The 57,671-nt window shown below is 48.5% G+C and carries 55 protein-coding genes (1 of these 55 running past the window's edge); 32 read left to right on the top strand and 23 right to left on the bottom strand.

Annotated elements, in window-relative coordinates:
• Nucleotides 1-966, bottom strand: partial view of an L-threonine 3-dehydrogenase gene (gene tdh, locus LVQ79_RS18295; protein ID WP_232866004.1) — the 5' portion only. 60 nt of this gene lie to the left of the window's left edge; 966 of the gene's 1,026 nt are visible here — the first part of the coding sequence; it begins with the start codon at nucleotides 964-966; the stop codon falls past the left edge of the window.
• A 10-nt stretch (nucleotides 967-976) separates the two neighbouring features.
• On the bottom strand, nucleotides 977-2,173 hold the full coding sequence (kbl, locus tag LVQ79_RS18290) for a glycine C-acetyltransferase (protein WP_232866003.1): 1,197 nt from the start codon (nucleotides 2,171-2,173) through the stop codon (nucleotides 977-979).
• 216 nt (nucleotides 2,174-2,389) lie between these two features.
• On the opposite strand from kbl, the gene rfaD reads away from it, so the two are divergent.
• The 6 genes from rfaD to LVQ79_RS18260 are packed head-to-tail and all read left to right on the top strand — an operon-like array spanning nucleotide 2,390 to nucleotide 8,530.
• The gene (gene rfaD, locus LVQ79_RS18285; protein ID WP_232866002.1) at nucleotides 2,390-3,322 is read left to right on the top strand and encodes an ADP-glyceromanno-heptose 6-epimerase; all 933 of its coding nucleotides are present in this window, start codon (nucleotides 2,390-2,392) and stop codon (nucleotides 3,320-3,322) included.
• 16 nt (nucleotides 3,323-3,338) lie between these two features.
• Nucleotides 3,339-4,388, top strand: coding sequence for an ADP-heptose--LPS heptosyltransferase RfaF (rfaF, locus tag LVQ79_RS18280; protein WP_232866001.1), 1,050 nt, complete (start codon nucleotides 3,339-3,341; stop codon nucleotides 4,386-4,388).
• The gene (gene rfaC / locus LVQ79_RS18275; RefSeq protein WP_232866000.1) at nucleotides 4,388-5,365 is read left to right on the top strand and encodes a lipopolysaccharide heptosyltransferase RfaC; all 978 of its coding nucleotides are present in this window, start codon (nucleotides 4,388-4,390) and stop codon (nucleotides 5,363-5,365) included. The genes rfaF and rfaC overlap by 1 nt, the downstream gene beginning before the upstream one ends.
• 6 nt (nucleotides 5,366-5,371) lie before the next feature.
• Nucleotides 5,372-6,448 carry a glycosyltransferase family 9 protein gene (locus LVQ79_RS18270; RefSeq protein ID WP_232865999.1) on the top strand — a complete coding sequence of 359 codons (1,077 nt, stop codon included), beginning with the start codon at nucleotides 5,372-5,374 and terminating at the stop codon, nucleotides 6,446-6,448.
• A 20-nt stretch (nucleotides 6,449-6,468) separates the two neighbouring features.
• Complete coding sequence (locus tag LVQ79_RS18265; RefSeq protein WP_232865998.1) at nucleotides 6,469-7,371, top strand: WaaZ-like lipopolysaccharide core biosynthesis protein; 903 nt, start codon at nucleotides 6,469-6,471, stop codon at nucleotides 7,369-7,371.
• A complete protein-coding gene (locus LVQ79_RS18260; protein ID WP_232865997.1) occupies nucleotides 7,358-8,530 on the top strand; it encodes an O-antigen ligase family protein in 1,173 nt (390 codons plus the stop codon). Before LVQ79_RS18265 ends, LVQ79_RS18260 begins: the two co-directional genes overlap by 14 nt.
• Before the next feature lie 21 nt (nucleotides 8,531-8,551).
• Here LVQ79_RS18260 and LVQ79_RS18255 read toward each other — a convergent pair whose 3' ends face one another.
• Nucleotides 8,552-9,517: a polysaccharide deacetylase family protein gene (locus tag LVQ79_RS18255; RefSeq protein ID WP_232865996.1), complete on the bottom strand. Its 966-nt coding sequence runs from the start codon at nucleotides 9,515-9,517 to the stop codon at nucleotides 8,552-8,554.
• Nucleotides 9,518-9,676: 159 nt separating this feature from the next.
• On the opposite strand from LVQ79_RS18255, the gene rfaQ reads away from it, so the two are divergent.
• From rfaQ to coaD, 7 genes are all read left to right on the top strand, one after another.
• Entirely contained in the window at nucleotides 9,677-10,753 is a 1,077-nt protein-coding gene (gene rfaQ / locus LVQ79_RS18250) for a putative lipopolysaccharide heptosyltransferase III (protein WP_370639866.1), read from the top strand.
• Complete coding sequence (locus LVQ79_RS18245) at nucleotides 10,750-11,877, top strand: glycosyltransferase family 4 protein (protein WP_232865994.1); 1,128 nt, start codon at nucleotides 10,750-10,752, stop codon at nucleotides 11,875-11,877. The genes rfaQ and LVQ79_RS18245 overlap by 4 nt, the downstream gene beginning before the upstream one ends.
• 3 nt (nucleotides 11,878-11,880) lie before the next feature.
• Nucleotides 11,881-12,981 carry a glycosyltransferase gene (locus tag LVQ79_RS18240; protein WP_232865993.1) on the top strand — a complete coding sequence of 367 codons (1,101 nt, stop codon included), beginning with the start codon at nucleotides 11,881-11,883 and terminating at the stop codon, nucleotides 12,979-12,981.
• 20 nt (nucleotides 12,982-13,001) lie between these two features.
• Entirely contained in the window at nucleotides 13,002-14,003 is a 1,002-nt protein-coding gene (locus LVQ79_RS18235) for a glycosyltransferase (protein ID WP_232865992.1), read from the top strand.
• Between the two features lie 166 nt (nucleotides 14,004-14,169).
• Nucleotides 14,170-15,444: a lipid IV(A) 3-deoxy-D-manno-octulosonic acid transferase gene (waaA, locus tag LVQ79_RS18230; protein WP_034461461.1), complete on the top strand. Its 1,275-nt coding sequence runs from the start codon at nucleotides 14,170-14,172 to the stop codon at nucleotides 15,442-15,444.
• On the top strand, nucleotides 15,444-16,220 hold the full coding sequence (locus tag LVQ79_RS18225) for a glycosyltransferase family 2 protein (RefSeq protein WP_232865991.1): 777 nt from the start codon (nucleotides 15,444-15,446) through the stop codon (nucleotides 16,218-16,220). The genes waaA and LVQ79_RS18225 overlap by 1 nt, the downstream gene beginning before the upstream one ends.
• On the top strand, nucleotides 16,217-16,705 hold the full coding sequence (coaD, locus tag LVQ79_RS18220; RefSeq protein WP_232865990.1) for a pantetheine-phosphate adenylyltransferase: 489 nt from the start codon (nucleotides 16,217-16,219) through the stop codon (nucleotides 16,703-16,705). The genes LVQ79_RS18225 and coaD overlap by 4 nt, the downstream gene beginning before the upstream one ends.
• Nucleotides 16,706-16,821: 116 nt before the next feature.
• Here coaD and mutM read toward each other — a convergent pair whose 3' ends face one another.
• The 4 genes from mutM to radC form a co-directional block, all read right to left on the bottom strand.
• Nucleotides 16,822-17,631: a bifunctional DNA-formamidopyrimidine glycosylase/DNA-(apurinic or apyrimidinic site) lyase gene (mutM, locus tag LVQ79_RS18215; protein ID WP_232865989.1), complete on the bottom strand. Its 810-nt coding sequence runs from the start codon at nucleotides 17,629-17,631 to the stop codon at nucleotides 16,822-16,824.
• A 72-nt stretch (nucleotides 17,632-17,703) separates the two neighbouring features.
• Nucleotides 17,704-17,871 (bottom strand): 50S ribosomal protein L33, encoded by a 168-nt coding sequence (gene rpmG / locus LVQ79_RS18210; RefSeq protein ID WP_002208990.1) that lies wholly within the window; start codon nucleotides 17,869-17,871, stop codon nucleotides 17,704-17,706.
• A 13-nt stretch (nucleotides 17,872-17,884) separates the two neighbouring features.
• Complete coding sequence (gene rpmB / locus LVQ79_RS18205) at nucleotides 17,885-18,121, bottom strand: 50S ribosomal protein L28 (RefSeq protein WP_034461465.1); 237 nt, start codon at nucleotides 18,119-18,121, stop codon at nucleotides 17,885-17,887.
• Nucleotides 18,122-18,337: 216 nt separating this feature from the next.
• On the bottom strand, nucleotides 18,338-19,015 hold the full coding sequence (gene radC, locus LVQ79_RS18200) for a RadC family protein (RefSeq protein WP_151995399.1): 678 nt from the start codon (nucleotides 19,013-19,015) through the stop codon (nucleotides 18,338-18,340).
• A gap of 164 nt (nucleotides 19,016-19,179) precedes the next feature.
• Here radC and coaBC point away from each other — a divergent pair, with 164 nt between their 5' ends.
• The 3 genes from coaBC to slmA all read left to right on the top strand — a co-directional run bounded on the left by coaBC (nucleotide 19,180) and on the right by slmA (nucleotide 21,544).
• Nucleotides 19,180-20,391 carry a bifunctional phosphopantothenoylcysteine decarboxylase/phosphopantothenate--cysteine ligase CoaBC gene (gene coaBC, locus LVQ79_RS18195; protein WP_232866042.1) on the top strand — a complete coding sequence of 404 codons (1,212 nt, stop codon included), beginning with the start codon at nucleotides 19,180-19,182 and terminating at the stop codon, nucleotides 20,389-20,391.
• The gene (gene dut / locus LVQ79_RS18190; RefSeq protein WP_064514998.1) at nucleotides 20,369-20,827 is read left to right on the top strand and encodes a dUTP diphosphatase; all 459 of its coding nucleotides are present in this window, start codon (nucleotides 20,369-20,371) and stop codon (nucleotides 20,825-20,827) included. Before coaBC ends, dut begins: the two co-directional genes overlap by 23 nt.
• A gap of 120 nt (nucleotides 20,828-20,947) precedes the next feature.
• Nucleotides 20,948-21,544, top strand: a complete 597-nt coding sequence (gene slmA / locus LVQ79_RS18185) for a nucleoid occlusion factor SlmA (protein ID WP_151995400.1) — start codon at nucleotides 20,948-20,950, stop codon at nucleotides 21,542-21,544.
• Nucleotides 21,545-21,574: 30 nt separating this feature from the next.
• On the opposite strand, the gene pyrE is transcribed toward slmA, so the two are convergent.
• Nucleotides 21,575-22,216, bottom strand: a complete 642-nt coding sequence (pyrE, locus tag LVQ79_RS18180) for an orotate phosphoribosyltransferase (RefSeq protein WP_151995401.1) — start codon at nucleotides 22,214-22,216, stop codon at nucleotides 21,575-21,577.
• A 57-nt stretch (nucleotides 22,217-22,273) separates the two neighbouring features.
• A complete protein-coding gene (gene rph / locus LVQ79_RS18175; protein WP_034461471.1) occupies nucleotides 22,274-22,990 on the bottom strand; it encodes a ribonuclease PH in 717 nt (238 codons plus the stop codon).
• A gap of 124 nt (nucleotides 22,991-23,114) precedes the next feature.
• Between rph and LVQ79_RS18170 the strand changes: the two genes are divergently transcribed.
• Together LVQ79_RS18170 and LVQ79_RS18165 are read left to right on the top strand one after the other, a co-directional pair.
• Nucleotides 23,115-23,978 carry a YicC/YloC family endoribonuclease gene (locus LVQ79_RS18170; RefSeq protein ID WP_151995402.1) on the top strand — a complete coding sequence of 288 codons (864 nt, stop codon included), beginning with the start codon at nucleotides 23,115-23,117 and terminating at the stop codon, nucleotides 23,976-23,978.
• Nucleotides 23,979-24,214: 236 nt separating this feature from the next.
• A complete protein-coding gene (locus tag LVQ79_RS18165; RefSeq protein ID WP_232865988.1) occupies nucleotides 24,215-24,832 on the top strand; it encodes a trimeric intracellular cation channel family protein in 618 nt (205 codons plus the stop codon).
• Here LVQ79_RS18165 and ligB read toward each other — a convergent pair.
• Nucleotides 24,826-26,517 (bottom strand): NAD-dependent DNA ligase LigB, encoded by a 1,692-nt coding sequence (ligB, locus tag LVQ79_RS18160; protein WP_232865987.1) that lies wholly within the window; start codon nucleotides 26,515-26,517, stop codon nucleotides 24,826-24,828. The genes LVQ79_RS18165 and ligB overlap by 7 nt on opposite strands.
• A gap of 256 nt (nucleotides 26,518-26,773) precedes the next feature.
• On the opposite strand from ligB, the gene gmk reads away from it, so the two are divergent.
• Genes gmk through recG form a run of 5 tightly spaced genes read left to right on the top strand, consistent with a single transcriptional unit; the run spans nucleotide 26,774 to nucleotide 32,637 of the window.
• Nucleotides 26,774-27,397 carry a guanylate kinase gene (gmk, locus tag LVQ79_RS18155; RefSeq protein ID WP_034461475.1) on the top strand — a complete coding sequence of 208 codons (624 nt, stop codon included), beginning with the start codon at nucleotides 26,774-26,776 and terminating at the stop codon, nucleotides 27,395-27,397.
• 54 nt (nucleotides 27,398-27,451) lie between these two features.
• Nucleotides 27,452-27,727 (top strand): DNA-directed RNA polymerase subunit omega, encoded by a 276-nt coding sequence (gene rpoZ, locus LVQ79_RS18150; protein ID WP_034461476.1) that lies wholly within the window; start codon nucleotides 27,452-27,454, stop codon nucleotides 27,725-27,727.
• Nucleotides 27,728-27,745: 18 nt separating this feature from the next.
• Nucleotides 27,746-29,857 carry a bifunctional GTP diphosphokinase/guanosine-3',5'-bis pyrophosphate 3'-pyrophosphohydrolase gene (gene spoT / locus LVQ79_RS18145; RefSeq protein WP_134187697.1) on the top strand — a complete coding sequence of 704 codons (2,112 nt, stop codon included), beginning with the start codon at nucleotides 27,746-27,748 and terminating at the stop codon, nucleotides 29,855-29,857.
• A 4-nt stretch (nucleotides 29,858-29,861) separates the two neighbouring features.
• On the top strand, nucleotides 29,862-30,551 hold the full coding sequence (trmH, locus tag LVQ79_RS18140) for a tRNA (guanosine(18)-2'-O)-methyltransferase TrmH (RefSeq protein WP_151995405.1): 690 nt from the start codon (nucleotides 29,862-29,864) through the stop codon (nucleotides 30,549-30,551).
• Nucleotides 30,552-30,555: 4 nt separating this feature from the next.
• On the top strand, nucleotides 30,556-32,637 hold the full coding sequence (gene recG, locus LVQ79_RS18135) for an ATP-dependent DNA helicase RecG (RefSeq protein WP_232865986.1): 2,082 nt from the start codon (nucleotides 30,556-30,558) through the stop codon (nucleotides 32,635-32,637).
• Between the two features lie 4 nt (nucleotides 32,638-32,641).
• Here recG and gltS read toward each other — a convergent pair whose 3' ends face one another.
• A complete protein-coding gene (gene gltS / locus LVQ79_RS18130) occupies nucleotides 32,642-33,844 on the bottom strand; it encodes a sodium/glutamate symporter (RefSeq protein ID WP_232865985.1) in 1,203 nt (400 codons plus the stop codon).
• Nucleotides 33,845-34,073: 229 nt separating this feature from the next.
• On the opposite strand from gltS, the gene LVQ79_RS18125 reads away from it, so the two are divergent.
• The gene (locus LVQ79_RS18125; protein WP_232865984.1) at nucleotides 34,074-35,465 is read left to right on the top strand and encodes a nucleobase:cation symporter-2 family protein; all 1,392 of its coding nucleotides are present in this window, start codon (nucleotides 34,074-34,076) and stop codon (nucleotides 35,463-35,465) included.
• 125 nt (nucleotides 35,466-35,590) lie between these two features.
• Nucleotides 35,591-37,273, top strand: coding sequence for an AsmA family protein (locus LVQ79_RS18120; RefSeq protein ID WP_232865983.1), 1,683 nt, complete (start codon nucleotides 35,591-35,593; stop codon nucleotides 37,271-37,273).
• A 22-nt stretch (nucleotides 37,274-37,295) separates the two neighbouring features.
• Here LVQ79_RS18120 and fabY read toward each other — a convergent pair whose 3' ends face one another.
• The 5 genes from fabY to typA form a co-directional block, all read right to left on the bottom strand.
• Nucleotides 37,296-38,237, bottom strand: a complete 942-nt coding sequence (gene fabY / locus LVQ79_RS18115; RefSeq protein WP_232865982.1) for a fatty acid biosynthesis protein FabY — start codon at nucleotides 38,235-38,237, stop codon at nucleotides 37,296-37,298.
• Between the two features lie 44 nt (nucleotides 38,238-38,281).
• Nucleotides 38,282-38,719, bottom strand: coding sequence for a D-aminoacyl-tRNA deacylase (gene dtd / locus LVQ79_RS18110; protein WP_064514968.1), 438 nt, complete (start codon nucleotides 38,717-38,719; stop codon nucleotides 38,282-38,284).
• Nucleotides 38,716-39,588: a virulence factor BrkB family protein gene (locus LVQ79_RS18105; RefSeq protein ID WP_064514966.1), complete on the bottom strand. Its 873-nt coding sequence runs from the start codon at nucleotides 39,586-39,588 to the stop codon at nucleotides 38,716-38,718. Before LVQ79_RS18105 ends, dtd begins: the two co-directional genes overlap by 4 nt.
• On the bottom strand, nucleotides 39,585-40,181 hold the full coding sequence (yihX, locus tag LVQ79_RS18100) for a glucose-1-phosphatase (protein ID WP_232865981.1): 597 nt from the start codon (nucleotides 40,179-40,181) through the stop codon (nucleotides 39,585-39,587). The genes LVQ79_RS18105 and yihX overlap by 4 nt, the downstream gene beginning before the upstream one ends.
• A gap of 153 nt (nucleotides 40,182-40,334) precedes the next feature.
• On the bottom strand, nucleotides 40,335-42,161 hold the full coding sequence (typA, locus tag LVQ79_RS18095) for a ribosome-dependent GTPase TypA (protein WP_064514962.1): 1,827 nt from the start codon (nucleotides 42,159-42,161) through the stop codon (nucleotides 40,335-40,337).
• A gap of 343 nt (nucleotides 42,162-42,504) precedes the next feature.
• On the opposite strand from typA, the gene glnA reads away from it, so the two are divergent.
• The 3 genes from glnA (at nucleotide 42,505) to glnG (ending at nucleotide 46,515) form a co-directional block, all read left to right on the top strand.
• Nucleotides 42,505-43,914, top strand: coding sequence for a glutamate--ammonia ligase (gene glnA / locus LVQ79_RS18090; protein WP_151995412.1), 1,410 nt, complete (start codon nucleotides 42,505-42,507; stop codon nucleotides 43,912-43,914).
• A 133-nt stretch (nucleotides 43,915-44,047) separates the two neighbouring features.
• Entirely contained in the window at nucleotides 44,048-45,097 is a 1,050-nt protein-coding gene (gene glnL / locus LVQ79_RS18085) for a nitrogen regulation protein NR(II) (RefSeq protein WP_232865980.1), read from the top strand.
• A gap of 8 nt (nucleotides 45,098-45,105) precedes the next feature.
• Nucleotides 45,106-46,515 carry a nitrogen regulation protein NR(I) gene (gene glnG, locus LVQ79_RS18080; protein ID WP_034461490.1) on the top strand — a complete coding sequence of 470 codons (1,410 nt, stop codon included), beginning with the start codon at nucleotides 45,106-45,108 and terminating at the stop codon, nucleotides 46,513-46,515.
• A gap of 31 nt (nucleotides 46,516-46,546) precedes the next feature.
• On the opposite strand, the gene hemN is transcribed toward glnG, so the two are convergent.
• On the bottom strand, nucleotides 46,547-47,920 hold the full coding sequence (gene hemN, locus LVQ79_RS18075) for an oxygen-independent coproporphyrinogen III oxidase (RefSeq protein WP_232865979.1): 1,374 nt from the start codon (nucleotides 47,918-47,920) through the stop codon (nucleotides 46,547-46,549).
• Between the two features lie 149 nt (nucleotides 47,921-48,069).
• Complete coding sequence (yihI, locus tag LVQ79_RS18070) at nucleotides 48,070-48,591, bottom strand: Der GTPase-activating protein YihI (RefSeq protein WP_232865978.1); 522 nt, start codon at nucleotides 48,589-48,591, stop codon at nucleotides 48,070-48,072.
• Nucleotides 48,592-49,176: 585 nt separating this feature from the next.
• Here yihI and yihA point away from each other — a divergent pair.
• Complete coding sequence (gene yihA / locus LVQ79_RS18065) at nucleotides 49,177-49,833, top strand: ribosome biogenesis GTP-binding protein YihA/YsxC (protein WP_193216279.1); 657 nt, start codon at nucleotides 49,177-49,179, stop codon at nucleotides 49,831-49,833.
• A 96-nt stretch (nucleotides 49,834-49,929) separates the two neighbouring features.
• Here yihA and spfP read toward each other — a convergent pair whose 3' ends face one another.
• Nucleotides 49,930-49,977, bottom strand: coding sequence for a small protein SpfP (gene spfP, locus LVQ79_RS22680; RefSeq protein ID WP_071892919.1), 48 nt, complete (start codon nucleotides 49,975-49,977; stop codon nucleotides 49,930-49,932).
• Nucleotides 49,978-50,130: 153 nt separating this feature from the next.
• Nucleotides 50,131-52,923 (bottom strand): DNA polymerase I, encoded by a 2,793-nt coding sequence (polA, locus tag LVQ79_RS18060; protein ID WP_232865977.1) that lies wholly within the window; start codon nucleotides 52,921-52,923, stop codon nucleotides 50,131-50,133.
• Between the two features lie 445 nt (nucleotides 52,924-53,368).
• Between polA and yihG the strand changes: the two genes are divergently transcribed.
• The gene (yihG, locus tag LVQ79_RS18055) at nucleotides 53,369-54,256 is read left to right on the top strand and encodes a 1-acylglycerol-3-phosphate O-acyltransferase, YihG family (protein ID WP_232865976.1); all 888 of its coding nucleotides are present in this window, start codon (nucleotides 53,369-53,371) and stop codon (nucleotides 54,254-54,256) included.
• Between the two features lie 31 nt (nucleotides 54,257-54,287).
• Here yihG and dsbA read toward each other — a convergent pair whose 3' ends face one another.
• The 3 genes from dsbA to LVQ79_RS18040 all read right to left on the bottom strand — a co-directional run bounded on the left by dsbA (nucleotide 54,288) and on the right by LVQ79_RS18040 (nucleotide 56,272).
• Nucleotides 54,288-54,911 (bottom strand): thiol:disulfide interchange protein DsbA, encoded by a 624-nt coding sequence (gene dsbA / locus LVQ79_RS18050; protein ID WP_034461503.1) that lies wholly within the window; start codon nucleotides 54,909-54,911, stop codon nucleotides 54,288-54,290.
• Between the two features lie 28 nt (nucleotides 54,912-54,939).
• Entirely contained in the window at nucleotides 54,940-55,926 is a 987-nt protein-coding gene (locus LVQ79_RS18045) for a serine/threonine protein kinase (protein WP_232865975.1), read from the bottom strand.
• A 76-nt stretch (nucleotides 55,927-56,002) separates the two neighbouring features.
• Entirely contained in the window at nucleotides 56,003-56,272 is a 270-nt protein-coding gene (locus tag LVQ79_RS18040; protein ID WP_034461496.1) for a YihD family protein, read from the bottom strand.
• Nucleotides 56,273-56,344: 72 nt separating this feature from the next.
• Here LVQ79_RS18040 and mobA point away from each other — a divergent pair, with 72 nt between their 5' ends.
• Nucleotides 56,345-56,926 carry a molybdenum cofactor guanylyltransferase MobA gene (mobA, locus tag LVQ79_RS18035; protein WP_370639865.1) on the top strand — a complete coding sequence of 194 codons (582 nt, stop codon included), beginning with the start codon at nucleotides 56,345-56,347 and terminating at the stop codon, nucleotides 56,924-56,926.
• Nucleotides 56,927-57,430, top strand: coding sequence for a molybdopterin-guanine dinucleotide biosynthesis protein MobB (gene mobB / locus LVQ79_RS18030; RefSeq protein ID WP_232865974.1), 504 nt, complete (start codon nucleotides 56,927-56,929; stop codon nucleotides 57,428-57,430).
• Nucleotides 57,431-57,671: the final 241 nt, after the last annotated feature.

The following is a 57,671-nucleotide window of genomic DNA, read 5'->3' as shown; positions in this document are numbered from 1 at the left end:
CTGGAAATCATCGATACCAAAACGGTGAGTGATGATTGGTGACAGATCCAGGCCAGACTGAATCAGCGCCGCCATTTTGTACCAGGTTTCGAACATTTCGCGCCCGTAAATACCTTTGATGAACAAGCCCTTGAAGATGACTTTCGTCCAGTCGATAGACATATCTGACGGAGGAATACCCAGCATCGCAATACGGCCACCGTGATTCATGGTATCGAGCATGGTACGGAATGCCGGTGGAGCACCTGACATTTCCAGACCCACATCAAAACCTTCAGTCATGCCCAACTCTTTCATTACGTCGTTCAGGTTTTCTTTGCTGACGTTCACCGCGCGGGTCACGCCCATTTCACGCGCCAGCTCAAGGCGATATTCGTTCACATCGGTGATCACGACATTACGCGCACCAACGTGTTTAGCGACAGCCGCCGCCATAATACCGATTGGGCCAGCGCCTGAAACCAGCACATCTTCCCCAACCAGATCGAAGGACAGCGCTGTGTGAACAGCGTTGCCGAACGGGTCAAAGATAGAGGCTAAATCGTCTGAGATGTTGTCAGGGATTTTGAAAGCATTGAAAGCAGGCAGCACCAGGTATTCTGCGAAACAACCCGGACGGTTTACACCAACACCTGTTGTGTTACGGCACAAGTGAGTACGGCCGGCACGGCAGTTACGGCAGTGACCACAAGTGATATGGCCCTCACCGGAGACGCGGTCGCCAATTTTAAAGCCTTTAACTTCCTGCCCGATGCCAACCACTTCACCCACATATTCGTGACCGACAACCATCGGAACCGGAATAGTTTTCTGCGACCATTCGTCCCAGTTATAAATATGCACATCGGTGCCGCAGATTGCGGTTTTACGGATTTTGATCAGCAGATCGTTATGACCCATTTCAGGCGTGGGTGCATCCGTCATCCAGATGCCTTCTTCTGCTTTCAGTTTCGCTAATGCTTTCATGACCGCTCCCTCAGGCGATAACGCCCAACTGTTTACCGATACGCGTAAATGCGTCAACCGCACGTTCAATTTGTTCAGTCGTGTGGGCCGCTGACATCTGAGTACGGATGCGCGCCTGACCTTTTGGTACTACCGGGAAGAAGAACCCAGTGACATAAATGCCTTCTTTTTGCAGTTCACGCGCAAAGTTCTGCGCCACAACCGCTTCACCTAACATCACCGGGATGATGGCGTGATCCGCACCCGCCAGGGTAAAACCTGCTGCGGACATTTTCTCGCGGAACAAACTCGCGTTTGCCCACAGACGAGCACGAATTTCAGCGCCGGTTTCCAGCATTTCCAGAACTTTGATGGATGCTGAAACGATAGCCGGTGCCAAAGAGTTAGAGAAAAGGTATGGGCGAGAGCGCTGGCGCAGCCACTCAATCACTTCTTTACGACCCGCGGTATAGCCGCCGGATGCGCCGCCGAGCGCTTTGCCCAACGTGCCGGTAATGATGTCTACACGATCCATCACATCGCAATATTCATGCGTGCCACGACCATTTTCACCGACAAAACCAACCGCGTGAGAATCATCAACCATCACCAGCGCGTCATACTTATCAGCCAGATCGCAAACGCCATTCAGGTTCGCAATCACGCCATCCATAGAGAACACACCGTCGGTGGCAATCATGATATGACGAGCCCCTGCCGCACGCGCTTCTTTCAGGCGAGCCTCAAGCTCTTGCATATCGTTGTTTGCATAGCGATAACGCTGCGCTTTGCACAGACGCACGCCATCAATAATAGACGCGTGGTTCAGGGCATCAGAAATAATCGCATCTTCTTGGCCGAGCAGCGTTTCAAACAGGCCGCCGTTGGCATCGAAGCAGGAAGAGTAAAGAATCGCATCTTCCATTCCGAGGAAGCCCGCAAGTTTACCTTCCAGCTCTTTATGGCTGTCTTGTGTCCCACAAATGAAACGCACAGATGCCATCCCAAAACCATGTGTATCCATGCCCTGCTTTGCGGCATCGATCAGTTGCGGGTGATTAGCGAGCCCCAGATAGTTATTGGCGCAGAAGTTAATGACATGGCTGCCATCAGCAACGGTAATATCGGCTTGTTGAGCAGAAGTAATGATACGTTCTTCTTTAAACAACCCTTCCGCTCGTGCGGTTTCAAGTTGGGTTGTTAACTGTTGGTAAAAATCTCCGCGCATTGCGATTCTCCAGGCATGGCTAATTTCGGCACATATTACCCAAACCTATACCAGGACACGAGATTACGCTTCAATGAAATTGAAATTTGCAGCATAAATCACGAGGCGTAGAAACTTCCTCATATTAGGCGGGTCCATGAATGTAATGGTATGATAAGAGCCATTAGCGCGTGAGGTATTGTGCCTTACGGCCCTCTTTTTTTAAGGTTTTCGCTTATGATTATTGTCACCGGCGGTGCTGGCCTTATTGGCAGCAACATCATTAAGTCACTGAATGATATCGGCCATACTGATATCCTGGTGGTCGACAACCTGAAGGATGGCACCAAGTTCGCCAACCTCGTTGATTTGAATATTGCCGACTACATGGATAAAGAAGACTTCTTAATCCAGATTATGGCAGGTGAAGAATTCGGCGATATCGAAGCAATTTTCCATGAAGGTGCTTGTTCTTCCACCACCGAGTGGGATGGCAAGTACATGATGGATAATAACTATCAGTACTCAAAAGAAGTTCTGCATTACTGCCTCGAACGCGAAATTCCATTCCTGTATGCCTCATCAGCTGCAACCTATGGCGGCCGCAACAGCGATTTTATTGAGTCTCGTGAATTCGAGCAGCCGCTGAATGTTTACGGTTACTCCAAATTCCTGTTCGACGAGTACGTGCGCCAAATTCTGCCTGAAGCTAACTCCCAGATTACTGGCTTCCGTTACTTCAACGTCTACGGGCCGCGCGAAGGCCATAAAGGCAGTATGGCAAGCGTTGCATTCCATCTGAACACTCAGTTGAACAACGGCGAAAATCCAAAACTGTTTGAAGGCAGCGATAGCTTTAAGCGTGACTTCATTTACGTGGGTGATGTTGCAACGGTTAACCTGTGGTTCTGGCAGAACGGCGTATCCGGTATTTATAACTGCGGTACCGGTCGTGCGGAATCCTTCCAGGCCGTTGCTGACGCAGCCCTGGCATTCCATAAAAAAGGCAGCATTGAGTACATTCCTTTCCCGGAAAAACTCAAGGGCCGCTATCAGGCATTTACTCAGGCCGACTTAACCAATCTGCGTGCCGCAGGTTACGACAAGCCATTCAAAACTGTTGCCGAAGGCGTAACAGAATATATGGCCTGGCTGAACCGTGACGCATAAGCAGGTAGCCTGACGCATGAAAATACTGGTGATTGGCCCGTCATGGGTGGGCGACATGATGATGTCGCAAAGTCTCTATCGCACGCTCAAGGCGCGCTATCCCCAGGCAATCATTGATGTGATGGCACCGGCATGGTGCCGTCCATTACTGTCACGTATGCCAGAAGTTAACGAAGCGTTGGCGATGCCACTTGGGCATGGCGCTCTGGAGATTGGCGAACGTCGCCGTCTTGGACACGCCCTGCGTGCTAAACGTTACGATCAAGCCTATGTGCTGCCAAACTCATTCAAATCTGCACTGGTTCCTTTCTTTGCCAATATCCCGCAACGTACTGGCTGGCGAGGTGAAATGCGCTACGGATTGCTCAACGACGCTCGCGTGCTGGATAAGCAAGCCTGGCCATTAATGGTCGAGCGTTACGTTGCGTTAGCCTATGAGAAAGGGGTAATGCAATCGGCTAAAGATCTCCCACAGCCGTTGCTATGGCCTAAGTTGCAAGTTAACGAAAGCGAAAAGCTCCAGACGACTGCTGCATTTAGCCTCGATGCCAAACGCCCGATTATTGGTTTCTGCCCTGGTGCTGAATTTGGTCCGGCGAAACGCTGGCCGCATTATCACTACGCAACCCTTGCAGGCAAACTCATTGATGATGGCTATCAAGTTGTGTTGTTTGGTTCGGCAAAAGATAAAGAAGCCGGGAATGATATTGTTGCCGCATTAACCACGCAGCAGCAGGCTTATTGCCGTAATCTGGCGGGAGATACTGAACTCGAGCAAGCCGTCATTTTGATTGCCGCTTGCCAAGCTGTGGTCACCAATGATTCCGGTTTAATGCACGTTGCCGCAGCGCTCAATCGCCCACTTGTTGCGTTGTATGGCCCAAGCAGCCCAGACTTTACCCCACCGTTATCGCATAAAGCGCGAGTCATTCGCCTGATTAGCGGCTATCACAAAGTGCGTAAAGGTGACGCCGCAGAAGGCTACCATCAAAGTTTGATTGATATTTCTCCTGAGCGAGTCATGGAAGAGCTTGCAGCCTTGCTGCTAGCGGAGAACGAAGCGTAATGCGGGTATTAATCGTCAAAACATCGTCAATGGGCGATGTGCTGCATACTTTGCCTGCGCTGACTGACGCAATGAACGCCATTCCGGGTATCCGCTTCGATTGGGTAGTAGAAGAAGGCTTTGCACAAATCCCCACCTGGCATCCGGCTGTGGATAAAGTTCTTCCAGTGGCGATTCGTCGCTGGCGTAAAAGCTGGTTTTCAACTGCAGTGAAAGCCGAGCGTGCGGCATTCTATCAAGCGCTACGTGTTGAGAATTACGATCTCATCGTTGATGCTCAGGGACTAATAAAGAGCGCAGCTCTGGTGACTCGTAAAGCCCGCGGGACAAAACATGGTATGGACTGGAATAGCGCCCGTGAACCGTTAGCCAGCCTCTTCTACAATCACCGGCATTCAATCGCGAAACAGCAACATGCTGTGGAACGTACACGTGAGTTATTTGCCAAAAGTATTGGTTATCAGAAGCCTGAAAAACAAGGCGACTATGCAATAGCCCGGCATTTTCTGGCTACCGCGCCGTCAGATATGGGGGAATATATGATTTTCCTTCATGCCACCACACGCGATGAAAAACACTGGCCGGAATCACACTGGCGAGATCTTATTCAATTAATGCACAATACTGGCTTACGTATTAAACTCCCGTGGGGCGCAAATCACGAGCACGAACGGGCAATTCGTTTAGCTGAAGGATTTGATAATGTTGAAGTGTTGCCACGTCTGTCCCTTGAACAGGTAGCCAAACAACTTGCCGGAGCCAGAGCTGTTGTCTCCGTCGATACCGGATTAAGTCATCTGACCGCCGCATTAGGTCAGCCAAATATCACATTGTATGGCCCAACCGATCCGGGTTTAATTGGTGGCTACGGTGAAAATCAACATGAAATCAGGGGCGCAGGAAAAAGTATGGCTAACATCACCGCTGTAGACACATTTACCGCACTCCAGAAAATTAGCCACTTAAAGACAGAATAACGATTAATGAGCTATCTAATCCTCTTTATCCTCTTTCTTCCGTTCAAATTGATCGGAAAACTGTTTTATAAAAAAACAGGCCGGAACTTACTCATTCAAACGGCAAAAATAGGCGATTTCGTCAACGTAACGCCCTTGCTCGCCCATCTGAAGCATAGTGATGTTTTGATCAGCAAAACCGTTCTTCCTTTGGCTAAGCATGATGAAACTATCGATACCATTTTCTTAATTGAAGAACATAAAAAGAGCCTATGGCGCAAGTTTCGCCTGGCTTTCAAATTTATGAATCGCTACGAAAATGTTTACTTGTTACATCCAAATAGTACGAATCTTTTCTTTGCATCCGTCTGCAATGCGAAGAACAAACAGTACCTGTCGACTTACACGCGTCGCTGGTATCAAGCTCCGCTTTACTTTACAGCTACTGGTACTGTTGAACACAGCAAAGACCAATTAACTGTCGACGATTACCTTAAGCTCGCTGATCGTAACCTGAGCTGGCGTAATGTTCCTAAGCATGCAACCCGGCCATTAAGAAAGCCTGAGCCCTACCCAATATCGCTTGATAAACAAAATGTTATCAAAATTGGTCTGAGTATATCTGCAGGAAACAAATCAAAAACTATTCCTGCCGTAGTATGGAAAAAAGTATTTGATGCGTTAGGTGACCTAAATTGTATTTACTATGTTTTCGGTCCTCAAAGCGAACAAGTATGGCTCGATGACTTGCATCGTGAAGTCGGAGTACGAGAAGATATAGTAAGTCTGATTGGCGAATTACCTTTGGAAGACGTCCCTTTTGCCATCAGTAAAATGGATTTCTATATTGCATCAGACTCTGGAAATGTTTATATAGCAGATGCAGTTGGTGTCCCTATTGTTCTCATTTATGGCCCGTGCTGCATTGAAGAGCAACGTCCATTAGGTAACGTTCTGTTGATTGGTCACAAAGAGTATGAAAAATCATATATCTTTGAAGCCCCTTACTATTTTGATCGCTCAAGAGAAGAGATGTTTGCGTTGAGTGATGATGATTTATCTGATATTTACAGCTTTATTACTAATCATGAGAACAATATATAATAGGATAAAATGAGAATCTGATGGGCACCTTGACGAAACAAATATATCGCTATACGCATCCGAGAAGTATGCGTCATAATGAAAACCTATGGCCTTATATCAAAATCCAACGAGATGAATTTGGTGCAATCTCTGAATTATTCTATAAAAGCAGTCAAATCCCACTACAAAACTTATCAACTCTCAGAGGTAGTTATAATGGTAGGATTCTACTAATTGCAACAGGCCCTTCGATAAAAAAAATAGATTTTTCATCTATTCCTAAATTACCAACTATTGGGGTTAATGGTGCCTGGAATCTTCATAAAGAAGTTGATTTTAATATTTACATCATAGTTGATATGACTTTTATTGATAATAGACCAGAGTTTCTGGAGCAAATTATAGCTAAAAGTGATTTAACGTTATTCACTACAATGCATGGTATTATTAAAATTGTTGATAGATTCTCAATGAACAACATTAAATGTAAGTTAGTTGTCATTGAGGATAAATGCTACAAAATATACGAGAAAAAAATATTATCGGATAATGTAAAAAAAACATTCACATCTCATCAGGATATTTTATTTCTTAAAAACTCAGATAGGATTGCATTTAATTATGATATTAGGACCGGAGTGTTTGATGCCGGAACAGTTGTATATTGGTCTCTCCAAATACTCGCTTTTTTAGGATTTAATAAAATATATATTGCAGGTTTAGATATGAACAATTTTTCTAAACCTAGATTTTATGAAACAACTGATAATATGCTCCCCTCTTTTCTTAATGAGAAACTGCATGACATTATCATTCCAGCTTTCACTCTTGCCAGCCAGGCATTGAGAAATAAAAATATTGAAGTCATAAACTTATCCCAAGATAGCGCAATTCCGTCTTATATTTTCCCAAAACTGGATTATCGTGATGCTTTTAAATAAAACCTCGCGCATAGAGAAATCATATGCATTCATTTTTATAGCATTTATTTTTTTCAGTGCTATTTTTTGTAACATCTCAAAAGTCAACCTTTTTTTCCATGTTTCACTTATCCTCTTTATAGGGACATTAATTTTCTCTCATAAAACGAGAATAACCTTCATCAATGATCAGCCCTATTTAAAAGGGTTAATTTTCCCGCTAATATTCTTAATATATTTTTCCCTTTCTAATCTATGGTCTAATAACCCCGGTAATATAAGCTCAACATTGAAGCATGCACTTTATCTCTTAACCTTCATATGTCTCTATCGTCAGATGGAAAAACTTGGTTATAAAAAGTATGTTATGGGTGCTGTATATATCGGCATGACTCTGCTTTCAATTTTTACTTTAGTTATGGTTGACAAGACAACACTCGCAGTCAATAGACTTGATATTGCTTTCCCTTGGGCACCGGATAATGTTATTGATTTGGGTGGCTACATGGCAATAGGTATTTTTTGCGGATTAATATTTATTCGTGAAACAGGTAAAAACTGGCTCTATTTGTTAATACCCATTCTACTCACATCGCTCTTACTCACTCAAAGTCGTGGGCCACTAATCGCTTTTATTGCCGCGTTTATACTCTTATTTATCATAAATCCACGTTATACTAAACAGCATATATTTTATGGCCTTGGAATAATCAGCATAGTTATAGTAGTTGTATTTCTGACAAATTTTTCAGCTATATTCATCGATCGACTTGAAAGCTTATACCAACAGAGCTTTATTCGATTCGGCATTTGGCAAAATGCACTAGAACTTGCAAAACAAAAACTGGTTTGGGGTTGGGGCTTTGATCAAAATTTAACGTTTATAAATAGCATCGGCCAAAACATTTCCACAACCCATACAATTTATCTCGCATCATTACTAAAAGGTGGTCTGATTGGTTTTTCAATTCTAATGATGGTTATTGGGTATGGATTACTTCAAGTCCCCAAACATATAAGAGTCAATCATAAAATAGAAGGATCTATTTTTATATTTTCTCTGATTTATTATATGTCTCAGGGAATGTTTATTATTGGAAATCCTCAAGAATTTTGGTTCCTATTCTGGTTCCCCTTGTCTGTAATTCTAAGTACGCCAATAAAATCGACAGCACCATAATTATGAAAAAACAAGTGCAGTTTACTGTACTTGTTTTTCTTTTAGCCCATAATACTCAGCCAGCGTCATCCCCACAGTTCTTTCAGCAAGCCAGGAAAATAACGTCTCTAAATCCTGATATAACCGCTCAATATCAGCTACATTTTTAAATGTAGGGCTACCACCCGGCATAAACTCCGAGGAATGGAGCATAAACTCCACGTAGTCGTTGCCCTCAGCTAATGTTTTTTCCGCAACCGCTATCATTTGTGCTGAGTTACCGCCCGATGGGCGCAACCAATGAACGGAAGGACTACGATATTTACCACGAAGCCGGTCATAGCTTTGTTTAAAGCTATTCATTAACGGGCTGTGCTTATATTGAATGCTCATTGGGACTTCGAGCAGCGTAGAGTTACCGGACTGGCTAATATTTTCCAGATCCATGAAATAAGCCTGGGTCGGGAAATGTTGATAATTCGTTCCACCATTGCCTGTTGGCGCACCCTTAGCATTTCGCCAGTTAACCCTTGGGGTCACTGAACAATCCACCTTATAACCCAGCTCCACCAAAAGTTTGGCGTAACGACTATCAAATGCCCAACGACCTGCACGATGGCTGATCATTTTTGTGCCGAAAGTTTCTTCCAATAGAGTGGTCATAGAAACCACCTTCTCGCGTAGGACCTCATCAGGATACTCAATCAGATAAGGCTGCCAGCGCCAGTCATCACCGGTTAAATCATAATCCGGTGGGCTATTCCATGCATGCAAGTGCATGCCAACTTCACCCTGGCCACGAGCAATTACATCCTTAGCAAATTCGATGTAATCCGGGTCGATAGCCATTTCGTAATTTGTCAGCCAAACCGGTTTAAAACCATATTTCTCACACAATGCCTGGAAACGAGGTAAAAAACGGGCATTCTCAGTTTTGATTTGCCGGTGGTTTTGCCACAGATTATCGCCTTCGGTATCAATAGTAATGATGAATGCTGGTTTAGTCATTTCCGTCTCTGAGCTAACACGAGGTTTACATCATGTTACGCAGCCTGTCTGATTAGGGCAAACCGCTTACGTTCAAATTTCTGACTTCTGAGCACAAATGTAGCAACCATACTCAAGGTCTATTAGAATCACCCTCTGGTTGATCACCTAAAGATGATAATGAATAACGCCTTGAATTCTCTCGCAAGCGAGCCACCTGCTCGCATTCTACTGATAAAGTTGCGCCATCATGGTGACATGCTGCTCACCACCCCAGTGATCAACTCATTACATCAGGCATGGCCACAGGCAGAAATTGATGTCCTGCTATATGAAGAAACACGCGATATGCTAGCGGCTCATCCGTTCATTCATCGTATTTATGGCATTGACCGTAAGTGGCGAAAACTCGGTACTCGCCAGCATTTATGCAAAGAATGGCAGTTACTCAAAACGCTGCGCGAGCAAAAATATAATCTGGTTATCAACCTTGCCGATCAGTGGCGTAGCGCCATTGTGACTCGTTTCACTGGCGCCCCTTCACGCATCGGTTTCGATTTCAATAAACGTCGCGGGTGGTTCTGGCGCAATTGCCATACGCAGCTTGCATCGGTAGCCCACCATCAGACTCTGCATACCGTTGAACAAAACTTATCCATCCTTGCTCCGCTTGGTATCTCTGAATGTCGCAGTGTGACAATGAGTTACCAGCCTGAAGACTGGCAAACCGTGCAAACTACGTTGCAAAGCAAAGGTGTGGAAGGTTCATTTATCGTGGTGCAGCCTACATCCCGCTGGTTCTTCAAATGCTGGGATGAGAGCAAAATGGCGCAAACTATCACAGCGCTACAAAATGACGGCCATACTCTTATTTTGACTTCCGGTCCCGATAAGAATGAAAAAGCGATGATTGAGAAAATCCGCGCATTCTGCCCTCCAGAACGCATTCATTCCCTGGCTGGTGAATTAACCCTGCGACAATTAGCTGCGCTCATCGATCATGCTCGTTTGTTTATTGGCGTTGATTCTGTACCTATGCATATGGCGGCTGCGTTAAGAACGCCCTGCATCGCATTATTTGGCCCGTCAAAATTGACGTTCTGGAGCCCGTGGGATGTCGTCGGTGATGTTATCTGGGCTGGTAACTTCGGTGAGCTTCCCGATCCAGACAAGATTGATACCAATACTAAAGAACGTTATCTCGATGCCATTCCGGTTGATGTCGTTGTTGCTGCCGCAAGGAAACAGTTGTTATGAAGCGCTGCCGTCTGGCAATCGTCCGCCAAAAATATCGCCCGGATGGAGGTGCCGAGCGTTTCGTTTCACGTGCACTTGAAGCATTAAGTGCCCATGACATGGAACTCAACGTTATCACCCGGCAGTGGGAAGGCGAACGCCAGGATAACTGGCATATTCATATATGTGACCCAATGAAGCTTGGGCGAATCAGTCGTGAAAAAGGCTTTGCTGATGCGGCCAGGAAACTTTGGCAACGTGAAAATTTCGATATTGTTCAGAGTCATGAGCGCATCGCAGGGTGTGATATTTATCGGGCTGGTGATGGCGTTCATCGCCGCTGGTTAATGCAGCGAGCCAGGATTTTACCGGCATGGCGTGGAAAGTGGTTGTTTATGGACAGATACCACCGCTATGTCATGCAAGCTGAAAGGGCTATGTACCAGGCTCCTGAGCTAAAAGCCGTAATCTGCAATGCGGAAATGGTGAAGCAAGAAATCATCGAAGATTTCTCTATACCTGCTAACAAGATACATGTCATCTATAATGCCATTGACTCCTCCCGCTTCGTTTCAGCAAATGAAGAATTGAGAGCTAAGTTACGTAATGAAATGACCATCCCGCAAAATGCGGTGGCGCTGGTTTTTGTAGGATCGGGATTTGAGCGCAAAGGGCTTGCCAGTGCGATAAGAGCCATCGCGGGCACAGATCGCTATCTTGTCGTTGTCGGACAGGATAAAGCCGATAAACAGTACCAAGAACTGGCACAATCGTTGGGATGCCAGAACCGAGTGCGGTTTACGGGGATGCAGAAAAACACACTACCTTTCTATCAAGCTGTTGATGGACTATTACTGCCAACGCTATATGATCCATTCCCTAATGTGATACTTGAAGCAATGGCATGTGGTTTACCGGTTATTACTTCACACACCTGTGGTGGTGCTGAATTTATTACAACCGGACAAAATGGATACGTTTGTGATGCACTCGATATCCCACGATTGTCAGAAGCGGTAATGGCAATACCATCGCGCTTTGTTGATGAAAGTATGGGGATGTTTGCTCGTGAACGAGTCAAGGATGCGACACCGGAAAAACTTTCACAGCAACTTATTTCGCTGTATCAAAACATACTGGATTAGATAATGCGTATCCTAATGGTTATTGATGGTTTACCTGGCGGCGGTGCTGAAAAAACCGTTCTAACCCTATCGCAAGGTTTGGTGGGCATGGGCCATCAGGTTTCCGTATTTTCTCTGCGCCGTGTCTGTGACTATGACATCCCTGAAGGCGTTGATTATCAAGTCATTCTGGATACCTGCAAAAAACCCTGGCGCAAGCTAACTGAACTCTCTCGCCGTGCAGCTCTGCTCGATAGCGCAGTTGAACAAGCGCAGAAAAAAGGGAAATTTGACCTCATCTTTTCGCATCTGCATAAAACCGATCGCATTGTTGCCCACACAAAATCTATACCGCGTGAAAAGCTCTGGTATTGCGTGCATGGCATGTTCTCCTTCTCGTATCTCCAACATCGCCATGGCTTCTCCCGTTGGTTAAAACGTAAAAAAATTCAAAGTGTTTACCAGAACAGTAACGTCGTCGCCGTTTCTAAAGCGGTGCTGCAAGATATTACTCAGGGTTTCGACATCACGCTTTCCCGCAGCTCCGTGATACATAACCCATTCGACATTGACGGGATTCATTTACGAGCGAAAGAGCCATGTGAGATGGCGGGGCAGGACTATCTCATTCATGTTGGGCGTTTCCATGAGCATAAGCGCCATGATCGACTCATCAATGCCTATGCACTTAGTAAGATTCAGATTCCATTAGTCTTGATGGGTAGCGGTAGTGAAGAACGCATTGCCGAAATTAAAGCAATGGCTTCTGCCGCGGGCGTTGCCGACCGCGTCATTATCAAATCATTCGTTCCCAATCCTTATCCGTGGATTGCCAATGCACGCATGCTGCTGTTGAGCTCAGATTGCGAAGGGTTTGGTAACGTATTAGTGGAAGCTCTGATTTGCCAGACACCAGCAGTCAGTACTCGCTGCCCGGGTGGGCCTGCAGAAATTCTCACAGAGGGACTGGCACGTGGCCTTTCGGGTATGACTGCTCAGGAACTTGCGAATACCATGCTGGATATTTATAACAATCCACCGATTATCGATTCCACGAAGATTGAGTCTTATAGCATTGGTGCCATCTGCCAGCAGTACTTGTCGCTGGCGGCAGAAGAAAGATAACGAAATTTTCAGGTAATTTTATGCCACAAAACCTACGTCCACTTCTTAGCGTTGTCGTTGCTGTTTATAACGGCGAACTTTTCTTGGCCAAATTTTTTGCCTGCCTTGAAGCTCAGAATATCAGCAGCATGGAAGTCATTATGGTGAACGATGGTTCAACCGATGGCTCGATGGCGATAATTGAAGCATGGCGCAGCAAATTCCCCGGCATGAAAGTTCTGGAGCAGGAAAACCAAGGCGTTTCTATTGCACGTAATACAGGACTTGCAGTGGCTACAGGCCAATACCTTTCCTTCCCGGACATTGATGACGACTTTAAACCTGGCATGTATCGTCATCTTCTTGATTTAGCGCTGAAAAACAACCTGGATGTTGTCACCTGCAATGGTAATTATGTCTATGAAAATAATAAGAAACCTTCACGCCCAATTTTCCCGCAGGACAAACTTCAGTCTACTGATGTACTGACCGGCCCACAGTGGCTAAAGCGCGCTCTCGATTCACGCAAGTTTCTGCATGTCACGTGGCTGAATCTTTATCGCCATGATTTTATTCGTGAACATGGATTTACGTTTGAACCTGGTTTGCGCCATCAGGACATTCCGTGGACAACTGAAGTGTTACTAGCCGCAGAACGTGTTCAATATACTGACGAGCAATACTACGATTACTACATTCATTCAGCCTCGGTTTCCCACAAACCCGATACTGATGACACGCTCATCCGCTCCGCTCGCCACTACATGAAAATTCTGGAAATGCTGGATGCTATTAACCAGCGCTATCCTGAAGCCGTCAAAAACATTCCAGCCTGCAATTGGCAAATTGCAAAAGAAGGCCTTGGAATACTGCATACTTTCAACAGCATGAAAGATCCGCATAAAAAGAAGATGATCATCCAGGAGCTTTTTGATCGCGGTATCTGGCGCCTTATCTGGAAAAATGCCCGCGGCTTCCGCCTGCGCTGGCGCTTGGGGCGTCGTTATCTAAAACTAAAGAAAGCAACACGAGTACCTGGTTGAGAAGCATTTCTTTTACGGGTAGTGCTTACTACCCGTCATTTTTGCAACATGACACAAACTGCTCCGAATACTAAGCAATGCCTTCGTGAAGTTACCAAAACAATAGCTTTAAGCTTCCCGAATGCTTAGAATTTGCCCGCCGATAATGAAAATACGGAAAATTCGCTTGGAATCGTTGTATACCGCACTGTTCTATCTTATTCAGCCAATTGTATGGCTGCGACTATTACTCCGTAGCCGTAAAGCTCCCGCGTATCGTAAACGCTGGGCGGAACGCTACGGTTATTGCCGTGGAAAAGTGGAGCCCGATGGTATTCTTCTGCATTCAGTTTCCGTAGGTGAGACACTGGCGGCAATTCCGTTAGTGCGAGCCCTACGCCATCGTTACCCAACGATTCCAATTACCGTCACCACGATGACCCCTACCGGCTCTGAACGTGCTCAGTCGGCGTTTGGGCAAAACGTACATCACGTCTATTTGCCTTACGATCTCCCCTGCGCCATGAAGCGCTTTTTCAACACCGTGCGTCCGAAATTGGTCATCGTGATGGAAACCGAGCTATGGCCAAACATGATCAACGAATTACATAAACGTAAAATCCCGTTGGTCATTGCCAATGCCCGTCTCTCTGCCCGTTCGGCAAATGGATATAAAAAGCTGGGTAATTTCACTCGTCGCCTGATGAGCAAAATCACGCTTATTGCTGCGCAAAATGAAGAAGATGGCGGTCGTTTCATCGAACTAGGATTGAAACGCTCGCAACTGACTGTTACCGGCAGCCTGAAATTTGATATCTCTGTGACTCCAGAGCTTGCCGCACGCGCGATTACGCTACGCCGCCAATGGGCTCCACATCGCAAAGTCTGGATTGCTACCAGCACCCATGATGGAGAAGAGAGCATTATTCTTGATGCGCACCGCCAGTTGCTGGCCAAATTCCCTGATTTATTACTCATTCTTGTCCCACGCCACCCGGAACGTTTTAAAGACGCACGGGATATGGCTCAGAAAGCTGGTTTCAGTTACATCATGCGCAGCAGCGGAGAAAAACCGTCCAACAGCACGCAAGTGGTGATTGGCGATACGATGGGCGAACTGATGATGCTGTACGGGATTGCCGATCTCGCCTTTGTTGGCGGCAGCCTGGTTGAGCGTGGAGGTCATAACCCACTGGAACCTTCTGCTCATGCAATTCCGGTCTTAATGGGCCCGCACACCTTCAATTTCAAAGATATATGCGCCAGATTGCAGAATGCTGATGGGCTGATTACCGTCACCGATGCCAACTCACTGGTCAATGAAATCACCACTTTGCTGACTGATGAAGATTATCGTCTTTACTACGGTCGCCATGCAGTTGAAGTGCTTCACCAGAATCAAGGCGCACTGCAACGCTTGCTACAATTACTGCAACCGTATCTGCCACAACGGAGCCATTAATGCCCAATCGTTTGTCCGTCGTGATGATCGCTAAAAATGCGGCAGACGTATTGCCAGAATGCCTGGCTTCAGTCTCATGGGCAGATGAGGTGGTGTTGCTGGATTCAGGAAGTACCGATTCTACCGTCGAGATAGCCCTTCAGGCAGGTGCGAAAGTTTTCATTAATGAAGACTGGCAGGGTTTTGGCAAACAACGTCAGCTCGCACAGAGCTATGCCAGCCACGATTATATTTTGATGATCGATACCGATGAGCGCGTCACACCCGAACTGGCCAGCGCCCTCGAAGCGGTACTAGAAAACCCTCAGCCAGATACTGTTTACAGTATTGCACGCCGCAACCTGTTCCTCGGACGCTTTATGCGCCACAGCGGCTGGTATCCCGATCGTGTGACTCGCCTCTATGCCCATTCGCGCTATAGCTATAATGACAATCAGGTTCATGAATCTCTCGAAGCACCCGGAGCAAAAGTTGTCCCACTTAAAGGGGATTTGCTCCATTTGACCTGCCGTGATTTCGCAAGCTTCCAACGCAAACAGTTAAATTATGCGACCGCGTGGGCGCAAGAGCGTCATCAACGCGGCAAGCGCGTCTCTATTGCGGGTATTTTCGGTCACACGCTTGGGGCATTTTGTAAAACTCTGTTGTTGCGTGCTGGTTTTCTCGATGGGAAGCAGGGCTGGTTACTTGCAGTCGTCAATGCACAATATACGTTTAACAAGTACGCTGAACTCTGGGCACTGAATCAAAGCTACACGGAAAACAAACCACTATGACCACCCGAGCGATTTACCCAGGCACATTTGATCCCATTACCAATGGTCATCTGGACATAGTGACTCGCGGTGCGATGATGTTCGATACCTTAATTCTGGCTATCGCTAACAGCCCGCATAAAAAAACTCTCTTCACACTGGAAGAAAGAGTTCAGCTCGCTCAAGGGGTTACGGCGCATTTTCCTAATGTAGAAGTTGTCGGATTTAGCGACCTGATGGCGAATTTTGCGAAGACCCAGCAGGCGAATGTCCTGGTCCGCGGGCTACGCACAGCAGCAGATTTTGAATATGAGATGCAGCTGGCTCATATGAACCGTCATTTAATGCCAGAGCTTGAAAGCGTATTCCTGATGCCGTCGAAAGAGTGGTCTTTTGTCTCTTCATCGCTGGTAAAAGAAGTCGCCCGCCATCATGGTGATGTCGCTCATTTCCTGCCGAAAGCAGTTTGCAAAGCGTTACTGAAAAAAATGAACCAGCCCCAATAGCATTCGAGTTGCAGGTAGGCGGCAAGGAAGCTAATCCCCAGGAGCTTACTCTAGTAAGTGACTGGGGTTAGCGAGCGCAGCCAACACCCCTGCGGCTTGAAGGATGATGGGGATAATTAATTTTGGCAATGGCGGCAATAAAAAGTACTGCGCTGCCCATGCTTGCTGATAATAATTGGCGCACCACAAACCCTGCATGGTTCACCTGCCCGTCCGTAAACCTGTAATTCCTGAGCGAAATAGCCCGGTTTACCATCAGACTGAAGGAAATCTTTTAGCGTCGTCCCGCCTTGTTCTATCGAACGAAGCAGCACCGCTTTTATCGTTTTAACCAGTAAATCACATTCTATTTGAGACAATGACTGCGCAGCTCTGTCCGGATGGATCCCCGCAGCAAACAGCGATTCACTGGCGTAAATGTTACCCACTCCCACCACCAGCTTGTTATCCATCAGCCACGGCTTAATGGCGATTTTCTTTTTCGCGGATTTTTCACGCAGATAATCAGCCGAAAATTCGCCGCTTAGTGGTTCTGGGCCAAGATGCGCCAGCACATTGCTACCTTCCAGCTCCTTCGCCCACAGCCATGCACCGAAACGGCGCGGATCGGTATAACGCAGGACTTTGCCATTGCTCATCACCAAATCGACATGGTCATGTTTTTCAGCGGGATAATCTTCAGGAAGAATGCGCAGGCTACCCGACATGCCAAGATGGATAATAATCCAGCCATCGGGAAGTTCGAGCAGCAGGTACTTAGCGCGACGCTGCACACTTAAAACGGGTTTATCACTCAGAGCATGGATTTCATCGGAGACAGGCCAACGCAGTCGACCATTACGCACGACAGCATGCAAGATGGTTTCACCAACCAGATGCGGCTCTATACCACGTCGGCTGGTTTCTACTTCAGGTAACTCAGGCATCAATCCTCCACACTCAAAGTCCTAAAACAAAAAAACCCCGCCGAAGCGAGGTTTTCATCAAAGATACTAAAATTATTTAATTTTAGCTTCTTTGTACAGTACGTGTTGACGGACAACTGGATCGAATTTTTTCAATTCCAATTTTTCCGGCTTAGTACGCTTGTTCTTCGTGGTGGTATAGAAGTGACCAGTACCAGCAGAAGAAACCAGCTTGATCTTCTCGCGAACACCTTTAGCCATGACTTAGTTCCTCTTAGTACTTCTCGCCACGGGTACGCATATCGGCCAAGACCGTTTCGATACCCTTCTTATCAATTACACGCATACCTTTAGCAGATACACGCAGTGTGACAAAACGCTTCTCGCTCTCAACCCAAAAACGGTGAGAGTGCAGGTTCGGCAGGAAACGGCGTTTGGTCGCGTTCATTGCGTGGGAACGGTTATTACCGGTCACCGGACGCTTGCCAGTAACTTGGCAGACTCGGGACATGTCTATTCTCCAAAAATCAAATTAGCTCGAGCTTCGTATAGGGTTATGGCGCCTCGTCAGGCCGCAAGCCTGGTCCCTGGCGGTTCAATGTGAACCACAGTGCCAGGCGCATAATGCCAAAACCCGAGATTCTCAAAGGTGGCGTAGTATACGCTGCCTAACGCATGTGCTCAAGTCCCGAACAGACAAAGATCCCCAAGGATCGCGCAATTCGTCTTAAATCCACCCACGTTCGGCAAAAGAAACGTACTCTCCACGGCCAATAACAAGATGATCGAGCACTCGAATTTCCATAAACAGGCAAGCTTTTACGATACGTTCAGTAATAACACGATCAGCTTTACTCGGTTCTGCTCGACCAGACGGGTGATTATGCGCGAGTATTAGCGCCGCTGCATTGGATTTCATCGCTTCACGCACAATTTCTCTCGGATGAACCTCAACATGGTTCAATGTTCCCGAAAACATAGGGCAATGTTTAATCACCCGATGCTGATTATCTAAAAAAATAACCATAAAGATCTCACGCTCTGCTGTGGTCAATTGGCTTTGGATGAAATCCCTTACGGAATCAGGCCCCTTGAGCGTTAATTCCTCAACACCACGAGAATAGTAATAACGCCTCGCAAGCTCAGCAATGGCATTCAACTGGGTGTATTTCGCGCTCCCAATACCTTTCACATCTTTGAATTGCGAATAATCAGCCGACAGCAGCCGACTTAACGAGCCAAACTGATGTAGCAAGCTTTGCGCAAATGCCATGACATTCATATTCCTGCAGCCAGTGCGTAAGAAAAGCGCCAGTAACTCCACGTCAGATAATGCGCTAGCCCCAAATTTCAAAAGCTTTTCCCGCGGCATATCCGCTTTGTCTTGCCTCAATGACTCATCCATCAGAACCTCCTTGCCCTTCGTTATCACTATTTAGCACAACTCAAGCAATGGACACGACACGCAGATATTCTCCATGCGGGATGTCTCGCAAACTGCAAAAAGTCGATACCGAATGAGTGTGGTAAAATATTCAGATGACTGTGACTTCTGGTGGAAAAATCATGATTGGGCTTGCTGGCAAAAAAATTGTTCTGGGTGTGAGCGGCGGTATCGCTGCTTACAAAACACCAGAACTGGTACGCCGTCTGCGCGAACGCGGCGCTGAGGTGCGGGTAGTAATGACTGAGGCCGCCAAAGCCTTTATTACGCCACTGAGTTTACAAGCCGTGTCAGGTTATCCTGTATCAGATAGCTTGTTAGATCCCGCAGCAGAAGCGGCTATGGGGCATATCGAATTAGGCAAATGGGCTGATTTAGTTATTCTTGCGCCGGCGACAGCTGATTTAATTGCCCGCATTACCGCAGGGATGGCAAATGACCTGGTGAGCACAATTTGCCTTGCGACACCCGCACACGTTGCCGTTTTGCCAGCCATGAACCAACAAATGTATCGGGCAACAGCAACTCAGCACAATCTTGAGGTTTTATCTACGCGCGGCCTATTGATCTGGGGGCCCGATAGCGGCAGCCAGGCCTGTGGCGATATAGGTCCTGGCCGTATGCTTGACCCATTAGCGATTGTTGAGATGGCAGCGCAACATTTTACTGTCATCAAAGATCTGCAACATCTTAATGTCATGATTACCGCAGGCCCAACTCGTGAACGCCTGGACCCGGTGCGTTACATCACCAACGATAGCTCAGGGAAAATGGGCTACGCAATTGCAGCTGCTGCTGCTGCACGTGGTGCAAATGTGACATTAATTTCCGGCCCTGTTTCTTTGCCAACTCCACCATGGGTAAAACGCATTGATGTCACCACGGCCCTCGAAATGGAAGCCACGGTTCAACAACATGTCCAGGGGCAGCAAATTTTTGTTGGCTGTGCGGCTGTTGCAGACTATCGTGCCGCCGCCGTTGCTGAAGAAAAAATCAAAAAGCAAGGCGATGAAATCACAATAAAAATGATAAAAAACCCGGATATTGTCGCCGGTGTCGCAGCACTTTTAACTCATCGTCCTTATGTTGTTGGGTTTGCCGCCGAAACAAATAATGTGGAAGAATACGCCAGGCAAAAACGCGTGAGTAAAAACCTCGATCTGATTTGTGCGAACGATGTTTCACAAGAAGGTCAGGGATTTAACAGCGAAAACAATGCATTGCACCTTTTCTGGCAGGATGGAGATAAAGTCTTACCTCTTGAGCGTAAGGAACTCCTTGGCCATCTTTTACTGAACGAGATAGTTACCCGTTATGATGAAAAAAATCGACGTTAAGATTCTGGACCCACGCGTTGGCCAACAGTTCCCACTGCCGACTTATGCAACTTCCGGCTCCGCAGGTCTTGACCTACGTGCCTGTCTGGATGAGGCCGTAGAGCTTGCTCCTGGTGTCACCAAGCTTATTCCAACCGGGCTGGCTATCCATATCGCCGATCCATCTCTGGCGGCAGTCATTCTGCCTCGTTCAGGACTTGGTCATAAGCATGGCGTAGTGTTAGGCAACCTTGTCGGGCTGATAGACTCCGATTACCAGGGTCAGTTAATGGTTTCCGTGTGGAACCGTGGACAAGACCACTTCACCATCGAACCCGGCGAACGCATTGCACAAATGGTGTTTGTGCCTGTCGTTCAGGCTGAATTCAATTTGGTAGAAGATTTCGACTCTAGTGACCGAGGCGAAGGCGGTTTCGGCCATTCTGGTCGCCAGTAACTTCGTTTATAAACGTAACCCCACAGCGTAAAAAATGTGAAAAAACCGCAAACTTTAAGTTTGCGAGCGCTGTGTGGCTACTTGCCTGACAAGTGTGTTATTTCAGGGGTATTTTAGAACATGGCAGAAAAACAAACCGCGAAACGGAATCGTCGCGAAGAAATACTTCAGTCTCTGGCCCAAATGCTTGAATCCAGTGATGGAAGCCAACGAATCACAACTGCCAAGCTCGCGGCGGCTGTTGGCGTTTCCGAAGCTGCACTTTATCGACATTTTCCTAGTAAAACGAAAATGTTCGATAGTCTTATCGAGTTTATTGAAGACAGCCTAATTACCCGTATCAATCTCATTTTGAAAGATGAGAAAGACACACACTCTCGGTTACGTTTGATTGTTCTACTGATTCTCGGGTTTGGCGAACGCAACCCTGGACTTACACGTATTCTCACCGGCCATGCGCTGATGTTTGAACAAGACCGCCTGCAAGGCCGCATCAACCAGCTCTTTGAACGTATTGAAGTACAATTGCGTCAGGTGATGCGAGAAAAGAAGATGCGTGAAGGCGAAGGGTTTGTTACCGATGAATCGCTGCTGGCAAGCCAGCTTCTGGCATTCTGCGAAGGGACATTATCGCGTTTTGTACGTAGCGAATTCCGCTATCTGCCTACCGATGATTTTGATACCCGATGGCCACTGGTTGCCTCCCAGCTTCAGTAATTGAAAAGGGCCTTTTAAAGGCCCTTTTTCTTACACACCGTACTGAGTACGGTATTCCTGCACAGCCGCTAAATGCACAGCCATCTCAGGTTTTTCTTCAAGGTATTCAACCAAGTCTTTCAGAGTGATGATTGAAATCACTTTGCACTGGTAATCACGCTCAACTTCCTGAATCGCTGATATCTCACCACGGCCACGTTCCTGGCGGTCCAGAGAAATTAGCACGCCAGCCAGTGATGCATTATTAGCGGCAATAATTTCCATGGACTCACGGATTGCGGTACCTGCGGTGATTACATCATCCACCAGCATTACACGCCCTTGCAGCGCGCTACCAACCAGATTGCCACCTTCACCATGGTCTTTGGCTTCTTTGCGATTAAAGCAATATGGCAGATCAAGCTCATGATGTTCGGCCAACGCAACGGCGGTAGTCGTCGCGATTGGAATCCCTTTGTAAGCCGGCCCAAACAGCAAATCAAACTCAATTCCGGAATCCACTAACGCGGCAGCGTAAAAACGGCCCAATAGTGCCAGGTCGCGCCCGGTATTGAACAGCCCGGCATTGAAGAAATAAGGGCTGGTACGCCCGGATTTCAGCGTGAATTCGCCAAACTTAAGTACCTGCTTGTTAAGCGCAAACTCAATAAACTGGCGCTGATACGGTTTCATGGATTTGCTCCTCAGTAATTAAGACAAAAAAAAGGCGACTCTCAGAGTCGCCTAAAATCAATTTTCTAACGCCGCCTTCTGCGCCGTTACGATAGATTCAATTCCCCCTCGCGCCAGCGCCAGTAGCGCCAGTAGCTCTTCATGGGTGAACGGCTCGCCTTCAGCGGTGCCCTGAACCTCAATCATTCGGCCATCTTCCATCATCACGACGTTCATGTCGGTTTCTGCGGCAGAATCTTCAACATATTCCAGATCGCAAACAGCAGCACCATTAACGATACCAACTGATACTGCAGCTACCATCCCTTTCATCGGGTTGGTTTTTAATTTACCTGCGGCCACCAGCTTGTTCAGTGCATCAGCCAGAGCAACACAAGCACCAGTGATTGAAGCTGTACGAGTACCGCCGTCAGCCTGCAGAACATCACAGTCCAGCGTAATGGTGTATTCACCGAGAACCTTCAAATCTACTGCTGCGCGAAGCGAGCGAGCAATCAGACGCTGAATTTCAAGAGTACGACCGCCTTGCTTACCTTTTGCTGCTTCACGGAAGTTACGAGTATGCGTTGCACGAGGCAGCATCCCGTATTCTGCTGTGATCCAGCCCTGGCCCTGGCCTTTCAGAAAACGCGGAACGCCTTCTTCAACAGTGGCGGTGCAAAGTACTTTAGTGTCGCCGAACTCGACCAGCACGGAGCCTTCTGCGTGTTTGGTGTAATTACGAGTCAGGGTGACTGGACGCACTTGTTCGGCGCTACGACCTGATGGACGCATGGGTTATCTCCGGGCTAAAACGAATGTGGCTGCGCATTATACGGACTTCACTCGCTTATTCCTATCCTGGAAGTCCAGGCATGGCTATAATCCCCACATCTATTACGCAATACGGTTACGAAATATGATCCGCAGTATGACCGCCTATGCCCGACGTGAAGTAAAAGGCGAATGGGGCAGCGCCTCCTGGGAGTTACGTTCGGTAAACCAACGCTATCTCGAAACTTATATTCGTATGCCGGAACAGTTCCGCAGCCTCGAACCAGTGGCTCGCGAGCGTATCCGCACCCGCTTAACCCGTGGAAAAATCGAATGTAACCTGCGTTTCGAACCTGATGCTCGCTCTCAAAGCTCTTTGCTGCTCAATGAAAAACTGGCTAAACAGCTAGTTGAAGCAGCTAACTGGGTGAAAATGCAGAGTGACGAAGGCGAAATCAATCCGGTTGATATTCTGCGCTGGCCAGGCGTGATGTCGGCTCAGGAACAAGATCTTGATGCCATCACCGCTGAAATTCTTGCAGCCCTTGATGGCGCACTGGATGACTTCATTATTGCTCGTGAAACCGAAGGCGAAGCTCTGAAGGCGATGATTGAGCAACGCCTGCAAGGCGTGAGCGCTGAGGTCGTCAATGTTCGTGCACAGATGCCTGAAGTTTTAAAATGGCAGCGTGAACGCCTGGTGGCAAAACTGGAAGATGCACAAGTTCAGCTTGAGAATAACCGTCTGGAGCAAGAACTTGTGCTGATGGCTCAGCGTGTCGACGTTGCTGAAGAGCTGGATCGCCTGGAAGCGCACGTCAAAGAGACATACAACATTCTTAAGAAAAAAGAAGCTGTTGGCCGTCGCCTCGACTTTATGATGCAAGAATTCAACCGCGAGTCGAATACTCTGGCATCAAAATCTATCAATTCAGATGTCACCAATTCAGCGATTGAATTGAAAGTGCTGATTGAACAGATGCGTGAGCAGATCCAGAACATCGAGTGATGTTCACATTGCCTTTCTAAGCCCGCACTATGCGGGCTTTTACCATCCAGGCAACCTTAAGCATCAATTTAAGTAATCCACTTCACATAGATAAAGCACAGAAAACCCCTACCTTTCTGCCACAAGAAACATTTATGCATTAGTAAATGTAATCAAAACCGCTTCGCTTTAAAAAAACTAAATCGTGACATTGTTCACAAAACGTTACCCTCTCAGCCTTTCCACTGGAGGTATCAATGCTATTACACATTCTTTATTTGGTCGGGATAACCGCCGAGGCAATGACCGGCGCACTCGCAGCAGGCCGCCGACGCATGGATACTTTCGGTGTCATCATTATTGCGACGGCTACTGCACTTGGTGGTGGGTCTGTGCGTGACATTCTGCTTGGGCACTACCCGTTAGGCTGGGTGAAACACCCTGAATACGTCGTGATTGTGGCCGTTGCAGCTGTACTCACCACGGTGTTTGCTCCTGTGATGCCTCATCTGCGTCGTCTTTTCCTGGTTCTCGACGCACTTGGGTTGGTTGTTTTCTCTATCATCGGTGCACAAATCGCATTGGATATGGGTGAAGGCCCAATCATCGCCATTATTGCAGCCGTAGTGACCGGCGTATTTGGTGGTGTCCTGCGTGATATGTTCTGTAAACGTATCCCACTGGTTTTCCAAAAGGAACTATATGCTGGCATAGCATTCGCCTCAGCAGTGCTCTATATCGTTTTGCAGCACTATGTTTCGAACCAGGACGTGGTGATCATTTCCACACTTATCTTCGGATTCACGGCACGTTTGCTGGCATTACGTCTGCGCCTTGGATTGCCTGTGTTCCACTACAAACATGCAGATCACTGATCAATAAATCCCCGAATTCCTTGCTGTGCCAGAAAAGCCGCTAGCGCAGCTATTTGGGGATGATTCACAAACTCCACCAGCTTTTTTGCCCTTATGGAACCGACTCCCGGCAGCTTTTGCCAACTAAGCTCATCCCTGGCAACCAAATGTGACCATTGTGAATCGGGCATTGTGGTGAGTACTGCTCTTGGTAGTGGCAAGCCAAATGCCAGCAGCCACTGCCTGAATGGTTGCTGTCGGGCTTGCGAGAATTGCTGCCATAAATGTGCCGTTCTGGCCACAGACACATTACCAATCTGAGACAAATCATTCTGAGTGACTGCCAACCAGGAAAAGATATGTTCCAGGTTGAGATTTTGTTGGAACTGCTGCCAGGAACGCACACTAACCCCGTTGATATTCAGTATTTCTGGAGAGCTTAACCACGTAAGACGAGCAATAAACTGCTCACGGCACCTGCTCTCAAAATAGAGGCAGCTCAGCGTCGTGTTCTTTTGTTCGGATGGTGGTTGCGGTTTATTACGCGGATTAACTCGCCACACAACCTCGTCAAAACGAGGAATTCCCTGCCCGGCAAGGCTCACCATTATCTGATCGCCTGCGACAATATCCAACGTCTGCCATTTTCTAACTGAACCGATATTTACTCGTTTAACGTGTTTATCATCAATTTGTAAGGGATGCAGATTAAGTACAACGGAGACTTTGCCCGTACGCCCCACAGCAAACTGAACGCTTTTAACTTCAGCAACTTGCTGTAATGGTGGATATTTCCATGCAACTACCCATGCAGCCTTTCCCGGAGCCCAGTACTTTCCCGTTGGTTCAACCCCTTCTCGGACAACCACGCCATCTGTCACAAAGGGTAATGGGGTCGTAAACCATGACTCGCGCAGCTTCGATATCTCATCCATAGAATTAACGGACTTTGACCAGGTTTTAGTCAGCGGGAAACCGGCCTGAGCAAGTACTTCCATTTTCTGGTTCATTTGCGTTGGCCCGTCGGGCCAGGCCCATATAAAGATCCCCAACTCTTTGAGTAAAGCAGGGTCACCCTTGCGCATCATAGCGCCAGCAGTTTTTCCTCGGGCGTTAATGCTGCCCATTGTTTTCTGTACGTGATTATCTCTTTTCCAGAAGATCTCACCCTGCAGCACACTATTGGCAAGTGGGCCGATAAGGGTTTGAGGGATGTCAGGAATCATTTTGGCTTTTACTGTCCAATCCTGCCCTTTTTCACCATCACCCCGGCTCAGAAGTTGAACGAGGCGACCCTGGCGATAAACCAATGTCACTGCCACACCATCCACTTTCGGCTGTACCCAGAGATCGGTTTTGCCTTTTACCCACAACGCAACGGCTGCTCTGTCGGGAAGTTTTTTAACGCCAGTATGAGCAACGGGATGAAGCGCTTTGCCGTGCGTGAATAATCCAGGCTGTTGAGGTTCTTCTGTTGGGCTAAAGCACCGCTGCCAATTATTGAACTGGTTACGTAGGCCATCGTATGTAGCATCACTGACGATACTAACACCTTGTTGATAATAGGCTTGATCCCATTCCCCAAGCTTTTCTTTCAATGTCGCCATCTCCTGCTGGGCTTGCTCAGAGGACCAGACCGGACATGATGCTGACGCCATTGCGCTGAACATCCCCAGCAACCCGATAAACTTTGTTATCCACCTCATATGACCCTCCGCGTAAAAGCAAAGAGAGATATAACGCTCAAAAACAAGCTGTGCGATTGGGTTTTAAAAAGGATGCGAGGGGCTTTCAGAGGTTTTTAATGTGTTGCAGTAATACGGCATGTTTTTTGGAAATCCTTGCGCAAAATGGCAGAAATATTGCTGGGGAGTGCGACAAATTCTCCGTGACACGTAGACGGCGTGTATAATAGGCCCGTATACGCACTTCTTTTTATGCTTACCGAATAAGTTAGAACTCATGGCTCAAGGCACGCTTTATATCGTTTCCGCCCCAAGTGGCGCGGGGAAATCCAGCCTCATCCAGGCTTTGTTAAAGACACAACCGCTGTATGACACGCAAGTTTCTATCTCCCATACCACTCGTGGTATTCGTCCGGGAGAGAAACATGGCGAGCACTATTTCTTTGTGGAAAAGGAAGAGTTTAAGCAGATGATTGCTGAAGACGCGTTCCTTGAACACGCGGAAGTGTTTGGTAATTACTACGGCACTTCACGCCATGCCATTGAGCAAGTTTTGGCAACAGGTGTAGATGTTTTTCTGGATATCGATTGGCAAGGTGCCAAGCAGATTCGTGAGAAAATGCCGCAAGCTCGCAGTATTTTTATTCTGCCACCGTCGAAAGACGAGTTAGACCGCCGCTTACGTGGCCGTGGGCAAGACAGTGAAGAAGTTATTACGAAGCGAATGGAGCAGGCTGTTGCAGAAATGAGCCATTACGCTGAATATGACTATTTAATAGTCAACGACGATTTTGACACTGCACTGTCAGATTTAAAAATTATCATTCGTGCCGAGCGTCTACGAATGGGTCGCCAAAAAGCGCGACATGACGCTTTAATCAGCAAACTATTGGCAGACTGAGCCCAGTTTCAGTATCATGCCCAGTCATTTCTTCATCTGTGGAGCATTTTAATTATGGCACGCGTAACTGTTCAGGACGCTGTTGAGAAAATTGGTAACCGTTTTGACCTGGTTCTGGTCGCCGCACGTCGCGCTCGTCAGATGCAAACTGGTGGTAAAGATCCACTAGTGCCTGAAGAAAACGATAAAACGACTGTAATCGCACTGCGCGAAATCGAAGAAGGGTTGATCACTAACCAGATTCTCGATGTTCGTGATCGCCAGGAACAGCAAGAGCAGGAAGCCGCAGAACTGCAGGCTGTTACCGCTATTGCTGAAGGTCGTCGTTAATTAGCCTGCGGGTAGCCCTTGTATCTGTTTGAAAGCCTGAATCAACTGATTCAACCATACTTGCCCGAGGAGCAGATAAAGCGACTTCGGCAAGCATACCTTGTTGCGCGTGATGCTCACGAGGGACAAGCACGTTCAAGCGGTGAACCCTATATCACCCATCCCGTAGCTGTAGCCTGCATTCTGGCCGAGATGAAACTCGACTATGAAACGTTAATGGCTGCACTACTGCATGATGTGATCGAAGACACCCCTGCTACCTACCAGGATATGGAACAACTGTTTGGCAAAAGCGTTGCCGAACTGGTGGAAGGGGTATCTAAGCTCGACAAGTTGAAATTCCGCGATAAGAAAGAAGCTCAGGCTGAAAACTTCCGCAAAATGATCATGGCGATGGTGCAAGACATCCGCGTCATTCTGATCAAACTCGCCGACCGTACGCATAACATGCGCACTCTCGGGGCTTTGCGCCCTGATAAGCGTCGCCGCATTGCTCGCGAAACCCTCGAAATTTACAGCCCTCTGGCACACCGTCTTGGTATTCATCATCTGAAAACCGAGTTGGAAGAGCTGGGCTTTGAAGCGCTTTACCCGAACCGTTACCGCGTCATTAAAGAAGTGGTTAAAGCGGCGCGTGGTAACCGTAAAGAGATGATTCAAAAAATTCTCTCTGAAATCGACGGGCGTTTACAAGAAGCGGGCATTCCTTGCCGCGTCAGCGGTCGCGAAAAACACCTTTATTCCATCTACTGCAAAATGACGCTCAAAGAACAGCGTTTCCACTCGATTATGGATATTTACGCCTTCCGCGTAATTGTTCACGACATGGATACCTGTTACCGCGTTCTTGGGCAGATGCATAGCCTATACAAGCCACGTCCGGGCCGGGTTAAAGACTATATCGCCATTCCAAAAGCGAACGGATATCAGTCACTGCATACTTCAATGATTGGCCCACACGGTGTGCCGGTTGAAGTGCAAATCCGTACTGAAGATATGGACCAGATGGCAGAAATGGGTGTTGCTGCTCACTGGGCTTATAAAGAGCAAGGTGAGAGTGGTACTACCGCGCAAATCCGTGCCCAACGCTGGATGCAGAGCTTGCTGGAGCTCCAGCAAAGCGCCGGTAGCTCATTTGAATTTATCGAGAGCGTAAAATCCGATCTGTTCCCGGATGAGATTTACGTTTTCACCCCGGAAGGGCGCATTGTCGAATTGCCGGCTGGTGCGACACCTGTCGATTTCGCCTATGCCGTACATACCGATATCGGCCACGCATGCGTTGGTGCTCGTGTCGACAGACAACCCTATCCGCTGTCTCAGTCGCTCAGTAGCGGCCAGACAATCGAAATCATTACCGCACCGGGCGCTCGCCCGAATGCCGCATGGTTGAATTTCGTTGTGAGCTCTAAAGCCCGCGCCAAAATTCGCCAGATGCTGAAAAACCTTAAACGTGATGACTCTGTTAGCCTCGGGCGCCGCCTGCTTAACCATGCGTTAGGTGGTAGCCGCAAGCTTGCCGAAGTTCCGCCAGAAAATATTCAACGAGAGCTTGAGCGCATGAAACTCGCCACGCTTGATGATTTGCTGGCTGAAATTGGCTTGGGTAACGCTATGAGTGTAGTTGTCGCGAAAAACCTGCAAGGTGAATCACAAGCGTCTTTACAGGCGAATGCTCTGCCGCATAGCCATCTGCCTATCAAAGGTGCAGATGGCGTGCTGATTACTTTTGCTAAGTGTTGCCGCCCAATTCCTGGCGACCCGATAGTAGCTCACGTTAGCCCTGGTAAAGGGTTGGTTATCCACCATGAGTCTTGCCGGAATATTCGTGGCTACCAGAAAGAAGCCGAGAAATTTATGGCGGTGGAATGGGATAAGGAAACTGAGCAAGAGTTCCTCACTGAAATCAAAGTAGATATGTTCAACCATCAGGGTGCGCTGGCAAATCTGACGGCTGCTATCAACACAGCAGGCTCGAATATCCACAGCCTGAATACCGAAGAAAAAGATGGTCGCGTCTATAGTGCGTTTATCCGTATGTCTGCCCGCGATCGTGTTCATCTGGCTAATATTATGCGCAAAATCCGCGTGATGCCGGATGTGATCAAAGTTACCCGCAACCGAAACTAGTGTTATGAATCCTCAACGTTATGCGCGTATTTGCGAGATGCTCGCCAGGCGTCAACCTGATCTGACCGTCTGCATGGAGCAAGTCCATAAACCTCATAACGTCTCGGCGATTATTCGCACCGCAGATGCCGTGGGTGTACATGAAGTCCACGCAGTCTGGCCGGGTAACCGAATGCGCACCATGGCCTCTTCTGCTGCGGGAAGTAATTCCTGGGTTGAAGTTAAAACGCACCGCGACATTGGCGAAGCAGTTGGCTATCTAAAAAGCAGCGGGATGCAAATCCTCGCCACCAACCTTTCTGATAAAGCCGTCGATTTCCGCGAAATTGATTACACCCGTCCGACCTGTATTTTGATGGGACAGGAAAAAACCGGTATCACCCAGGAAGCTCTAGCACTGGCAGACCAGGACATCATTATTCCGATGATCGGGATGGTGCAATCGCTCAATGTGTCCGTAGCTTCCGCACTTATTCTTTATGAGGCACAGCGCCAGCGCCAGAATGCCGGGATGTACCAGCGCGAAAACAGCACCCTGCCGGAATCCGAACAACAGCGCCTGCTGTTTGAAGGCGGCTACCCTGTACTGGCGCGAGTTTCCCGCCGTAAAGGTTTGCCCTACCCACATGTGAATCAGCAAGGTGAGATAGAAGCTGATGCCGCATGGTGGGCCACAATGCAATCTGCGGAGTAGCTGGATGAAAGGCCGTTTGCTGGATGCCATACCGTTAAGCACGCTTGCCGGAGTCGGCGCCAGCCAGAGCGGCAAACTGGCCAAAATTGGCCTGTACACCATTCAGGATCTTCTGCTCCACCTGCCGCTTCGCTACGAAGACCGTACCCATCTCTACCCTATCAATGACCTGCTGCCAGGCGTTTACGCCACGGTGGAAGGTGAAGTGCTGAACTGCAATATCAGTTTTGGCCGCCGCCGTATGATGACCTGCCAGATTTCTGACGGTACCGGCATCCTGACGATGCGTTTTTTCAACTTCAACGCGGCAATGAAAAACAGCCTCGCGACCGGTAAACGCGTGCTTGCCTATGGTGAAGCAAAACGCGGCACGCACGGCGCAGAAATGATTCATCCTGAATACCGCGTTCAGGGCGACCTCAGTACGCCAGAATTACAGGAAACGCTGACGCCGGTTTACCCGACAACCGAAGGTATTCGCCAGGCTACATTGCGCAAGCTGACCGATCAGGCTCTGGAATTGCTCGATACCTGCGCCATTGCAGAATTGCTCCCGGCTGATTTGAGTAAGGGAATGATGAGCTTGCCAGAAGCGCTGCGCACTCTACATCGTCCGCCGCCATCAATGCAGCTCGCCGATCTGGAGACGGGAAAACACCCGGCTCAACAGCGCTTAATTCTCGAAGAATTACTGGCACATAACCTGAGCATGCTCGCGCTTCGTGCTGGTGCTCAGCGTTATCATGCGCTGCCTTTGCATGATCATGACGATTTAAAAAACCGCCTGCTAGCCGCCCTGCCGTTTAAACCAACCGGCGCGCAGGAACGAGTCGTAGCGGAAATCGAGCACGATTTGGCGCTGGATGTCCCGATGATGCGCCTGGTACAAGGTGATGTGGGGTCTGGTAAAACGTTGGTTGCCGCACTCGCCGCGCTGCGTGCGATTGCGCATGGCAAACAAGTGGGCCTGATGGCTCCAACCGAATTGCTCGCCGAGCAGCACGCTAATAACTTCCGCCAGTGGTTTGCGCCGCTGGGCATTGAAGTGGGCTGGCTTGCTGGTAAGCAAAAAGGCAAAGCGCGTATCGCTCAACAGGACGCGATCGCCAGCGGTCAGGTGTCGATGGTAGTGGGAACACATGCGATCTTCCAGGAACAGGTGCAGTTCTCGCAACTTGCACTGGTTATCATTGATGAACAACATCGCTTTGGTGTTCATCAACGCCTGGCGTTGTGGGAAAAGGGCCAGATTCAAGGCTTCCATCCACATCAGTTAATCATGACTGCAACCCCCATTCCGCGCACTTTAGCGATGACGGCCTATGCCGATTTGGATACTTCGACCATTGACGAACTCCCACCAGGCCGAACGCCAGTCACCACCGTCGCGATCCCTGATACCCGCCGCAACGATATTATCGACCGGGTGCGTGGAGCTTGCAGTGATGAAGGCCGTCAGGCGTACTGGGTTTGTACGTTGATTGAAGAATCAGAATTGCTCGAAGCCCAGGCCGCGGAAGTCACGTGGGATGAGCTAAAAATCGCCCTGCCTAATCTGAATGTCGGCCTGGTTCATGGCCGTATGAAGCCACAGGAAAAGCAGGCTGTGATGCAGGCTTTCAAAGAAGGCTCAATTCATCTGCTGGTTGCGACAACAGTTATTGAAGTTGGTGTTGATGTACCGAATGCCAGCCTGATGATTATTGAAAACCCTGAGCGTCTGGGTCTTGCGCAACTCCACCAGCTTCGTGGCCGTGTGGGTCGTGGGGCGGTTGCATCTCATTGTGTGTTGCTTTACAAGTCGCCACTGTCGAAAACCGCACAGCTGCGTTTACAGGTACTGCGTGATAGCAACGATGGCTTCGTGATTGCTCAGAAAGATTTAGAAATTCGTGGTCCGGGGGAATTACTCGGCACGCGCCAGACGGGAAGTGCCGAGTTTAAAGTAGCAGATCTATTGCGCGACCAGGCGATGATCCCGGAAGTACAGCGCCTTGCGCGCCATATTCATGAACGCTATCCCGAGCAGGCAACCGCGCTCATTGAACGCTGGATGCCTGAAACGGAACGCTATTCAAACGCCTGATGGCTTAGCCAAAGATTGGCAGCATCAAATACATCTTGATGACCAGCGCGTTGACGATATCAATAAAGAACGCGCCAACCATCGGCACTACCAGGAACGCCATATGTGACGGGCCGAAACGCTCGGTAATCGCCTGCATATTGGCAATCGCCGTTGGCGTTGCCCCAAGGCCAAAACCACAATGCCCCGCAGCCAGAACCGCCGCATCGTAGTTCTTCCCCATCAAGCGATAAGTCACGAAAATCGCATACAACGCCATAAAGATGGTTTGTACGGTCAAAATTGCCAGCATCGGCAACGCCAGCGAAGCCAGTTCCCACAGCTTGAGGCTCATCAGCGCCATGGCGAGGAACAGCGACAAACAGACGTTCCCCAGCACGGAAACCGCGCGTTCAAATACCCGGTAGAAGCCAAGCAGTGAGAGCGTATTGCTGAGGATAACCCCAACAAATAACACGCAAACGAATGTCGGCAATTCGAAGCTGGTGCCTTGAATGAGATGGCCGACAAACTTACCGACCGTAAGGCAGATAGCAATCATCGCGATGGTTTCTATCAACACCATAGAGGTGATCATGCGCCCTACCGCTGGCTTTTCGAATGCGGTTGGATCAATGCTATCTTCTGGTGTGCCATCGGGTGTTGAGGAGTGTTTGACCAGATAACGCGCCACTGGCCCGCCAATCAAACCGCCCAATACCAGACCAAACGTTGCGCAAGCCATTGCCACTTCGGTGGCATTCTGGAAACCATAACGTTCGGTAAACAGTTTGCTCCAGGCTGCACCCGTACCATGCCCGCCTGATAACGTAATAGAACCCGCCAGTAAACCCATTAATGGATCAAGGCCCAACAGGCTCGCCATACCGATACCAATGGCGTTTTGCATGACCAGCAAACCCACCACCACCACCAGGAAAATACCGACAACTTTGCCACCCGCTCGCAAGCTAGACAGATTGGCGTTCAGGCCGATTGTGGCAAAGAAGGCGAGCATCAAAGGATCTTTGAGGCTCATATCAAATTCAAATTCCCAACCGACACTTTTTTTGAGTACCAGCAAGGCAAGGGCGATTAAGAGTCCACCCGCTACGGGTTCAGGGATAGTGTATTTTTTTAATAGCGGTATGGTGTGGACCATTTTTCGGCCCAGTAATAACACGAGAGTCGCAGCAACAAGGGTAGAAAGGGTGTCGAGATAAAACATAGAAGTGCTCCTGTTTGCGCATATTTCTCACAGACGCTTTTAATTATCCTTCACTGGAATTTCAGGTTCTAGAAAAGTCAGCAGCTGGATTTTAACCAAAAAACAGTCGAAAGTTATATAAAAAGCTCGGCATATACACTTTTTATCTTAGGAAACACCCTTAGCAAACGTTTGCTTTTGGCCTTCAGTCCGCTAAAATCACCGTTTTTTCGGGAGGGGATAATTTCTAATGTCTGTTAATGCTGTTGAGTCTGAAGGTGCGCAACCGATTGCCCACGCTAGTTCCAGTGAGTTGATTTACCGCCTGGAGGACCGTCCACCTCTCCCGCAAACTCTATTCGCTGCTGGGCAGCATTTATTAGCTATGTTTGTTGCGGTGATCACACCTGCGATGTTGATTTGCCAGGCTCTGGGACTTCCAGCAGAAGATACCCAACACATTATCAGTATGTCCCTGTTCGCATCAGGCGTGGCATCAATTATCCAGATTAAAGCGTGGGGCCCGGTAGGCTCTGGGCTTCTGTCTATTCAAGGCACCAGCTTTAACTTTGTCGCACCGCTGATTATGGGTGGCATGGCATTAAAGAATGGCGGGGCTGATGTTCCGACGATGATGGCTGCACTTTTTGGCACCTTAATGCTCGCAAGCTGCACCGAGATGCTTTTATCGCGCTTCCTTCACCTTGCTCGCCGCATTATCACGCCACTGGTCTCCGGTGTAGTTGTGATGATTATTGGTCTTTCCTTAATTCAGGTTGGCCTGACATCTATTGGCGGTGGCTATGGTGCAATGAGTGACCATACATTTGGCGCACCGAAAAATCTGCTGCTGGCAGGCGCAGTATTAGTGGTCATTATTCTTCTGAATCGTCAGCGTAACCCGTACTTGCGCGTGGCTTCGCTGGTAATCGCCATGGCAGTAGGTTACGCGCTGGCATGGGCAATGGGCATGCTGCCTGATGTTGCGCCATCAACCAATACTGACCTGATCATGGTGCCAACACCGCTTTACTACGGCCTGGGCATTGACTGGAACCTACTGATTCCGCTGATGCTGATCTTTATGGTGACCTCCCTTGAAACCATTGGCGATATTACGGCGACGTCTGACGTCTCTGAGCAACCGGTTTCTGGGCCACTGTATATGAAGCGCCTGAAAGGCGGCGTGCTGGCTAATGGCCTGAACTCTTGCGTTTCAGCCGTATTCAACACCTTCCCTAACTCTTGCTTTGGCCAGAACAATGGCGTTATTCAGCTTACGGGTGTTGCCAGCCGTTATGTTGGATTTGTCGTCGCGTTGATGCTGATTGTGTTGGGCCTGTTCCCGGCAGTAAGTGGGTTTGTGCAGCACATTCCTGAGCCAGTTTTAGGTGGCGCAACTATCGTGATGTTCGGCACGATCGCTGCCTCCGGTGTGCGTATAGTCTCCCGCGAGCCACTAAATCGTCGTGCGATTATGATTATCGCGCTGTCTCTGGCGGTGGGTATGGGCGTTTCACAGCAGCCACTGATTCTTCAATTTGCTCCTGACTGGCTAAAAACGTTGCTCTCCTCCGGTATCGCTGCCGGTGGTATCACCGCTATCGTGTTAAACCTGATTTTCCCACCTGAAAAAAATTGATGTACCTCACGCGCTGGTTATTTGTTAGCGCCAGCGCGTGTTACCCCTCCTGACAATCCCATCCTTGAGCTATAACGGTAAATGGGGCATAACACCCTTACCGAAACTTCATGGGATGGAAGACAATGAAATTTCTAGGAAAGCTGATCATAGCTTTATTGGTTGTCATAATAGTGGCACTCATAGCCGCTTATTTATTACTTCAAACTCGTTGGGGAGCATCCCAAATCAGTAGTTGGGTCAATGAGAAGAGTGATTACAATTTCTCTTTTGAAGTGATCGACCACAAGTGGGCATCGCCCACTCATGTCACGCTGACAAACGTCACCTTCGGACGCAAAGGCCAGCCAGCGACTCTGGTTGGGCAAAATATTGATATTGGCCTGAGCTCACGTCAATTTTCAGAGCCTTTGCACGTCGATACGATTTTGCTGCAAAACGGAACGCTAAATATCAGCCCCAATGCTGCCCCGCTACCCTTCCAGTCCGATATGCTGCAATTGAGCGATATGGCAATCAACAGCCCAAATACTGGGTGGGATCTGCACGCTCAACGCGTCAACGGAGGAGTAATACCCTGGCAGCCAGAGCAAGGTAAAGTGCTGGGTAATACTGCTGATATTCAATTTAGCGCCGGTTCCATGACACTCAACGGTGTTCCGGCTACCAACGTCTTGTTGCAAGGTGCGATTAATAACGAACAGGTGACGCTCTCAACCATCGGTGCAGACATTGCGCGTGGCTCGCTCACCGGTAATGCAAACCGCCTTGCCGATGGATCCTGGCAGATTGGCAGCTTACGGCTCAACGATATCCGCCTACAAACCAATAAATCCATTACCGATTTCCTGGCCCCTCTTGGCAGTGTCCCTTCACTGAAAATCGATAGTCTTGAGGTGACAGATGCACGCATGGAAGGAAAAGACTGGGCAATAACCGATTTAGATCTGAGTTTGCGCAACCTGACGTTGGCAAAGGGCGGCTGGCAAAGCGATGACGGGCGTTTATCGATGAATGCCAGTGATTTTATTATTGGTGCGTTGCAGCTAAACGACCCTATCGTGAATATCGATTTTAACCCGCAAACCGCTGTGATTCGCCAGTTCACTTCCCGTTGGGAAAGAGGCATGGTTCGCGCCTCAGGCGAATGGCAGCGCAATGAGAATAAACTGACACTTGATGAGCTGGTCTTTGCCGGGCTGGAATATACGCTGCCAGCCGACTGGAAAGCACGCTGGATAGAGCCTTTACCGCAGTGGTTAAACACGGTGACGATTAAAAAACTGTCGGCAAACCGTAATTTGATCATCGATATTGATCCCGCCTTCCCGTTCCAGCTCACCGCATTAGATGGCACGGCGAATAATCTCGAAGTGGTGCGCAATAGCCAGTGGGGAATATGGAGTGGGAACGCTACGCTGAACGCCGCGGCCGCCACGTTTAACCGCGTCGATGTTCGCCGCCCATCCATTTCATTGAATGCTGCTGACAGCCAAATATCTATTACAGAACTTAGTGCTTTTACTGGTGAAGGTATGCTGGAAGCGACTGGCGCTATCTCGCAGGCTCCGCAACGCAATGCGGCGATGAATCTGCGCGGGCGTGCGGTGCCAGTAAATGTGTTGCAGCAATGGGGATGGCCAGCGCTACCGCTTGAAGGCAACGGTAATTTGCAGCTTTCAGTAACCGGTAACCTTGCAGCTCAAACACCACTGAAACCCACGGTGAACGGGACATTACAGGCCACCAGCGCCGACGGAAAACAAGTACAACAGACCATGCAGAATGGGGAAGTACCCGGCGCATAAGCGCCGGGCTGTAACCCTTCAACTATTCTTCTTCGTTGCCGCCCTCTTCAAGCGGGCCAAAAGGTTTCGCGGGGAGAACCAGATACACACCTTCAAAAACAGCGCCTTGCGTATCATCACCGTAAAGCTCAACTTGCAACGCAACGCGAGCTTTGCGGCCACGCGCCAGGCGGTCGAGATCGCCGCTCAACGAACCTAAATCAGCAATCGCCCCCGGTCTTCCGGTGATCGGGCTGCTATATCGGATATGCGCATCAGCAAGAATAATCGTGCCGCCCAGATGGCGCTCCCGCAACATCAGCCAAATAAGTCCCCAGCCCGTCAGAGTCGCGAGCGAAAACAGGCTGCCGGCGAATAAGGTTTGATGGGGATTTTGGTTGCCCGCTTCTGGCATGGTGGTAATGAATTTCTGCCCGGTGTATTGCAGGATGCGCACGCCCATTTTTTCACTTAATGGAATGTGTTCGTACCAGGCCTGCTGCAACTGACCGCACCAGTCGGCGCGATGAAGAATGTCATCTAGCGAAGCGACGGGTTTTATCATCAAATAGTGGCGAATGGGCGTGGTCGAAGGCGTAGTAATTTCACCCTGATTCTCAAAGCCCAATTTGGCAAAGAACTCGACCGCATCTTCACGTGCGCTACATACCACACGTTTAACCCCTTCCTGGCGCGCGACAGTTTCCAGCGTCATTGCCACCAGCGTACCCAGACCTTTGTCTTGCACCGAGGGGTGAACCGCCATAAAACGGATCGCTGCTTCGTTATCAGCATTGATGTACAAACGGCCAATTGCGACCGGATTGCCTTCTTCATCTACCACCATCTGGTGGTGAGCTAAGGCATCCCAGGCATCGCGCTCGGAGCCTTTGGGTTGATGCAACGGCTTACGTAGCATCTCCCAGCGAAACTGGTAATAGAGCTCAAGCTCTTCTTCTGTTTGCGGTACGCGAAGGTGATACATACATGTACTCTCTCTTGTTACGCGGGACCGTAAAGGCTGCGAATTCAGACCTGTAACCAAAACGTCACTGGGCCATCGTTGGTCAGGCTGACTTTCATGTCGGCGGCAAAGCGACCTGTTTCGGCAACAATGCCCTGCTGTCGACAGCGTTGGACAAAGTATTCATATAGCTCTTCAGCAAGCTCAGGTGCTGCACCACAAGAAAAACTCGGGCGCATACCGCGTTCGGTATCAGCGGCGAGGGTAAACTGCGACACAACTAGTACGCTGCCACCGGCTTGCTGAACGTTCAAATTCATCTTGTCGTTTTCATCGCCAAAAATGCGGTAACCCAAAACACGTTCGCAAAGGCGATTCGCTTTCTGTTCGTTATCTTCTTTTTCGACACCCAATAACACTAAAAGTCCCGGGCCAATTTCACCCGTCACTTCACCGTCCACGGTGACGCGAGCGTGGGTGACACGCTGTATTAATGCAATCATGGTTCTTCCAATTCTTCCTGCTGTGCTTCGACACGGAGTTTGCGGTAATCACCGAGAGTGACAGTAATTTCGGCGCCGAGCAACACGATACACCAGGTCCAATAGACCCAGACAAATAAAATGGGGATCACGGCTAAAACGCCGTAAATCAATTGGTAAGAGGGAAACATGGTGATGTAGAGGGCAAAACCTTTCTTCCCAAGCTCAAACAAAAGAGCAGCCACCAGCGAGCCAATCAGTGCATCTCGCACCGGGACTCGAGTGGTTGGAACAATGCTGTATAACATCCAGAATGACAGCCAGGAGAGCAGCAAAGGGAAGATACGCAACACGATATCAATCGTGCTGTTAAAGCCCGTCACCCAGCGCAGCGAAAGCAGATACGAACTGATCACCAGACTCGCACCTGCCAGCAGCGGCCCTAGCGTCAAAATCATCCAGTAGACGGCAAACGAGTATATTTTTGGCCTGGTTCGCGTGCTGCGCCAGATAGTATTTAGCGCGCTATCCACGGCATACATCAGCAGCAATGCAGTAACGATAAGGCCACAGGCCCCCACAGCAGTCATCTTGTTGGAGTTAGCAACAAACTGTTCGATATAGCGCTGGATGATATCGCCCGTCGCGGGCAGAAAATTTGAGAAGACAAAATGGCGCAGTTGGATGCTAACGTCGGCAAACATCGGGAAAGCTGCAAATAACGCAAACACTACCGCAACCAAAGGCACTAGTGAGAGCAATGACACGTAAGCAAGGTTACCTGCAAGCGTGGTCATATTGTCCTGGTCAATCCGATGCCAGAGCAATTTACCCCAGGCGATACAGGGCCTGAGGTGCTTGCTCGTTTTGCGATGAACGTCTTTTATCATAGGCTTTTTGAGAAATAATCGGGCACCGTGTTTTTACCGGTCACCAAAATGCTGGTGATCCCCACCTGTTGAGCTCCTTTAATATTATCGGCGTTGTCGTCAAAAAAGACGGCTTCACTGGCAGAAAAACCTTCTTCTTCGAGGAGTTTTTGATAGATCTCAACGTCGGGTTTACGCATGCCCATTTCCTGGGACAGATAGATTTTATCTGCCGCCTCGGCTATTTGCGGGTATTCACCTGGCCAGAAATAAGTATGTAAGCGGTTGGTATTAGAGAGCACAACGACACGATGGCCTTGTTCACGAAGTTTGTTCATCACATCAATAACTTCCGGGCGTAGGCCAACAAAAATAGCCTGCCAACCGGCAGAGAACTGATCAAAGCTCAACGCCATGCCCATTTCTTCGCATACCGCAGCAGCAAATTCTTCGTCACTAATTTGCCCCCGCTCGTGGCGTTGAAACGCCTCGCCCATTACAAAGCTTTTCTGCAAATTCGCTAGCGGGACACGGCTGTAATCGCTCCAGACCCCCATTACTCGGTTGAAGTCGATATCAACGATGACGTTTCCTAAATCAAAGATATACAGCATAAGCCTCTCCTTTGCGCATGGACAAATAACTGTAGCGGTAAAGGGTAGCTTTGACTATCGCTGATAAAAAGGCGATCCGGGTTCTGCGAGTTATTAAGCAAAAAAAAGCCCCGCCTAAACAGGCAGGGCTTCAATGCTTTGCAGCAAAGAAACTTACGCTTCTTTGCTACCACGACCCGCACGTTTGCGGTCGTTTTCAGTCAGGTGACGCTTACGAATACGTACGGAAGTCGGAGTAACTTCTACCAGTTCGTCATCATCGATGAATTCCAGAGCCTGCTCCAGAGACATCTTCAATGCAGGAACCAGAGTTGTTGCTTCGTCAGTACCGGACGCACGCATGTTGGTCAGTTTCTTACCGGTCAGGCAGTTTACAGTCAGGTCGTTAGAACGACTGTGAATACCGATGATCTGGCCTTCGTAAACTTCTGCACCGTGACCCAGGAACAGCTTACCGCGGTCCTGCAGGCTGAACAGAGCAAACGCGACTGCTTTACCCTGGCCATTAGAGATCAGCACGCCGTTCTGGCGCTGGCCGATTTCGCCTGGTTTCACGTCGTCGTAGTGGCTGAATGTGGAGTACAGCAGACCAGTACCAGAAGTCATGGTCATGAACTCAGTACGGAAGCCGATCAGGCCACGTGCTGGGATCAGGTAATCCAGACGGATACGGCCTTTGCCGTCAGGGATCATGTCTTTGACATCGCCCTTACGCTCACCCATTGCCTGCATTACAGAACCCTGGTGCTGTTCTTCGATATCCAGAGTCACGTTTTCGAACGGCTCTTGCATACGACCATCGATCATACGGTTGATTACTTTCGGACGGGACACAGCCAGTTCGAAGCCTTCACGACGCATGTTTTCGATCAACACAGACAGGTGCAGTTCGCCACGACCGGATACACGGAATGCATCCGCGTCTTCGGTTTCTTCAACACGCAGTGCAACGTTGTGCACCAGCTCTTTGTTCAGGCGGTCAAGGATCTGACGAGAGGTAACGAATTTACCTTCTTTGCCACAGAACGGAGAGGTGTTGACGTTGAAGAACATAGTAACAGTTGGTTCATCAACAGACAGTGCTGGCAGCGCTTCAACATTTTGCGTATCGCAAAGGGTGTCGGAGATGTTCAGCTCGCCCAGACCGGTAATCGCGATGATGTCGCCGGCTTCAGCTTCGGTGGATTCAATACGCTCCAGACCGAGGTGAGTCAGTACTTTACCGACTTTACCGTTACGAGTTTTACCTTCGCTGTCGATGATAGTGATTTGCTGGTTAGGCTTCACTTTACCGCGTTTGATGCGACCGATGCCGATAACGCCAACGTAGTTGTTGTAATCAAGCTGGGAGATTTGCATCTGGAACGGACCATCAGAGTCAACGGATGGTGCTTTAACGTGGTCAACAATCGCCTGGTACAGCGGGGTCATGTCTTCCGCCATCTCATTGTGATCGTTACCCGCGATACCCATCAATGCTGATGCATAGATGATTGGGAAATCGAGCTGCTCGTCGGTCGCATCAAGGTTAACGAACAGGTCAAATACCTGATCAACAACCCAGTCAGGACGCGCGCCAGGACGGTCAACTTTGTTGATTACAACAATTGGCTTCAAACCGTGGGCAAATGCCTTTTTAGTTACGAAGCGCGTCTGCGGCATTGGGCCATCCATTGCGTCAACGACCAGCAGAACGGAGTCTACCATGGACATTACACGTTCAACTTCACCACCGAAGTCGGCGTGCCCAGGGGTATCAACGATGTTGATACGGTAGTCATTCCATTTGATAGCGGTGTTTTTAGCGAGGATGGTAATCCCACGCTCTTTCTCCAAATCGTTGGAGTCCATCACGCGTTCAGTGGCTTCAGCACGTTCGTTACTGAAAGTACCAGATTGCTGCAGCAGCTTATCAACCAGGGTAGTTTTACCATGGTCAACGTGCGCGATGATGGCGATATTACGCAGATTTTCGATCACAACTTTGCCTCAGGCATTAGAAATAGCGCGTTATTGTACACGTATTAATCGAAGGACATAACAGGATCACAAAGAACTTTTACAAACAATGTAAAAAGTAATGGTTTGTGATCGCTTTCACGGAGCAAAAAAGGGAGCCACAACGAAAATTGCACCAATATGGTGCTCAAATCTCAGACTGAAGCACTACATTGGTGCAAACTATCCATCGTGGTGCAGCCCTTTTGCACTATAGTGCGCATGATAGCGCCTTTTTGGGGTAATTTAAAAGTTGGCACAGATTTCGCTTTAATCATTTCAGGGCAACAAGCCAATTCAATGACCAAATCCGGGAGAGTTAAGTATGTCCGCTGAACACGTTTTGACGATGCTGAATGAACACGAAGTGAAGTTTGTTGATCTGCGCTTCACTGACACCAAAGGTAAAGAACAGCACGTCACTATCCCTGCTCATCAGGTTACTGCTGACTTCTTCGAAGAAGGCAAAATGTTTGATGGCTCTTCAATTGGTGGCTGGAAAGGCATCAACGAGTCAGACATGGTTCTAATGCCAGATGCGTCTACTGCTGTCATTGACCCGTTCTTCGCTGATTCTACGCTGATCATTCGTTGCGACATTCTTGAGCCAGGCACCATGCAGGGTTATGACCGCGACCCACGCTCCATTTCCAAGCGCGCTGAAGATTACCTGCGTTCTACTGGCATCGCCGATACCGTACTGTTCGGGCCAGAACCAGAGTTCTTCCTGTTCGACGACGTTCGTTTCGGTAGCTCTATTTCCGGTTCTCACGTTGCTATCGATGATATCGAAGGCGCATGGAACAGCGGCACCAAATACGAAGGCGGCAACAAAGGCCACCGTCCTGCGGTTAAAGGCGGTTACTTCCCAGTTCCACCAGTTGACTCCGCACAAGACCTGCGTTCTGCAATGTGTCTGACTATGGAGCAAATGGGCCTGGTTGTTGAAGCTCACCACCACGAAGTAGCAACTGCTGGTCAGAACGAAGTGGCTACCCGCTTCAACACCATGACTAAAAAAGCAGATGAAATTCAGATCTACAAATATGTGGTTCACAACGTTGCTCATGCTTACGGCAAAACAGCGACCTTTATGCCAAAACCAATGTTTGGCGATAACGGTTCTGGTATGCACTGCCATATGTCCCTGGCTAAGAACGGCGTAAACCTGTTCGCTGGTGACAAATATGCTGGCCTGTCTGAGCAAGCGCTGTACTACATCGGCGGTGTTATCAAACACGCTAAAGCCATCAACGCCTTGGCTAACCCAACTACTAACTCCTACAAGCGTCTGGTCCCGGGTTACGAAGCTCCAGTAATGCTGGCTTACTCTGCAGCTAACCGTTCTGCTTCAATCCGTATCCCAGTTGTTGCGTCTCCGAAAGCACGTCGTATCGAAGTACGCTTCCCGGACCCAGCGGCTAACCCGTACCTGTGCTTCGCAGCGCTGCTGATGGCTGGTCTTGATGGTATCAAGAACAAAATCCATCCGGGTGAAGCAATGGACAAAAACCTGTACGACCTGCCGCCAGAAGAAGCGAAAGAGATCCCACAAGTTGCTGGCTCTCTGGAAGAAGCACTGAGCTGCCTGAACGAAGACCGCGAGTTCCTGACTGCGGGCGGCGTGTTCACTGATGAAGCTATCGATGCTTATATCGCGCTGCGTATGGAAGAAAACGACCGTGTGCGTATGACTCCGCACCCAGTTGAGTTTGAGCTGTACTACAGCGTTTAAATAAGTAGTCATCTCCAATTTTAGCCCATCGTTGATGGGCTTTTTTATCCACAAATAACCTGTTGCAGCAACGTTTTTTGCCGCCAGGAAACTATAATGCACCATCACAGTGCAAATTATCGGAGACTGCTGTATGGCAACCGGCACACTGCCCGATGCTGGGCAGATCCTGAATTCTTTAATCAACAGTATTTTACTGGTCGATGACGAGCTGGCGGTCCATTACGCCAACCCGGCGGCACAGCAACTTTTGGCGCAGAGTTCGCGCAAACTTTACGGCACACCGCTACCAGAACTGTTGAGTTACTTTTCGCTAAATGTTGGCTTAATGCAGGAAAGCCTGACCTCAGGCCAGGGCTTTACCGATAACGAAGTCACACTGGTTATTGATAGCCGCTCTCATATTCTTTCCCTGACTGCACAACGTTTACCAGAAGGTTTCATCCTGATGGAAATGGCGCCGATGGATAACCAACGTCGTTTAAGTCAGGAGCAGCTACAGCAAGCGCAGCAAATTGCCGCTCGTGACTTAGTCCGTGGGCTGGCTCATGAGATTAAAAACCCTCTCGGCGGGTTACGCGGTGCAGCGCAGCTTCTGGCTAAAGCCTTACCGGACCCTTCGCTCACTGAATACACCAAAGTGATTATTGAGCAAGCCGACCGCTTACGTAATCTGGTCGACAGGCTGTTAGGCCCGCAGCAACCAGGCATGCACGTCACAGAAAGTATTCATAAAGTCACCGAACGGGTGATGAAACTGGTGTCGATGGAGTTGCCAGCGAATGTCACTCTGATAAGAGATTACGACCCAAGCTTGCCTGAACTGGCGCACGACCCGGATCAAATTGAACAGATTTTACTGAATATTGTGCGTAACGCGCTTCAGGCGCTGGGCAGTGATGGTGGCGAAATAGTGTTACGTACGCGTACCGCTTTTCAGCTTACTCTGCACGGCACTCGCTATCGCCTGGCTGCGCGTATTGATATTGAAGACAACGGTCCGGGTATTCCGGCCCATCTGCAGGACACACTATTCTACCCAATGGTGAGCGGACGTGAGGGAGGGACAGGATTAGGTCTTTCTATTGCACGCAACTTGATCGATCAGCATTCGGGAAAAATCGAATTTAACAGTTGGCCAGGCCATACCGAGTTTTCGGTTTACCTGCCTATTCGTAAGTAGAGGTCTTTATGCAACGAGGGATAGTTTGGATCGTTGATGACGATAGCTCCATCCGTTGGGTGCTGGAACGCGCACTGACTGGGGCGGGTTTAAGCTGCACCACATTTGAGAGCGGCAATGAAGTTCTGAACGCTCTTGCAACCAAGACCCCGGACGTATTGTTATCTGATATTCGCATGCCTGGCATGGACGGTCTGGCGCTGCTCAAGCAGATAAAACAACGCCACCCGATGTTGCCGGTCATCATAATGACGGCTCATTCAGATCTTGAAGCTGCGGTGAGTGCTTATCAGCAAGGCGCTTTCGATTACCTGCCTAAACCTTTTGATATTGATGAAGCGGTCGCACTCGTTGAGCGCGCCATCAGCCACTATCAAGAACAGCAGCAGCCGCGCAATGTGCAAGTTAATGGGCCAACCACCGATATTATCGGTGAAGCGCCTGCCATGCAGGATGTGTTTCGCATTATTGGCCGCCTCTCCCGTTCATCAATAAGTGTGTTGATTAACGGCGAGTCTGGTACCGGTAAAGAGCTGGTCGCACACGCACTACACCGCCACAGCCCGCGTGTGAAATCCCCTTTTATTGCGCTAAACATGGCTGCAATCCCGAAGGATTTGATTGAGTCTGAGCTGTTTGGCCATGAGAAAGGCGCGTTTACCGGCGCTAATCAAATTCGCCAGGGCCGTTTTGAGCAGGCAGACGGCGGCACTCTGTTCCTCGATGAAATCGGTGATATGCCGCTGGATGTGCAAACTCGATTATTGCGTGTGTTAGCCGATGGGCAGTTTTACCGCGTTGGCGGTTATGCGCCGGTGAAAGTTGATGTGCGAATTATTGCCGCGACGCACCAGAACCTTGAGTTGCGCGTGCAGGAAGGGAAATTCCGTGAGGATTTATTCCATCGCCTGAACGTGATTCGTGTTCATTTGCCCCCGCTGCGTGAGCGCCGCGAAGATATTCCGCGTCTGGCTCGCCACTTCTTGCAAGATGCGGCCAAAGAATTGGGTGTGGAAGCCAAACTGCTTCATCCAGAAACGGAAAATGCTTTAACTCGCCTTGCCTGGCCTGGAAACGTGCGCCAACTGGAAAACACCTGTCGTTGGTTAACCGTGATGGCTGCGGGCCAGGAAGTGTTGATTCAGGATTTGCCTGCCGAGCTATTCGAGACAACCATTCCCGATAGCCCGGCGCATTCTCAGTCAGACAGTTGGGCAACATTACTGGCGCAATGGGCTGACCGCGCATTACGTTCCGGTCATCAAAACCTGCTTTCTGAAGCGCAGCCAGAAATGGAGCGCACATTGCTAACGACGGCACTGCGTCATACGCAAGGTCACAAGCAGGAAGCGGCTCGTTTACTTGGCTGGGGGCGAAATACTCTGACGCGTAAATTGAAAGAGTTGGGAATGGAGTAACAAAAAGGCGGCTTTCAAGCCGCCTTTAGTTTTATATGACACGGGAAAATTGTTGCAGTCGTGCCTTCTGACGCAAGTAACTATCAAAACACATGCAGATATTACGGATTAGCAGGCGGCCTTTTGCTGTCACCTGAATATGTTTGCCGTCGATATCCACCAGCCCATCTTTCGCCAACGGTTCGAGTAGCTTCAAATCTTCCGCAAAATACTCTGCAAAGTTCAGATCCCAAAGCTGCTCGATTTCCGCAAATTTAAGCTGGAAATTGCAGATCAGCGCTTTGATAACATCGCGTCGAATGCAGTCATCGCGGGTTAATGCCAGACCCCGCCACAGCGCATCGCCTTGATTATCAACCTGCTGGTAATAACTCTTCAGCTCTTTCTGGTTCTGCGCATAACAGTCGCCAATCATGCTGATGGCAGAAACACCCATCCCCAATAAGTCTGTATCGCCCTGAGTGGTGTAGCCCTGGAAATTACGGTGCAGCTTGCCTTCACGCTGCGCAATCGCCAGTTCATCATCTGGCCGCGCAAAGTGGTCCATACCAATAAACTGGTATCCAGCATGGGTCAGCGAGCTGATGGTTTCTTGCAGAATGTCGAGTTTTTGCTGGGCACTCGGTAAGTCTTCGTCTTTAATTTTGCGCTGCGCCGCAAACAGTGTCGGTAAGTGCGCGTAGTTAAAGACACTTAAACGGTGCGGACTAAGTTCTGCAACACGCTTGAGCGTGAAGGCAAAGCTTTCTGGCGTCTGTTTTGGCAGGCCGTAAATGAGGTCGATATTCGTCGATGTGAAACCGAGTTCACGGGCACGCTGAATCAGCGCGAAGATAAACTCTTCATCCTGCTCACGGTTAACCAGGCGCTGCACTTCTTTGTTGAAGTCTTGCACGCCCATACTCAGACGGGTAAACCCTTCCTGACGCAAATGGTCGAGCACATCGAGTTCAATTTCACGCGGATCGATTTCAATGGAAAGCTCGGCATCTTCATCGAAATGGAAATGACCCCGTAGAAGCCCCATCAGACGGCTTATCTGCGCTTTACTGAGGTAAGTTGGAGTACCACCGCCCCAATGCAACTGACTGACGTGACGGCCTTTAAAGAGCGGCGCACGGTGGGCTATCTCTTGTTCAAGCGCATCAAGATACTGATCGGCCTTATGCGTCTGACGAGTGACGATTTTATTGCAGCCACAGAAGTAGCAAAGCTTGTGGCAGAACGGGATATGGATATACAACGACAGCGGGCGCTCGGGATAACGAACAACCGCTTCAAGAAATGCCGCCTCACCGAAGCCTTCTGAGAACTCCAGCGCGGTAGGATAAGAGGTATAACGCGGCCCTGAATAATTATATTTCTGGATCAGGGCCAGATCCCAATCGATTAACTGCTCAGACATACTCACTTCCTCCGGTGATGCCGCATTCGTTGACGGCGCAACGATTTTTGCAATCGCGACAACCGCCGTAGTTTAACGAATAACCACAGCAGATAACACACCAGCGGAATAACCACGATAAGAACAGGTAATCCCATTGAGGTAGACTGTTAGTCAGTGCCTTTGAGAAGACGCATCAAATCATCGCCTTTCTCTTTTTCTTCTTCATCTTCGTCATCTTCATAGGCGATGCCGAGTTCTGCCATCAGCGCATCAATGCGATCAAGCTTAGCGTTAACCCAAGCCTGCTCTTCTGCGTTGAGTGTTTCACCTTCTTCAAGACGCTCTAACAGCGCATCCAGGCGCTCATCGTTCTCCAGCAAATCCAGTTCAGCCTGTGGTGTTAGCATAGGTTTCTCGACTTTAGGTTTGTGCTGTTTAGGTTTTTTGACCTGGACTTCAGTTACACCCAGGGCGATTGGTTTTTTACTGCCAATGCGCGGATCTTTAGCCTGTGTGCTGCCACTTCCACTTTTTTCCTGGGTGCCGCCGGTTGAACGGCTACCCGCTGCATGTCCGCTGCGTTTTTTCTCACGCTTACGGTCACGTGCTTCACGATCGATCTCTTCACGTGTTTTGCGACGTGCTTTTGAAGGTTTAGAGCCAGGTGCTGCTGAGTTTTGTTGCTTCATAATAAATTATCTTGAGCCATTTTTATTCAGTATAGAATTGCGGCGGAATCTAGCAGAAAGCAAGCAAAGAAAAAAGGCGGCAGGTTAACCTGTCGCCTTTTTCTTGTCTCTGGACCTATATAAGGTCACACAATCCCTGTTTGCACTCGACGCCCTGTCTTTCCCTTGCAAACAACTTCCGTGTAAATCCTTGTCCTTTTTAAACGTCTCCAGACGTTGCCTCCTGGCATTTCCTTGGTTCTTCGCCATCCTGACGACCTGAACCCTCATCCTGAGTTGCTATCCTTTGTGGCTATCCTTTGCCTGTGCCGCTTACTTTACTCTTAGCCTTTGATTCTACAAGACGACTATTTGGGTTAAGTCATTAATGTAATCCATCGAAAAACACCTAATACATTGTTATATATGTTCTTTTAATTATACCTGCATCTAACAACACTGCGTTGTCTGTCAATATGAATGGTCAATGTCTTACAAACCTCGGGCGGATTTCTGTAATCCTGTAAGCCTTGCCGAGAAACACGGCGTTTTCCCCATGTTCAGGTATAATCCCCAACAATGCTCATCCTGAGGGAGACAACCGTTTTGAAAAACTGGAATTACCAGCTGACCCACTTCGTGCTTAGCGCACCGGACATTCGCCATTTACCTTCTGATACCGGTATTGAGGTTGCTTTCGCAGGCCGCTCTAACGCAGGGAAATCCAGCGCATTAAATACGCTGACCAACCAGAAAGCCCTGGCGCGTACCAGTAAAACGCCTGGTCGTACGCAGCTCATCAACCTGTTTGAAGTGGCTGAAGGCTTACGTGTGGTGGATTTACCGGGCTATGGCTACGCCGAAGTACCAGAAGAAGTAAAACTGAAATGGCAGCGCGCGCTTGGCGAGTATCTGCAAAAACGTAATAGCCTGAAGGGATTAGTCATCCTGATGGATATTCGTCATCCACTGAAAGACCTTGATCAACAAATGATTAATTGGGCTGTTGCGAGCAACATTCCAGTGATGCTGCTGTTAACCAAGGCTGACAAGCTGGCATCTGGTGCTCGTAAAGCACAGTTAAAGATGGTTCGCGAAGCGGTGGTAGATTTTGGCGGTGATATTCAGGTAGAAGCGTTTTCGTCACTGAAAAAGATCGGTGTCGATGTACTGCGTCATAAGCTTGATGGTTGGTATAACGATATCCCACCAGCAACCGAAGAAGATGATGTAGAAGAAGACGACGAAACAGCTGGCGAATAAAAAGAAGCATGGGTTCGCCCGTGCTTTTCCTTATTTTCCTGACTTGCGTGCAATAAAAAACGCCCCAGTCATTACTGACTGGGGCGGCTAAAATATTCAGCCAAATCCGATTACGTGAAGTAAAAGGTCTGAAAGATAGAACATCTTACCTCTGTACCCTACGCAAATAACTCTACTCCTTTTTATTCGGTTGAAAAAGCATTTTTTGTAGTTTTTTTTCACCCTTTACACTCCGATATTGAAGCGTCATCACAAAAAGCTATGAGTTATGTTGCTTAGTTACATAAATCGCTTTATTTAGTGAGCTTCATCCCAATTTACACCACTTCCGACTTCCACCAGCAATGGCACATCTAGCGTCATACTGCCTTCCATCAGTTCGTGGATTTTCTTCGATACCGCTTCCAGATCGTCCTGATGAACTTCAAACACCAGTTCATCGTGTACCTGCATGATCATTTTTACACGTGGCTTTTCTGTTTCCAGCCAGGCATCAACGGCAATCATGGCGCGTTTGATAATGTCTGCAGCGGTCCCCTGCATTGGGGCGTTGATTGCCGCGCGTTCTGCACCGGCACGACGAGCAGCATTGCTGGAATTGATGTCCGGTAAATACAAGCGGCGGCCATCCAGCGTTTCGACATAGCCTTTATCCTTCGCCTGCGTCCGGGTACGTTCCATATATTCCAGCACGCCCGGGTAGCGTTCGAAATAGAGATCCATATACTTCTGCGACTCTTTACGTGGGATGTTGAGCTGACGTGACAAACCAAACGCACTCATACCATAAATCAGGCCAAAGTTTATGGCCTTGGCGCTGCGGCGCTGTTCGCCTGAAACGCTATCTAACGGCAGCCCAAATACTTCTGCCGCTGTCGCACGGTGAATATCTTTACCTTCCGCAAATGCAGTAAGCAGCCCTTTATCGCGGGAAAGATGCGCCATAATGCGCAGTTCGATTTGCGAGTAGTCGGCGGAGACAATCAGATAATCTTTTGGCGCAATAAAGGCCTGGCGAATACGGCGACCTTCTTCATTACGCACCGGAATGTTTTGCAGGTTCGGCTCTGTAGAAGAAAGACGACCGGTCGCCGCGACAGCCTGATGATAAGAGGTATGCACGCGCCCGGTTTTCGGGTTAATCATCAGTGGCAGCTTATCGGTGTAAGTCGATTTCAGTTTTGCCAGGCCACGATGCTCAAGAATAACTTTAGGCAGTGGGTAATCCAGAGCCAGCTCTTCCAGCACTTCTTCAGAAGTCGACGGTGCACCACCAGGCGTTTTCTTCAGCGGCTTAATCCCCTGCTTTTCAAACAGAATAGTTTGCAGCTGCTTTGGAGAAGAAAGGTTAAAGGCTTCGCCCGCGATTTCATGAGCGGTGATTTCCAGCTCCGCCAGGCGTTTGGTGAGTTGCTCAGAATGCGTATGCAGCACGGATGGATCGATTTTCACGCCATTGCGTTCAATACGCGACAGCACAGGCACTAGTGGCATTTCAATATTTTTAAAGACGCTGAGTGGCCCCTCGCGCTTTTCGAGTTGCGGCCACATCTTCAGGTGCAACTGCAACGTAACATCCGCATCTTCTGCGGCGTAACGCCCGGCCTGTTCCAGATCTATTTGGTTAAAGGTCAGCTGCTTTTTACCCTTGCCGGCAATCTCTTCAAAAGTGATCGTGGTGTGCTTCAACCAGCGAGAAGACAAGCTGTCCATATCATGGCGGCCCGCGACGCTATCAAGAATGTAGGACTCGAGCATGGTATCGAAGGCAATGCCACGTAGTTCGATATCATAGTTTTGCATGATGCCACGGTCATACTTGAGGTTCTGTCCAACTTTAAGAACGCTTTCGTCCTCAAGCAATGGCTTCAGCAGTTCAAGGGCACGCTCACGTGGGATCTGCACCGGAGCACCAATATAGTCATGCGCAACGGGGATGTAGCAGGCAACTCCGGGTTCAGTAGCAAATGAGAGGCCCACCAGGTTCGCACTGACGTTATCTAAACTGTCGGTTTCCGTATCAAAGGCAATAACCGGCGCTTTCTTCAGGCGGGTAATCCACTCTTCAAGCACGCTTTCTTCGAGAATGGTGACATAGTTTTCATATGAGAGTGCGTTAGCTGGCTCTTCCGGTTCAACTTCGGCTTCAATCTCTATCGATTTCGTGGATTGTGCCGCTGGTTTTGCACCCTTAGCTTGCATCCACTTGCCTGCTTCAACGTCAGTAATCCAACGTTTAAATTCATATCGTTTGAACAAGTCGAGAAGCTCTTCATCTGCCGGTTGCTGCACTTCTAACTGTTCACAGCCTAACTCAAGCTCCACATCTGTTTTGATGGTGGCTAGTTGATAGGAGAGGTAAGCAAGGTCTTTGCTTTGCTCAAGCTTCGCCGCCATGGTTTTTGCACCACGGAACGTCAATTCTGCGATTTTTTCTGGGTTGGCATATAGCGTATCCAGACCACCTAAACCTTGCAGCAGTGCCTGTGCGGTTTTCTCACCAACTCCTGGCACGCCAGGGATGTTGTCTGAGGAGTCGCCCATCAATGCCAGGAAGTCGATAATTAGCTCTGGAGGTACGCCATATTTGGTACGGACTTCATCCGGTCCAAGAATGGTATTCGTCATGGTATTGATAAGCGTGACGCCCGGCGTAACCAGTTGTGCCATATCTTTATCGCCGGTACTAATCAGCACCGGACGACCAACGCGTTCCGCCTCAAGTGCCAGAGTACCAATCACGTCATCGGCTTCCACGCCTGAAACAGCCAGCAGCGGCAAGCCCATAGCTTTAACCATTGCATGGAGTGGCTCAATTTGAGCTCGTAGATCGTCCGGCATTGGTGGGCGGTGAGATTTGTAATGCTCAAACAGCTCGTCACGGAAGGTTTTGCCTTTAGCATCAAAAACCACTGCTGCGTGGGTCGGTTGATACTGCAACAAGAGACTGCGCAGCATATTCAGCACACCGTACATTGCCCCGGTCGGTTCACCTTTGCTATTGGTCAGCGGTGGAAAGGCGTGATAGGCACGATAGAGATAAGATGAGCCATCAACGAGGATAAGTGGGTTTTGCGCGATCTGAACCATAATGTTCCGTTCCGTGACTGGTTTTAGTTTATGGCTAAAGGATGCCATAGCATGGCTGAAAACATGAACTTTTGAGGAAGATAAGGTGAAAAGTTTTGTTGATCTTCGAGATCGCCCTCAAGATCAATATTGTGGATAAGTTTGTGCATAATTCTTTAAGCAATTGATTGCGTATCTCAATGGAAATCCCACGCTCAATAAATATCTATATTTATCATTGCGTTGAGTTTTAATCATTCTCTCAGGTGACATTTATTGCGTGATCGATAAATGTGGATATAAAAATTAATTATGTTATAGACCGATAATATTAAAAACCCACAGTACCGCGTTTCTTAATCCACTTTATTTGTTTCCTCACTCAAGATTATTTTCTGATAAAATTCACCACCTATTATTCTTCTCCCACCATCTGACACTCTCTAACCATCTGAAAAATTTACTTATGTCGAGATTATTCGCCGCGATAACGTTGATTCTGAGTGTCGCTCTTACCATTCTGGTTACTATAGCCTGCTCGGTACCCATTATTGTCGCTGGCATCATTAAGCTGCTATTACCTGTTCCCGTCATCTGGCGATCAATCTCGGTATTTGCTGATTTTATGATGTACTGCTGGTGTGAAAGTTTAGCTTTCCTACTCAAGCTGAATCCGCATTTGAAATGGGATGTGGAAGGGCTGGACGATCTCAGTAAAAAAAACTGGTACTTACTGATTTGTAATCACCGAAGCTGGGCAGATATCGTCATTTTGTGCGTGCTATTTCGTAAACATATCCCGATGAATAAATACTTTTTAAAGCAGCAACTCGCCTGGGTACCATTCATGGGTCTGGCATGTTGGGCTTTGGATATGCCTTTTATGAAACGTTATTCGCGCGGCTATTTGCTTCGCCACCCAGAACGGCGCGGTAAAGACGTGGAAACAACCCGGCGCTCTTGCGAAAAATTCCGCTCTCATCCAACGACGATTGTGAACTTTGTCGAAGGCTCAAGATTTACTCAAGAGAAGCGTTTACAGACACGATCAGCCTTTCAAAACCTGCTTCCGCCTAAAGCCGCTGGCATCGCAATGGCGCTCAATGTATTAGGGAAACAGTTCGATAAGCTGCTCAATGTAACGCTCTGCTACCCTGAAAATTCGCTAAGCCCATTCTACGATATGTTAACCGGCAAAATGACCCGGATCGTAGTGAGAGTTTCGCTTGTGCCGATTGCAGAGGATCTGCATGGAGACTATGTTAGTGACAAAGGATTTAAACGACGCTTCCAGCAATGGCTGAATGCGGTGTGGCATGAGAAAGACGCTTTACTTACGAGTATCAAACAATAGAAGAAAGCCGGTCAGTGACCGGCTTTTTTAATTACTTTTTCTCGACCAGGAACTTGGCCACATCAGCATACTGCTGGACGAATACGTCCATATTGCTGGTGTCCATTCCTTGTGGATTCAGTTGGTATTTACCATTCACGAAAATAGCCGGGACACCCTGCAATTGCAGATCGGCCGCAGCTTTCTCTTGTTGAGCAACCAACGATTTCACTACAAAACTGTTCCATGCCGCATCGTACTCTTCTGCTTTCACACCTGCATTAATGAAGACATTACGAATATCAGCAACATTCTGAACTGTTTGAGTTTTCTGAACAGCTTCAAACATTGGAGCGGTGATTTTATCTTCCACGCCCAGTGCCAATGCAACAGCCCATGCCTGAGTCAGATCCTTGCCCAATGGGCCCAGGAACTCAACATGGTATTTGGTCATTTTGGTGCCTTCTGGCAGTTTTTTCTTCACGGTATCAGAAACATGAAGCACTTCTTCAAACTGGTAGCAGTGCGGGCAGTAGAAAGAGAAGAACTCCAAAACCTGTGGCTCACCAGCAACAGGTTTTTCCAGAGTCACGAACTCTTTGCCGTCAGTGAACTGCGCTGCAGACACGCTAAATGCCAGGACCATCCCCGCCAGCGCCAGCCAAATCTTTTTCATCATCAAATCTCTCCTGAATAAATACTGATTAATACATTGGCGTTAATGTTAGTGGTGGTTCACGTAGAACCCGAACCTGCTCTGTAAAAGTCGCAGTTTGTGTTCTCCAGTAATCTTCGTCGGTAAGCCACGGAAAATTTCTGGGGAAGGCAGGGTCATCCCAGCGTCGAATTATCCACGCGAGATAATAAACCATACGCATTGCTCGTAAAGGTTCTATGAGTGCAATTTCGTCTGATTCAAAGGGGGTAAACTCTTCATATGCTTCGACAATCATTTCCAGCTGCATTCTCTGCTCGACTTTGTCACCATTCAGAAGCATCCAGATATCCTGAATTGCCGGGCCATTACGTGCATCGTCCAGATCGACAAACAATGGGCCATCGCGCCAGAGAATATTCCCCGGATGGCAGTCGCCATGTAATCGTAGTGCCTGAAAATCTTCATGCCAGTGGAGTTTCACTTCCGCGATTAGCGCATCAGTTGCTTTGAGAAAGTTTTTCTTGAGAGCTGCCGGAATCAGATTTGTATGCTCAAACAGTTCACGTGGCTCAAACAAATACTCATTTAAGCCAATATCAGGACGAGCGGAAAATTGCTTACTACGCCCGGTTTGATGAATACGACCAAGGTAACGACCCACCCACTCCATCTGATCAAGGTTATCTGTTTCGTATTGTCGTCCACCTAAACTAGGAAACACTGCGTACATAAAACCTTGGTGGCGTAGCAATGTTTGGCCGTTGAAATGCAATGGCGCCGCGACTGGAACATCGTCTGCTTGCAGCTCAAGGGAAAACTGATGTTCTTCTTCTATTTGTTCTGGGGACCAGCGATGGGGGCGATAAAACTTCACCACATAACGTTTACGATCCTCGTCCTGAAACTGGTAGACGCGGTTCTCAAAACTGTTTAATGGCGTCAAGCCGGAATCCACCCGTATACCCTGTTCGAAAAGGGCATCCATGATGGTATCCGGATGTAGTGTTTGAAAATTGAAAGCGCTGTCTGTCATCCAGCCAACCAACTGTAAATGCGAATAGTTGAGGATAACATTTCGCAGCCATTTAGGTGGGCTGGCTTACAAGCTTTTACTCTTTAATTACGCCGCGAGCACGCAGCAATGCTGTCTTAAAATCTTCTTCGTAGTCTTTCTGAATGCCAGGAATAACAGCATCTTTCGAAGAATCGCGCATTTTCAGATGATAGATAAGCACATCATCAGTGAGATCGGTTAATTCACCGGTATAACCTGACTCTTTGCTGAGTTTCTGCAAAAATTGAATCAAGTTGAGATCCGGCTCTTTCTGCCATGCGGGCTGAAGTAGCTCGAGCAGTTCGTTAAGACGTTTACATTTCATGATTTTGCTCCATTCACATGAGAGATGTCACACGTTAGCAGGCTCAAACCCACATTAAAAGAGGCGATATAGGTGAGATGTTTAACAGAAGTTACTGGTGTGGTGTTGGCCGGTGGAAGAGCAACAAGGATGGGCGGTCAGGATAAGGGGCTCATAAACCTTAATGGCCAACCACTGTTTGAACACGTCATGAGTAAGCTAGTGCCTCAGGTGGGTAATGTGGTGATCAGTGCTAACAGGAATATTGAAATATATCAGTCTGTTGGGGTTAATGTCCTGAGTGATACGCTACCTGATTATCCAGGTCCACTGGCAGGAATCTTGTCTGCAATACAGCATCAGAGTGATGAATGGTTTCTGTTCTGCCCTTGCGATACGCCTAATATCCCGGACGATCTGGCATATAAACTGTGGATGCAAAAAGGTGAATCCAAAGCGGTATGGGTGAATGATGGCGAGCGAGATCATCCAACCATTGCACTTATACACCGCAAGTTAGTCAAAGATCTTGAGCAATATTTGGCTGCTGGCGAGCGCAGAGTGATGATTTTTCTGCGTGAAGTGGGCGGGAAACCTGTGCTGTTTGCGAATCAGATGCAAAACTTCATCAACGTAAATACACCTGAAGATCTTATGCAATGGGAGAAACAATAGATGCTGCCATTGTTAGCATTTGCAGCTTGTAGTGGGACGGGGAAAACGACGCTGTTGAAGCGGGTGATTCCTTTACTGAACGAACGAGGCATTCGTCCTGGGCTTATTAAGCATACGCATCACGATATGGATGTAGATAAACCGGGGAAAGATAGCTACGAGCTACGCAAAGCTGGAGCGGCACAAACCATCGTCGCCAGCCAAAAACGCTGGGCTCTCATGAATGAAACACCGGACGAAAATGAGTTAGATCTTTACTACCTCGCCAGCCGAATGGATGAGTCATCACTGGATTTGATATTGGTCGAGGGTTTTAAGTACGAATCAGTACCCAAGATACTGCTCTATAGAGAGGGCACTTCTCTGAATGCTGGCGATTTAGTGATCGATAGCCATGTCATTGCCATCGCCAGTGATGTAAATCTGAACATATCACTCCCTATCCTGGACATTAATCACCCTGAACAAGTCGCTGATTTCATTAGTAACTGGTTGAAAAAATAGAAATTTAAGAAAAAACTGAGAAAAGGAGGCAAGGATTTCATAAATCGCAAACAGCAAAAAGCCCTGCACATCAGTACAGGGCTTGTATTCGTATCATCCTGATACTCACCCCTCCGGGGCCGTCGCAAGCGACGTGCAACATTGCTCCCGACAATGTTGTCCACTTAGCAAGCACAAAAAAGCCCCATGCTTTCGCATGAGGCTTGTTTGTTTATTTGGAGCCTGGCAGTTCCCTACTCTC

This window comes from Buttiauxella cochleicola (genome assembly GCF_021282405.1).
Lineage (GTDB): Bacteria > Pseudomonadota > Gammaproteobacteria > Enterobacterales > Enterobacteriaceae > Buttiauxella > Buttiauxella massiliensis.
The sequence above is the reverse complement of the archived record's forward strand: the minus strand, read 5'-3'. Positions and strand labels throughout refer to the sequence as shown.

Coding starts and splice junctions, on each gene's coding strand:
- kbl (WP_232866003.1), bottom strand. CDS start 2,173: ATGCGCGGAGATTTTTACCAACAGTTAACAACCCAACTTGAAACCGCA.
- rfaD (WP_232866002.1), top strand. CDS start 2,390: ATGATTATTGTCACCGGCGGTGCTGGCCTTATTGGCAGCAACATCATT.
- rfaF (WP_232866001.1), top strand. CDS start 3,339: ATGAAAATACTGGTGATTGGCCCGTCATGGGTGGGCGACATGATGATG.
- rfaC (WP_232866000.1), top strand. CDS start 4,388: ATGCGGGTATTAATCGTCAAAACATCGTCAATGGGCGATGTGCTGCAT.
- LVQ79_RS18270 (WP_232865999.1), top strand. CDS start 5,372: ATGAGCTATCTAATCCTCTTTATCCTCTTTCTTCCGTTCAAATTGATC.
- LVQ79_RS18265 (WP_232865998.1), top strand. CDS start 6,469: ATGGGCACCTTGACGAAACAAATATATCGCTATACGCATCCGAGAAGT.
- LVQ79_RS18260 (WP_232865997.1), top strand. CDS start 7,358: ATGCTTTTAAATAAAACCTCGCGCATAGAGAAATCATATGCATTCATT.
- LVQ79_RS18255 (WP_232865996.1), bottom strand. CDS start 9,517: ATGACTAAACCAGCATTCATCATTACTATTGATACCGAAGGCGATAAT.
- rfaQ (WP_370639866.1), top strand. CDS start 9,677: ATGAATAACGCCTTGAATTCTCTCGCAAGCGAGCCACCTGCTCGCATT.
- LVQ79_RS18245 (WP_232865994.1), top strand. CDS start 10,750: ATGAAGCGCTGCCGTCTGGCAATCGTCCGCCAAAAATATCGCCCGGAT.
- LVQ79_RS18240 (WP_232865993.1), top strand. CDS start 11,881: ATGCGTATCCTAATGGTTATTGATGGTTTACCTGGCGGCGGTGCTGAA.
- LVQ79_RS18235 (WP_232865992.1), top strand. CDS start 13,002: ATGCCACAAAACCTACGTCCACTTCTTAGCGTTGTCGTTGCTGTTTAT.
- LVQ79_RS18225 (WP_232865991.1), top strand. CDS start 15,444: ATGCCCAATCGTTTGTCCGTCGTGATGATCGCTAAAAATGCGGCAGAC.
- coaD (WP_232865990.1), top strand. CDS start 16,217: ATGACCACCCGAGCGATTTACCCAGGCACATTTGATCCCATTACCAAT.
- mutM (WP_232865989.1), bottom strand. CDS start 17,631: ATGCCTGAGTTACCTGAAGTAGAAACCAGCCGACGTGGTATAGAGCCG.
- rpmG (WP_002208990.1), bottom strand. CDS start 17,871: ATGGCTAAAGGTGTTCGCGAGAAGATCAAGCTGGTTTCTTCTGCTGGT.
- rpmB (WP_034461465.1), bottom strand. CDS start 18,121: ATGTCCCGAGTCTGCCAAGTTACTGGCAAGCGTCCGGTGACCGGTAAT.
- radC (WP_151995399.1), bottom strand. CDS start 19,015: ATGGATGAGTCATTGAGGCAAGACAAAGCGGATATGCCGCGGGAAAAG.
- dut (WP_064514998.1), top strand. CDS start 20,369: ATGATGAAAAAAATCGACGTTAAGATTCTGGACCCACGCGTTGGCCAA.
- slmA (WP_151995400.1), top strand. CDS start 20,948: ATGGCAGAAAAACAAACCGCGAAACGGAATCGTCGCGAAGAAATACTT.
- pyrE (WP_151995401.1), bottom strand. CDS start 22,216: ATGAAACCGTATCAGCGCCAGTTTATTGAGTTTGCGCTTAACAAGCAG.
- rph (WP_034461471.1), bottom strand. CDS start 22,990: ATGCGTCCATCAGGTCGTAGCGCCGAACAAGTGCGTCCAGTCACCCTG.
- LVQ79_RS18170 (WP_151995402.1), top strand. CDS start 23,115: ATGATCCGCAGTATGACCGCCTATGCCCGACGTGAAGTAAAAGGCGAA.
- LVQ79_RS18165 (WP_232865988.1), top strand. CDS start 24,215: ATGCTATTACACATTCTTTATTTGGTCGGGATAACCGCCGAGGCAATG.
- ligB (WP_232865987.1), bottom strand. CDS start 26,517: ATGAGGTGGATAACAAAGTTTATCGGGTTGCTGGGGATGTTCAGCGCA.
- gmk (WP_034461475.1), top strand. CDS start 26,774: ATGGCTCAAGGCACGCTTTATATCGTTTCCGCCCCAAGTGGCGCGGGG.
- rpoZ (WP_034461476.1), top strand. CDS start 27,452: ATGGCACGCGTAACTGTTCAGGACGCTGTTGAGAAAATTGGTAACCGT.
- trmH (WP_151995405.1), top strand. CDS start 29,862: ATGAATCCTCAACGTTATGCGCGTATTTGCGAGATGCTCGCCAGGCGT.
- recG (WP_232865986.1), top strand. CDS start 30,556: ATGAAAGGCCGTTTGCTGGATGCCATACCGTTAAGCACGCTTGCCGGA.
- gltS (WP_232865985.1), bottom strand. CDS start 33,844: ATGTTTTATCTCGACACCCTTTCTACCCTTGTTGCTGCGACTCTCGTG.
- LVQ79_RS18125 (WP_232865984.1), top strand. CDS start 34,074: ATGTCTGTTAATGCTGTTGAGTCTGAAGGTGCGCAACCGATTGCCCAC.
- LVQ79_RS18120 (WP_232865983.1), top strand. CDS start 35,591: ATGAAATTTCTAGGAAAGCTGATCATAGCTTTATTGGTTGTCATAATA.
- fabY (WP_232865982.1), bottom strand. CDS start 38,237: ATGTATCACCTTCGCGTACCGCAAACAGAAGAAGAGCTTGAGCTCTAT.
- dtd (WP_064514968.1), bottom strand. CDS start 38,719: ATGATTGCATTAATACAGCGTGTCACCCACGCTCGCGTCACCGTGGAC.
- LVQ79_RS18105 (WP_064514966.1), bottom strand. CDS start 39,588: ATGATAAAAGACGTTCATCGCAAAACGAGCAAGCACCTCAGGCCCTGT.
- yihX (WP_232865981.1), bottom strand. CDS start 40,181: ATGCTGTATATCTTTGATTTAGGAAACGTCATCGTTGATATCGACTTC.
- glnA (WP_151995412.1), top strand. CDS start 42,505: ATGTCCGCTGAACACGTTTTGACGATGCTGAATGAACACGAAGTGAAG.
- glnL (WP_232865980.1), top strand. CDS start 44,048: ATGGCAACCGGCACACTGCCCGATGCTGGGCAGATCCTGAATTCTTTA.
- glnG (WP_034461490.1), top strand. CDS start 45,106: ATGCAACGAGGGATAGTTTGGATCGTTGATGACGATAGCTCCATCCGT.
- hemN (WP_232865979.1), bottom strand. CDS start 47,920: ATGTCTGAGCAGTTAATCGATTGGGATCTGGCCCTGATCCAGAAATAT.
- yihI (WP_232865978.1), bottom strand. CDS start 48,591: ATGAAGCAACAAAACTCAGCAGCACCTGGCTCTAAACCTTCAAAAGCA.
- polA (WP_232865977.1), bottom strand. CDS start 52,923: ATGGTTCAGATCGCGCAAAACCCACTTATCCTCGTTGATGGCTCATCT.
- yihG (WP_232865976.1), top strand. CDS start 53,369: ATGTCGAGATTATTCGCCGCGATAACGTTGATTCTGAGTGTCGCTCTT.
- dsbA (WP_034461503.1), bottom strand. CDS start 54,911: ATGAAAAAGATTTGGCTGGCGCTGGCGGGGATGGTCCTGGCATTTAGC.
- LVQ79_RS18045 (WP_232865975.1), bottom strand. CDS start 55,926: ATGACAGACAGCGCTTTCAATTTTCAAACACTACATCCGGATACCATC.
- LVQ79_RS18040 (WP_034461496.1), bottom strand. CDS start 56,272: ATGAAATGTAAACGTCTTAACGAACTGCTCGAGCTACTTCAGCCCGCA.
- mobB (WP_232865974.1), top strand. CDS start 56,927: ATGCTGCCATTGTTAGCATTTGCAGCTTGTAGTGGGACGGGGAAAACG.